This is a genomic window from Ruegeria sp. AG1 (assembly GCF_056541705.1).
The window spans coordinates 107,840-163,669 of sequence record NZ_JBQFYU010000012.1 but is presented as its reverse complement, the minus strand read 5'-3'; the positions used below and the strand labels follow the sequence as shown (position 1 = coordinate 163,669).

General features: G+C 58.7%; 56 protein-coding genes, 1 tRNA gene and 1 pseudogene (2 of these 58 only partly in view). 15 read left to right on the top strand and 43 right to left on the bottom strand.

Going from position 1 to position 55,830, the window contains the following annotated elements:
• From speA to speB, 4 genes are all read left to right on the top strand, one after another.
• Positions 1–1,586, top strand: partial view of a biosynthetic arginine decarboxylase gene (gene speA, locus ACR0B5_RS18380; protein WP_480542392.1) — the 3' portion only. The gene continues 304 nt to the left of window position 1, outside the view; 1,586 of the gene's 1,890 nt are visible here — the last part of the coding sequence; its start codon lies off the left edge, out of view; the stop codon is at positions 1,584–1,586.
• Positions 1,587–1,599: 13 nt separating this feature from the next.
• Positions 1,600–2,811, top strand: a complete 1,212-nt coding sequence (locus ACR0B5_RS18375; protein WP_419740886.1) for a saccharopine dehydrogenase family protein — start codon at positions 1,600–1,602, stop codon at positions 2,809–2,811.
• Positions 2,812–2,894: 83 nt separating this feature from the next.
• Positions 2,895–4,064: a carboxynorspermidine decarboxylase gene (gene nspC / locus ACR0B5_RS18370; protein ID WP_480542390.1), complete on the top strand. Its 1,170-nt coding sequence runs from the start codon at positions 2,895–2,897 to the stop codon at positions 4,062–4,064.
• Positions 4,061–4,903: an agmatinase gene (speB, locus tag ACR0B5_RS18365; protein ID WP_480542388.1), complete on the top strand. Its 843-nt coding sequence runs from the start codon at positions 4,061–4,063 to the stop codon at positions 4,901–4,903. The genes nspC and speB overlap by 4 nt, the downstream gene beginning before the upstream one ends.
• Here the strand turns inward: speB and ACR0B5_RS18360 are convergent.
• The gene (locus ACR0B5_RS18360; protein WP_480542386.1) at positions 4,900–5,490 is read right to left on the bottom strand and encodes an HD domain-containing protein; all 591 of its coding nucleotides are present in this window, start codon (positions 5,488–5,490) and stop codon (positions 4,900–4,902) included. The genes speB and ACR0B5_RS18360 overlap by 4 nt on opposite strands.
• A gap of 97 nt (positions 5,491–5,587) precedes the next feature.
• Here ACR0B5_RS18360 and ACR0B5_RS18355 point away from each other — a divergent pair, with 97 nt between their 5' ends.
• Positions 5,588–6,421 carry a LysR family transcriptional regulator gene (locus ACR0B5_RS18355; RefSeq protein WP_480542384.1) on the top strand — a complete coding sequence of 278 codons (834 nt, stop codon included), beginning with the start codon at positions 5,588–5,590 and terminating at the stop codon, positions 6,419–6,421.
• Here the strand turns inward: ACR0B5_RS18355 and lptF are convergent.
• The 3 genes from lptF to ACR0B5_RS18340 form a co-directional block, all read right to left on the bottom strand.
• Positions 6,418–7,542, bottom strand: a complete 1,125-nt coding sequence (gene lptF, locus ACR0B5_RS18350; RefSeq protein WP_480542382.1) for an LPS export ABC transporter permease LptF — start codon at positions 7,540–7,542, stop codon at positions 6,418–6,420. The two genes, ACR0B5_RS18355 and lptF, sit on opposite strands and share 4 nt — an antisense overlap.
• 99 nt (positions 7,543–7,641) lie before the next feature.
• Positions 7,642–8,412: an FkbM family methyltransferase gene (locus ACR0B5_RS18345; RefSeq protein WP_480542380.1), complete on the bottom strand. Its 771-nt coding sequence runs from the start codon at positions 8,410–8,412 to the stop codon at positions 7,642–7,644.
• An 819-nt stretch (positions 8,413–9,231) separates the two neighbouring features.
• Positions 9,232–9,307, bottom strand: a tRNA-Trp gene (locus ACR0B5_RS18340).
• A gap of 142 nt (positions 9,308–9,449) precedes the next feature.
• Here ACR0B5_RS18340 and ACR0B5_RS18335 point away from each other — a divergent pair.
• Positions 9,450–10,157 (top strand): lysophospholipid acyltransferase family protein, encoded by a 708-nt coding sequence (locus tag ACR0B5_RS18335; protein WP_480542378.1) that lies wholly within the window; start codon positions 9,450–9,452, stop codon positions 10,155–10,157.
• Here ACR0B5_RS18335 and ACR0B5_RS18330 read toward each other — a convergent pair.
• The 5 genes from ACR0B5_RS18330 to ACR0B5_RS18310 all read right to left on the bottom strand — a co-directional run bounded on the left by ACR0B5_RS18330 (position 10,154) and on the right by ACR0B5_RS18310 (position 17,330).
• Complete coding sequence (locus ACR0B5_RS18330; protein ID WP_170468530.1) at positions 10,154–10,399, bottom strand: MoaD/ThiS family protein; 246 nt, start codon at positions 10,397–10,399, stop codon at positions 10,154–10,156. The two genes, ACR0B5_RS18335 and ACR0B5_RS18330, sit on opposite strands and share 4 nt — an antisense overlap.
• A complete protein-coding gene (locus ACR0B5_RS18325) occupies positions 10,392–12,647 on the bottom strand; it encodes a xanthine dehydrogenase family protein molybdopterin-binding subunit (RefSeq protein WP_480542376.1) in 2,256 nt (751 codons plus the stop codon). The genes ACR0B5_RS18330 and ACR0B5_RS18325 overlap by 8 nt, the downstream gene beginning before the upstream one ends.
• Complete coding sequence (locus tag ACR0B5_RS18320; RefSeq protein WP_170484530.1) at positions 12,647–13,126, bottom strand: (2Fe-2S)-binding protein; 480 nt, start codon at positions 13,124–13,126, stop codon at positions 12,647–12,649. The genes ACR0B5_RS18325 and ACR0B5_RS18320 overlap by 1 nt, the downstream gene beginning before the upstream one ends.
• On the bottom strand, positions 13,123–13,989 hold the full coding sequence (locus ACR0B5_RS18315; protein ID WP_480542374.1) for an FAD binding domain-containing protein: 867 nt from the start codon (positions 13,987–13,989) through the stop codon (positions 13,123–13,125). The genes ACR0B5_RS18320 and ACR0B5_RS18315 overlap by 4 nt, the downstream gene beginning before the upstream one ends.
• Positions 13,990–14,117: 128 nt before the next feature.
• Positions 14,118–17,330, bottom strand: coding sequence for a reductive dehalogenase (locus tag ACR0B5_RS18310; RefSeq protein ID WP_480542372.1), 3,213 nt, complete (start codon positions 17,328–17,330; stop codon positions 14,118–14,120).
• 74 nt (positions 17,331–17,404) lie between these two features.
• Here ACR0B5_RS18310 and ACR0B5_RS18305 point away from each other — a divergent pair, with 74 nt between their 5' ends.
• The gene (locus ACR0B5_RS18305; protein ID WP_480542370.1) at positions 17,405–18,313 is read left to right on the top strand and encodes a LysR family transcriptional regulator; all 909 of its coding nucleotides are present in this window, start codon (positions 17,405–17,407) and stop codon (positions 18,311–18,313) included.
• A gap of 8 nt (positions 18,314–18,321) precedes the next feature.
• Here the strand turns inward: ACR0B5_RS18305 and ACR0B5_RS18300 are convergent, their stop codons facing one another.
• The gene (locus ACR0B5_RS18300) at positions 18,322–19,356 is read right to left on the bottom strand and encodes an ACP S-malonyltransferase (protein WP_480528042.1); all 1,035 of its coding nucleotides are present in this window, start codon (positions 19,354–19,356) and stop codon (positions 18,322–18,324) included.
• Complete coding sequence (locus ACR0B5_RS18295) at positions 19,353–21,545, bottom strand: dehydrogenase E1 component subunit alpha/beta (RefSeq protein ID WP_480542368.1); 2,193 nt, start codon at positions 21,543–21,545, stop codon at positions 19,353–19,355. The genes ACR0B5_RS18300 and ACR0B5_RS18295 overlap by 4 nt, the downstream gene beginning before the upstream one ends.
• Positions 21,546–21,689: 144 nt before the next feature.
• Between ACR0B5_RS18295 and ACR0B5_RS18290 the strand changes: the two genes are divergently transcribed.
• Positions 21,690–22,586, top strand: coding sequence for a LysR substrate-binding domain-containing protein (locus tag ACR0B5_RS18290; protein ID WP_480542366.1), 897 nt, complete (start codon positions 21,690–21,692; stop codon positions 22,584–22,586).
• A gap of 144 nt (positions 22,587–22,730) precedes the next feature.
• On the opposite strand, the gene ACR0B5_RS18285 is transcribed toward ACR0B5_RS18290, so the two are convergent.
• From ACR0B5_RS18285 to ACR0B5_RS18275, 3 genes are all read right to left on the bottom strand, one after another.
• Positions 22,731–23,888 carry an acyl-CoA dehydrogenase family protein gene (locus tag ACR0B5_RS18285; RefSeq protein WP_480542364.1) on the bottom strand — a complete coding sequence of 386 codons (1,158 nt, stop codon included), beginning with the start codon at positions 23,886–23,888 and terminating at the stop codon, positions 22,731–22,733.
• A gap of 80 nt (positions 23,889–23,968) precedes the next feature.
• Positions 23,969–24,553, bottom strand: coding sequence for a TetR/AcrR family transcriptional regulator (locus ACR0B5_RS18280; RefSeq protein ID WP_480542362.1), 585 nt, complete (start codon positions 24,551–24,553; stop codon positions 23,969–23,971).
• Between the two features lie 82 nt (positions 24,554–24,635).
• Positions 24,636–24,884 (bottom strand): hypothetical protein, encoded by a 249-nt coding sequence (locus ACR0B5_RS18275; RefSeq protein ID WP_480542360.1) that lies wholly within the window; start codon positions 24,882–24,884, stop codon positions 24,636–24,638.
• 209 nt (positions 24,885–25,093) lie between these two features.
• Between ACR0B5_RS18275 and ACR0B5_RS18270 the strand changes: the two genes are divergently transcribed.
• The 4 genes and pseudogenes from ACR0B5_RS18270 to ACR0B5_RS18255 all read left to right on the top strand — a co-directional run bounded on the left by ACR0B5_RS18270 (position 25,094) and on the right by ACR0B5_RS18255 (position 32,081).
• Positions 25,094–27,565 (top strand): heavy metal translocating P-type ATPase, encoded by a 2,472-nt coding sequence (locus ACR0B5_RS18270; RefSeq protein ID WP_480542358.1) that lies wholly within the window; start codon positions 25,094–25,096, stop codon positions 27,563–27,565.
• Entirely contained in the window at positions 27,562–27,951 is a 390-nt protein-coding gene (cueR, locus tag ACR0B5_RS18265) for a Cu(I)-responsive transcriptional regulator (protein ID WP_170468556.1), read from the top strand. The genes ACR0B5_RS18270 and cueR overlap by 4 nt, the downstream gene beginning before the upstream one ends.
• A 24-nt stretch (positions 27,952–27,975) precedes the next feature.
• A pseudogene (locus ACR0B5_RS18260) lies at positions 27,976–28,914 on the top strand (NAD(P)-dependent oxidoreductase); the annotation flags it as partial.
• 101 nt (positions 28,915–29,015) lie between these two features.
• On the top strand, positions 29,016–32,081 hold the full coding sequence (locus tag ACR0B5_RS18255) for an aminotransferase class III-fold pyridoxal phosphate-dependent enzyme (RefSeq protein WP_480542356.1): 3,066 nt from the start codon (positions 29,016–29,018) through the stop codon (positions 32,079–32,081).
• Positions 32,082–32,121: 40 nt separating this feature from the next.
• Here the strand turns inward: ACR0B5_RS18255 and ACR0B5_RS18250 are convergent, their stop codons facing one another.
• Positions 32,122–32,598 carry a hypothetical protein gene (locus ACR0B5_RS18250; protein WP_170718420.1) on the bottom strand — a complete coding sequence of 159 codons (477 nt, stop codon included), beginning with the start codon at positions 32,596–32,598 and terminating at the stop codon, positions 32,122–32,124.
• Positions 32,595–32,762: a hemin uptake protein HemP gene (hemP, locus tag ACR0B5_RS18245; RefSeq protein WP_170468565.1), complete on the bottom strand. Its 168-nt coding sequence runs from the start codon at positions 32,760–32,762 to the stop codon at positions 32,595–32,597. Before hemP ends, ACR0B5_RS18250 begins: the two co-directional genes overlap by 4 nt.
• A 219-nt stretch (positions 32,763–32,981) precedes the next feature.
• On the opposite strand from hemP, the gene gph reads away from it, so the two are divergent.
• Positions 32,982–33,656: a phosphoglycolate phosphatase gene (gene gph / locus ACR0B5_RS18240; protein ID WP_480542354.1), complete on the top strand. Its 675-nt coding sequence runs from the start codon at positions 32,982–32,984 to the stop codon at positions 33,654–33,656.
• A gap of 341 nt (positions 33,657–33,997) precedes the next feature.
• On the opposite strand, the gene dld is transcribed toward gph, so the two are convergent.
• The 4 genes from dld to ACR0B5_RS18220 all read right to left on the bottom strand — a co-directional run bounded on the left by dld (position 33,998) and on the right by ACR0B5_RS18220 (position 40,094).
• Positions 33,998–35,686, bottom strand: coding sequence for a D-lactate dehydrogenase (gene dld, locus ACR0B5_RS18235; protein ID WP_480542352.1), 1,689 nt, complete (start codon positions 35,684–35,686; stop codon positions 33,998–34,000).
• A 16-nt stretch (positions 35,687–35,702) separates the two neighbouring features.
• A complete protein-coding gene (locus ACR0B5_RS18230; protein WP_480542350.1) occupies positions 35,703–36,854 on the bottom strand; it encodes an alpha-hydroxy acid oxidase in 1,152 nt (383 codons plus the stop codon).
• Positions 36,855–36,866: 12 nt separating this feature from the next.
• Positions 36,867–38,930 (bottom strand): TRAP transporter large permease subunit, encoded by a 2,064-nt coding sequence (locus ACR0B5_RS18225; protein WP_170662751.1) that lies wholly within the window; start codon positions 38,928–38,930, stop codon positions 36,867–36,869.
• Between the two features lie 114 nt (positions 38,931–39,044).
• A complete protein-coding gene (locus ACR0B5_RS18220) occupies positions 39,045–40,094 on the bottom strand; it encodes a TRAP transporter substrate-binding protein (RefSeq protein WP_170380531.1) in 1,050 nt (349 codons plus the stop codon).
• Positions 40,095–40,407: 313 nt separating this feature from the next.
• On the opposite strand from ACR0B5_RS18220, the gene ACR0B5_RS18215 reads away from it, so the two are divergent.
• Complete coding sequence (locus ACR0B5_RS18215; protein WP_170468578.1) at positions 40,408–41,181, top strand: FadR/GntR family transcriptional regulator; 774 nt, start codon at positions 40,408–40,410, stop codon at positions 41,179–41,181.
• Between the two features lie 68 nt (positions 41,182–41,249).
• Here ACR0B5_RS18215 and comE read toward each other — a convergent pair whose 3' ends face one another.
• The 23 genes from comE to rplB all read right to left on the bottom strand — a co-directional run bounded on the left by comE (position 41,250) and on the right by rplB (position 54,724).
• Positions 41,250–41,804: a sulfopyruvate decarboxylase subunit beta gene (gene comE, locus ACR0B5_RS18210; RefSeq protein WP_170494501.1), complete on the bottom strand. Its 555-nt coding sequence runs from the start codon at positions 41,802–41,804 to the stop codon at positions 41,250–41,252.
• A complete protein-coding gene (locus ACR0B5_RS18205) occupies positions 41,801–42,307 on the bottom strand; it encodes a sulfopyruvate decarboxylase subunit alpha (RefSeq protein WP_170468582.1) in 507 nt (168 codons plus the stop codon). Before ACR0B5_RS18205 ends, comE begins: the two co-directional genes overlap by 4 nt.
• 51 nt (positions 42,308–42,358) lie before the next feature.
• Complete coding sequence (locus tag ACR0B5_RS18200) at positions 42,359–42,766, bottom strand: universal stress protein (protein WP_170380527.1); 408 nt, start codon at positions 42,764–42,766, stop codon at positions 42,359–42,361.
• A 100-nt stretch (positions 42,767–42,866) separates the two neighbouring features.
• Positions 42,867–44,174 (bottom strand): histidinol dehydrogenase, encoded by a 1,308-nt coding sequence (gene hisD / locus ACR0B5_RS18195; RefSeq protein ID WP_480542347.1) that lies wholly within the window; start codon positions 44,172–44,174, stop codon positions 42,867–42,869.
• A 325-nt stretch (positions 44,175–44,499) separates the two neighbouring features.
• The gene (gene rpmD, locus ACR0B5_RS18190) at positions 44,500–44,688 is read right to left on the bottom strand and encodes a 50S ribosomal protein L30 (protein WP_074736195.1); all 189 of its coding nucleotides are present in this window, start codon (positions 44,686–44,688) and stop codon (positions 44,500–44,502) included.
• Positions 44,689–44,701: 13 nt separating this feature from the next.
• Positions 44,702–45,265, bottom strand: a complete 564-nt coding sequence (gene rpsE / locus ACR0B5_RS18185) for a 30S ribosomal protein S5 (RefSeq protein WP_170356677.1) — start codon at positions 45,263–45,265, stop codon at positions 44,702–44,704.
• 116 nt (positions 45,266–45,381) lie between these two features.
• Positions 45,382–45,741 (bottom strand): 50S ribosomal protein L18, encoded by a 360-nt coding sequence (gene rplR / locus ACR0B5_RS18180; RefSeq protein ID WP_039523386.1) that lies wholly within the window; start codon positions 45,739–45,741, stop codon positions 45,382–45,384.
• Between the two features lie 11 nt (positions 45,742–45,752).
• On the bottom strand, positions 45,753–46,286 hold the full coding sequence (rplF, locus tag ACR0B5_RS18175) for a 50S ribosomal protein L6 (RefSeq protein ID WP_170373361.1): 534 nt from the start codon (positions 46,284–46,286) through the stop codon (positions 45,753–45,755).
• Positions 46,287–46,297: 11 nt separating this feature from the next.
• The gene (gene rpsH / locus ACR0B5_RS18170; RefSeq protein WP_170373360.1) at positions 46,298–46,690 is read right to left on the bottom strand and encodes a 30S ribosomal protein S8; all 393 of its coding nucleotides are present in this window, start codon (positions 46,688–46,690) and stop codon (positions 46,298–46,300) included.
• A gap of 13 nt (positions 46,691–46,703) precedes the next feature.
• On the bottom strand, positions 46,704–47,009 hold the full coding sequence (rpsN, locus tag ACR0B5_RS18165) for a 30S ribosomal protein S14 (protein WP_068340744.1): 306 nt from the start codon (positions 47,007–47,009) through the stop codon (positions 46,704–46,706).
• 19 nt (positions 47,010–47,028) lie between these two features.
• The gene (gene rplE / locus ACR0B5_RS18160) at positions 47,029–47,589 is read right to left on the bottom strand and encodes a 50S ribosomal protein L5 (RefSeq protein WP_480542345.1); all 561 of its coding nucleotides are present in this window, start codon (positions 47,587–47,589) and stop codon (positions 47,029–47,031) included.
• A complete protein-coding gene (gene rplX / locus ACR0B5_RS18155) occupies positions 47,582–47,893 on the bottom strand; it encodes a 50S ribosomal protein L24 (RefSeq protein ID WP_068340764.1) in 312 nt (103 codons plus the stop codon). Before rplX ends, rplE begins: the two co-directional genes overlap by 8 nt.
• A 2-nt stretch (positions 47,894–47,895) precedes the next feature.
• Positions 47,896–48,264 carry a 50S ribosomal protein L14 gene (gene rplN / locus ACR0B5_RS18150; protein WP_008757934.1) on the bottom strand — a complete coding sequence of 123 codons (369 nt, stop codon included), beginning with the start codon at positions 48,262–48,264 and terminating at the stop codon, positions 47,896–47,898.
• Between the two features lie 76 nt (positions 48,265–48,340).
• Complete coding sequence (gene rpsQ, locus ACR0B5_RS18145; RefSeq protein ID WP_152459158.1) at positions 48,341–48,571, bottom strand: 30S ribosomal protein S17; 231 nt, start codon at positions 48,569–48,571, stop codon at positions 48,341–48,343.
• Between the two features lie 4 nt (positions 48,572–48,575).
• Complete coding sequence (rpmC, locus tag ACR0B5_RS18140; RefSeq protein WP_480542343.1) at positions 48,576–48,782, bottom strand: 50S ribosomal protein L29; 207 nt, start codon at positions 48,780–48,782, stop codon at positions 48,576–48,578.
• Between the two features lie 429 nt (positions 48,783–49,211).
• Positions 49,212–49,832: a 2OG-Fe(II) oxygenase family protein gene (locus ACR0B5_RS18135; protein ID WP_480542341.1), complete on the bottom strand. Its 621-nt coding sequence runs from the start codon at positions 49,830–49,832 to the stop codon at positions 49,212–49,214.
• A gap of 88 nt (positions 49,833–49,920) precedes the next feature.
• Complete coding sequence (locus tag ACR0B5_RS18130) at positions 49,921–51,288, bottom strand: ArsB/NhaD family transporter (RefSeq protein WP_170380523.1); 1,368 nt, start codon at positions 51,286–51,288, stop codon at positions 49,921–49,923.
• Positions 51,289–51,311: 23 nt separating this feature from the next.
• Positions 51,312–51,776 carry a CBS domain-containing protein gene (locus ACR0B5_RS18125; protein WP_170380522.1) on the bottom strand — a complete coding sequence of 155 codons (465 nt, stop codon included), beginning with the start codon at positions 51,774–51,776 and terminating at the stop codon, positions 51,312–51,314.
• A gap of 303 nt (positions 51,777–52,079) precedes the next feature.
• On the bottom strand, positions 52,080–52,493 hold the full coding sequence (gene rplP / locus ACR0B5_RS18120; protein ID WP_058283513.1) for a 50S ribosomal protein L16: 414 nt from the start codon (positions 52,491–52,493) through the stop codon (positions 52,080–52,082).
• A 12-nt stretch (positions 52,494–52,505) separates the two neighbouring features.
• Entirely contained in the window at positions 52,506–53,216 is a 711-nt protein-coding gene (rpsC, locus tag ACR0B5_RS18115; protein WP_008758042.1) for a 30S ribosomal protein S3, read from the bottom strand.
• The gene (gene rplV, locus ACR0B5_RS18110; RefSeq protein ID WP_039538267.1) at positions 53,216–53,596 is read right to left on the bottom strand and encodes a 50S ribosomal protein L22; all 381 of its coding nucleotides are present in this window, start codon (positions 53,594–53,596) and stop codon (positions 53,216–53,218) included. Before rplV ends, rpsC begins: the two co-directional genes overlap by 1 nt.
• A 3-nt stretch (positions 53,597–53,599) precedes the next feature.
• Positions 53,600–53,878, bottom strand: a complete 279-nt coding sequence (rpsS, locus tag ACR0B5_RS18105; protein WP_005980699.1) for a 30S ribosomal protein S19 — start codon at positions 53,876–53,878, stop codon at positions 53,600–53,602.
• 3 nt (positions 53,879–53,881) lie between these two features.
• Positions 53,882–54,724 (bottom strand): 50S ribosomal protein L2, encoded by an 843-nt coding sequence (gene rplB, locus ACR0B5_RS18100; protein ID WP_120633917.1) that lies wholly within the window; start codon positions 54,722–54,724, stop codon positions 53,882–53,884.
• Between the two features lie 814 nt (positions 54,725–55,538).
• Here rplB and ACR0B5_RS18095 point away from each other — a divergent pair.
• Positions 55,539–55,830, top strand: the 5' portion of a protein-coding gene (locus ACR0B5_RS18095; RefSeq protein WP_170768621.1) for a hypothetical protein. The gene runs 80 nt beyond the window's last position; the window shows 292 of its 372 coding nt (coding positions 1–292); its start codon is at positions 55,539–55,541; its stop codon lies off the right edge, out of view.

Sequence of the window (55,830 nt, the reverse complement as noted above, 5' to 3'; positions counted from 1 at the left end):
ACCAGCAGGCGCAGGTGGTGGACCGCATCGTCGAGTTCGGTAAGAAATACAACTATGGCCTCGAGGCCGGATCAAAGCCCGAATTGGTCGTGGCTCTTGCGCATCGTCTGGCGCCTGAGGCGCTGATCGTCTGCAATGGCGTCAAGGATGCCGAGTTCATCCAACTGGCGATTCTGTCCCGCAAGATCGGCTTCAACACGGTCATCGTGCTGGAAAGCCCGAAAGAGGCGGACACGGTGATCGCGGTCTACAAGGAACTCGGGATCGAACCCCTGATCGGCGTGCGGGTCAAACTGACCAACCAGATCAGCGGCAAGTGGGAAGAAAGCTCGGGCGACCGGTCTGCTTTTGGTATGAACACTGACCAGCTGGTTGCCACCGTGGACAAGCTGAAGGCTGCGGGTCTGCTGCATTGCCTGAAACTGCAGCACTCGCATCTGGGCAGCCAAGTGCAGGACGTGAACGACGTGCGCCGCGCCGTGGGTGAGGCGTGCCGCTACTACACCGAACTCACGCGCGAAGGCGTGCCGCTGACCCATTTGGACCTCGGCGGCGGTATGGGCGTGGATTATACCGGCGAAAAGAAGGCGGCCGAAAATTCGATCAACTACACGGTCGAAGAATACTGCGCCAATGTCGTGGAAACCGTCGCCTATGCGATGGATGAGGCCGAAATCGCCCACCCCACACTGGTCACCGAAAGCGGTCGGGCGGTTGTGGCGACCTCATCTATGTTGGTGTTCAACGTGCTGGAAAGCACGCTGTATGATGCACCCACCCGCCCGGATGTCGAACCTGACGACCACCACCTTGTGTCTGACCTGGCCGCCGTGCATGGATACCTGTCCAGCGACCGGCTGCAGGAATGCTGGAACGATGCCACCTTCTACCGCAACGAGCTGCGCGCGCTGTTCCGCCGTGGATACGTGGACCTGCGCCAGATGGCCCGGGCCGAACGTATCTACCTGTCGCTGATGGCCCGCCTCAAGGCGCTGGCTGCCAGTGATGATCTGGAAACGGATGTGGATGACCAGCTTGAGAAAGTGGCCGATATCTACCACTGCAACTTCTCGCTGTTCCAATCCCTGCCCGATGTCTGGGCCATTGACCAGCTGCACCCGATCGTCCCGCTGCAAGGTCTGAACACAACGCCGGACCGCCGCGCCGTGCTGTCTGACATTACCTGCGACAGCGACGGCAAGATCGACCAATTCATTCTGGCCGATGGCGTCTCACCCAGCCTGCCGGTGCATTCGCTGCCGGATGAAGGCGAGTATTTCATGGGCGTCTTCTTTGTCGGTGCCTATCAGGAAACGCTGGGCGATCTACACAACCTGTTCGGCGACACCAACGTTGTCACCATCGACCTGCGGGCAGATGGCGGGTTCGACCTGCTGCATGAACAAGAGGGCGACACGATCAGCCAGGTCCTGTCATACGTTGAATTCGACCCACAAGACTGTGTTGCCGCCTTCCGCAAAATGGTGGACGAGGCGATCTCGACCGGTACCCTGCAAGCCAAGGACCGCAAAACCCTGATGAGCGCCTATCGCGACTCAATCAACGGCTACACCTATTACGAATAAAAGGAGACAGACCATGGGCAAAACACTGGTTGTCGGCGCGGGCGGCGTATCCCACGCAGCCGTGCATAAGATGGCGATGAACTCGGATATCTTCACCGAGATCACTTTGGCCAGCCGCACGAAATCGAAATGCGATGCCATCGCAGCAGCCGTTAAAGACCGCGTAGGTGTGGACATCAAGACCGCCGAACTGGACGCCTATAAGGTTGAAGACACGGTTAAGCTGATCAAGGAAACCGGCGCCGAGATTCTGGTCAACCTCGCCCTACCCTATCAGGATCTGGTGTTGATGGACGCATGCCTTGAGGCCGGTATCCACTACCTCGACACCGCGAACTATGAACCAGAGGACGAAGCCAAGTTCGAATACCACTGGCAATGGGCCTATCAGGAGCGGTTCAAAAAAGCCGGCCTGACCGCCATCCTCGGCTCGGGCTTCGATCCGGGCGTGACATCCGTCTTCGCGAAATGGCTGAAGAAGCACAAGCTGGACACGATCCGCCAGATCGACGTGCTGGACGCCAATGGCGGCAGCAACGATCAGGAATTCGCCACCAACTTCAACCCCGAGATCAACCTGCGCGAGGTTTTGGCCGAGGTACGCCACTGGGAAGGTGGCGAGTGGAAACACTCCCCCGCCATGACACACAAGGTCGAGTTCGACTTCCCCGCCATCGGCCCCAAAAACATGTACCTGATGTATCACGAGGAACTGGAATCGCTCTCGACCCATTTCCCCGAGATCGAGCGCGCCCGCTTCTGGATGACCTTCGGCGACGCCTATATCACCCACGCCAAAGTGTTGGAAAACGTCGGCATGACCCGCATCGACCCGGTGATGCATGATGGCAAGGAAATCATCCCGATCCAGTTCCTGAAAACCCTGCTGCCCGATCCCGGCGATCTGGGTGCGGAAACCAAAGGCAAGGCCTGCATCGGCGACATCGCCACGGGTCAGGCCAAGGACGGCTCGGGCGAGAAAACCTACTACATCTACAATATCTGCGACCACGAAGAATGCTACGCCGAGGTCGGTTCCCAGGCGGTCAGCTATACTACCGGCGTCCCTGCAATGATCGGCGCGGCACAGTTGCTGAAAGGCAACTGGCGCGAGCCGGGCGTCTGGAACATGGAACAGCTAGACCCTGATGACTTCATGGACATGCTGAACACTCACGGCCTGCCTTGGCAAGTCCACGAACTCGACGGCCCAGTCGAGTTCTAGATCCGGAACTTCATCTGGTCAAAAATATCCCGGGGGGTCCGGGGGGCTGGCCCCCGGCCTCTCCAAAATCGGAGACGCCTGACATGTCCGACATGATGACGACCCAAGCCGGAGACGCTGGTGCCTTCCGCAACTTCGACCTCGGCCGCGTCCCAACACCCTGCTTCGTGGTTGACGAAAAAGCTGTCGAACGCAACCTGACCATCCTCTCCGAGATCGGCACTCGCTCCGGCGCACACGTCCTGAGTGCGCTCAAGGCATTTTCGATGTTTTCACTGGCCCCACTGGTACGCGAACACCTCAGCGGAACCTGTGCCTCCGGCATCTATGAGGCACGGTTGGGTCGCGAAGAATATGGCGGCGAGGTCGCAACCTTTTGCGCCGGGTACAAGGATGCGGATATTGACGAAATACTGTCGCTGTCCGACCACATCATCTTCAACTCGCCCGCTCAAAAAGACCGGTTCCTCGCCAAAGCCCAAGCGGCCAATGTGCAGATCGGCCTGCGCATCAATCCGGAACACTCTGAGGGCGAGATTCCCAAATACGATCCCTGCGCACCCTGTTCACGCCTCGGGACACCCGTAAGCCAACTGTCCGAAGACACTCTGATCGGAGTAGACGGCCTGCACATGCACACGCTCTGCGAACAGGGCTTCGAACCGCTGCAACGCACATGGGCTGCTGTTGAGCCGAAACTCAAACCTTTCCTCGGTCAGCTCAAATGGCTGAACTTCGGAGGCGGCCACCATATCACGCGCGATGACTACGACCGGGACGGGCTGGTGGAATTCATCAAATCCATCCGCGCGACATACGATGTCGACATCTACCTCGAACCCGGTGAGGCCGTGGCGCTGGACGCAGGCATTCTGGTCGGAGAAATCCTTGACCTGCCGACCAACGGCATGAACCTTGCGATCACCGATATCTCGGCCACCTGCCATATGCCCGACGTGATCGAAGCCCCCTATCGCCCCGCTCTGATGGATGAGGCCGAAACGGGCCATATCTATCGCCTCGGCGGGCCGTCCTGTTTGGCAGGTGACGTGATCGGCGACTATACGTGGGACCAGCCGCTTGAGATCGGCCAGCGCTTTGCCTTCCTCGATCAGGCGCATTACTCGATGGTCAAGACCAACACGTTCAACGGTGTGCCTCTTCCGGCAATCGCCCTGTGGAACAGCGAAACGGACGAGCTGAAGATCATCAAGCAGTTCGGCTATGACGACTTTAAGGACCGCCTCTCATGAGCATTTTCCTAGACAGTGAACTGACCGCCGCTGAGCGTTCGGAAGACGCGCGCTTTCGCGTGATCCCGGTACCGCTGGAACGCACGGTTTCTTATGGGTCCGGCACCGCCAAGGGCCCAGAGGCCACTATCGAGGCCAGCAATGAGCTGGAGCGCATCACCGGCCATGCAGAACCCTGTGTCGAGGGTATCTTTACCGAAACCCCTCTGGATTGTGACGGCCCCTTGCCCGAGGTGATGGAACGCCTCGCCCAACGGACAGAAGCCGCCATTCGCGCGGGCAAAGTACCCGTAGCTCTGGGCGGAGAACACTCGCTCAGTTACGGTGCAGTGATGGGTGTGGCTCGCGCGCTGAACCAGCCCGTTGGGATCGTGCAGATCGACGCCCATGCCGATTTGCGCAACGCGTATCAGGGCGAGAAACACTCCCACGCCTCGGTCATGCACCTGCTGGTCGAAGAGGGCGTCCGTCTGGCGCAATTCGGCGTGCGTGCATTCTCAACCGAAGAGGCCAAAAGCCGTCTGAAAAACCATGTCTTCCACGTCGACGCCGAGGAACTGGTCACCGACAACATCCACGCCGTCGACCTGCCCGAAGACTTCCCGGAGCTGGTCTATGTCAGCTTTGACGTGGACGGTCTGGACCCGTCCCAAATGCCCGCCACCGGAACACCGGTGCCGGGCGGGTTGGGATACTATCAGGCGCTACGCCTGGTCGAACACGCCCTGAGAGGCCGCAAATGCGTGGGCTTCGATGTGGTCGAACTTGCCCCCGACGGCAATGCGGCGTGGGACTTTACTGCAGCCCAAATCGTCTATCGGCTGATGGCGGCCTGTTAACCCTCAGCTGTTTCGTTCAACTCCATATGCCCCTCGCCCTTGTTCAACACGCGGCGCAACATGGGCTCGAAAAACTCCAGCGGTTTGGTCGGGTAGTTCGGGTCGAACGCCTTCTGATCGTATTCGTGACAGAAATAGCGGCAGTCCTCCCAATAGGGGCTGTCGCGATACTTGTCGCGCGCGTTGCGGTCTCCGCCAAGATGGTGGTTGTAGTAATAGCCCTGAAACACGCAGTGATGCTTGAGGATCCAATGGGTTTTTTCGCTGACATAGGGCTTCATCATCGCCGCTGACAGCTCACCATGGTTGTAAGGCGACAAGATATCGCCTGTGTCATGGATCAGCGCGGCGACCACAAGTTCTTCATCCGCTCCATCCTCATAGGCCCGCGTCGCGGCCTGCAGAGAGTGTTTGTACCGGTTCACCGGATATGGCGTCCATTCCTCATCCAAGGAACGAATCGCATCCAGGATCCGGTCTGGCAAAGCGGCATTATAGGCCTCTTCATAGTCCATAACGGCGTCCCAATCGGCCTTTGTGGCCTCTTCAAAACTGGTCCAGGTCGGCTTGTGGCTTTTGTCCAGCATGGCATGTCCTCTGACTTGATTGAGAATAGGATATCTCGACTTGCGTGCTAAAAAAAATGAATTGATTTTATCATATCGATCAAAAAATACTGTCACCATGCAAATCAAGGCTTTTGAAACTTTTCTGTGCGTTGCTGAGACCGGAGGGTTTCACGCAGCAGCGCGCAAGCTGAATGTGACCCAAACGGCTGTCAGCGCGCGCATACGGCAGATCGAGGACGCCACCGGAAAGCCTCTTTTCACCCGCGGGGCCGGAGGCACAGCACTCACAGATTTTGGACGCCAATTTCGTCCTTACGCCGAGCAGATGCTCTCACTCTGGTCTTATGCTTCGACTGATTTGCCTACGCAAAACCAGAATCGCCCGGCATTGAGGCTGGGGGCGCAGCTCAGCGTTTGGGACCCCTTACTGGTCGATCTTGCCATACGTTTCGAACAGCACCTTGGCCAATTGCTGCTGACGCTGAACTACGATCATGATCTGGATATGGTGGACGCGGTCGCAACACATGTGCTGGACGCCGCGCTGAGCCACGAAAAGCCCTCAGACCGGCGGGTCATTTTTGAAACCCTGCCACCAGAGCGATTGGTTCTGGTCGAAACCGCTGAGGCAGCGGTCGACAATTCGGTGTTCGTCAATCTCGAACTTGGTGCCGCCTATCAAGACCATGTGCGGACCACGGCCCGCCAGGCAGAGGGACAGACAGTCTTTCTAGGCAATTGCATGATGGCCCTGCGCTATGTCCTCAAACGAGGGGGCCGCGGGTTTTTTCCCGCCTATTTGGCTGCAGAGCATATTCGCTCTGGCGCGCTGGTGCGGGTTGACCAGAGTCCGGACCTGATGTTGCCGCTATATCTCGTAACCCGCCCCGACAGCGCTGCGTTCGAGGATATTCTAGACTGCCTGCAGGTTCTGCGAGACCCTGCCTAGACAGCGAGCTCGACGCTGGAACGGCGCCAGATTGGGCGCCCTGCAACTGCCAAGAACAGGCATGAGATCAGGATACCAATGACCGCCGGTGCGTAGAGAACGATCCAAAGACCTGGATCACCTATCACGACCGGAGAGACAAACCCCCGGACTCCTTCCAGCAGAACTAGAATGGTAAACGCCCCCAGAATCTGCGGCCACAACCCGAAACGCGAGAAACTGCCCAGCATCAGGGTGGCATAACCGACCAGCCCAACTGCCACGCAAATCGCGATCCATGAGAATCGCTGGTGCAACTCATCCGTCAGTTCACCCAGGCTGAACCCTTCGGCGCTGGCGACAGCCTCGCGGTCCCGGATCAATTCGATCGTGGGGATCGCTTCAAGGCTGCGGGTATTCATACCGCCGGTACTGGTCAGAACCGATATATCATATGAGGCGTCCTGAAACAGGGTCGATGACAGAGAGCGCCCGTCCTTGTCCAGACGCAGCGCGACCCCATCCAGCATGACAAGGTTGATGCCCGCCGCGTTGTTCACCAGATACGCCGTTGAGCTTGAATAGCTGACAGAATTCGCCGGGTCCCGCCGGTCTGAAACAAAGACCTCGTGCAAAGTCCCGTCCAGATCAATCCGACCGATATAGACCGTGACACCGTCGGCGGGGTGCAGAAACTCACCTTCGTTTAGCAATTGGGCGGTCACGTCACCTGCAACTTCGGCCTGCCGGATCTCGAGCTGCTCGACCGAGGCAGGGCGCAGGAAAACGCTGATCGCCGCCATCATCATCCCTGTGACAAGACCGAATAGCACAACAGCCCGCGCGAGGCGCCATGGGCTGGAGCCAGTCGCCAGCATTACCGTCATCTCACTTTCCCGGCTGAGGCGGTTCGTGGCGTAAACGGCCGCAGCGAACACAGCCATCGGCATCACTGTCCGGATCAGGGTCGGCAGCGTCAGAGCGGTGAATTCGAGGAACACAATCGCCGACTGGCCGCCACTGATCACCCGATCAAACAGGCTGACAGACCGCGTGATCCAGAAAACACCGACCAGAACCAGAGTGAAAAAGCCGAACAGCACCAGCAACTGCCGCAGGAAGTAACCATCGAAACGCGACATGTACCCTCATTCCCGGTGTCTGCGATTTGCGGGGACTTTAGGCTATCCCGCAAGCAGAGGAAAGACGGTCACCGCCCTGCTTTGAGATCGGGTGGGGTTTCAGATGACCAGAAGATCGACCTGATGTTTGATCTGCGCGAACGCTTCACGTGACACGGGATGAAAGCCCCCAGCATGACGATAAACGCTCTGGTAGTTGTCAAATAGCAGGTCACACAGCTCTTGCTGGGTGCTGTGCTGTCCGTCCGGGGTGAATTCCAAAAATATCGGTGGCCTGTACTCTGCGATGAGTTGCTTCATCCCCTTCAGGGCGGATAGCTCATGGCCCTCAACATCCATCCAGACCAGCCCAATTTGAACAGCCTTGAGGGTGCCCGACTGCACCATATCGTCAATCCGAACAATCTCGACTGAAAAACTCTCTCGGGTTTTGCCGCTTGTGCGTTTGGCCCCCAGACGTGAGCCACCTCGGTTGAACAGATCTCGCGTAAATTCCGCCGTTCCACTCGTGTCCGAAGCCGCGACACCCAAAATCTCCACTTTGTTTGTCAGCCCGTTCAAAGCAAGATTGTGACGTAGCAGGTTCATATTGTCCGGGTCTGGCTCGATCGCAACGACGGCGTCGCACTGAAGATCGAGGAAGAAGTAGACTGTCTGGGTGCCGATATTGGCCCCAACCTCCAGAACGGACATGCCGGGCTTATAGGCATTGTTCTGTTCAAGAAACGTCCGCAAATCCGTGACTGAGCCGCGGGCAAATTCACCGTTCTGGAAAAGTGAACGTCCGATTGCATCCGTTGGAAAGAAGGCAAAGGCATGATCGCCCAAGTCCCGAAACAACAGAGTATCCTGAGCAAGCAGCTGATTCATGACCGCGCGCCGGGTTTTGCCGTTGCCAAGAACACGTGAGGCAATCTTATCGGCAATCAGGCTTCTCAATCCCATTCAACACCTTTGAATACAAATCAAATATTGTCTTCAGTGCATATCGCCACGTTCTCCGCTCAGCAACACAGAGATCGATTTGATACGAAACATGGTGCATTTGCGCCCTATCGGGTTAGGCTTGTTCGACGCGGACCTACATTCGGCAAGTGTCAGTGCCCTCATCGCATGTTTGCGGCTGTTTCATTTCCAACAATGTCGTTTCAAACAGGCTACGGAATTCGGCCTCTTTCGCCGTGGGTTCGCTTGCTTCTTCATCCACAGCACAGGTCTCTTCTGGCCGAGGCCGCGTCAGTCGTGCCGCGTGCGCGCGAGGGTCGCGAAAGATCGACCAAAAACTCTGTATCAAATTCCTTCCCTCCCTATGAACTGTGCAAGTCTTGTCACTGCGGGGCCGATCAGAACCTCAGTGGTTGGCCGAAGCTCAAGGATCACAGTCCGTGAGTGGCACCCCGCAGCGACGAGGTGCATTTAGGGTTTTCATTTTGAGACGTAAGGGGGAAGAAAACCCCGGTTTTCGTCACTTTTGTGCATGCAAAATAAAAAATCGAGCAACAGCTTACGTTTACGTCAACCACACCGAAGCGGAAGAAATTTCGGGACGCTACGTCAAATCTCGACCCACTGCACCATTTGGCCGCCGCTTTAACGGCCCCTGAGGAACATCAAATAGAATTTCGCGCGGCAAGTCTGGCATTCGACGCAGCCGCGAAAGCGAAGGTTCAAGTTTTAGGAAGTTTTAAATGGCAGGGGCAGCAGGGTTCGAACCCGCGACCTACGGTTTTGGAGACCGTCGCTCTACCAACTGAGCTATACCCCTAGGCTGAGCCTCAGATATGCCAGCCGCGCGGCGGACTCAAGAGGCTTTTTCAGTTTCTCGACCACTTCTCGACAAGACAAACAAGTTGCACGCGGCGTTGAGTTCTATAAGACACGTTTTGGTCAGTATGAGGGACCCATCCGTGAGTATCCGCAAAAAGATCGCCGACAGCGAAGCCGTGTTAAACTGGGCGGCGCGCCGTATTGCGAGCTATATTCGGATGGTCAACCGCAACACCAAATGGCAGCGCATCGGCTATGAAGAACTGGACCAGCTTGCCGAAAAGGGCGAACCGGTCATCGTTGTTTTGTGGCATCAGCGGCTGGCGCAGTCACCCTATTTCTTCCCGCTAGACAAGGCGCAGATCTGCTCGATCACGTCCTCGGCCCGGGCGGGCAGCATGGTGGGCCGCGTGCAAAAGCTTTTCAGCATGGACACGATCGCCATGGCCAGCAAACACAAAAGCAACGTCGCCGTGTCGCGTGAAGTTCTAGGCAAAATGAAGCAGGGGATTTCTATTGGTATTGCCGCCGACGGACCCCGCGGACCAGAACGGGTGCTGTCGACCGTGCCTCTGGTCTGGGCGCGCACATCCGGCAAACGGGTGTTCGGAATCACCTTCTCGGCCCGTCACGGCAGAGAGGCCGGTACATGGGACCGCTTGCTCATGCCCCGCCCCTGGCGCAACGAAGGTGTATTTTTATGCCGCGAATGGACCGAAACCGTACCCCGAAAAGCCAGTGAAGAGCAGATCGAAACCCTGCGCCAAAGCCTAGAGCAGCACATGAACGACATCACGGCCGAGGCTGACCGGATGGTCGGGCGCGAACCGTGGTCGCCTAAACCTTAACCGCCGCGCAGCCTCTGCATCAGATAGACTTCGCTGCCTTCCGGGATGGGCTCCGTCAGGCCCGTTGCAATCACACGCCCGTCAATCGCGATTGAGACGCCCGCATCAATAGGGGCCTGCAATTGCGGATGCGCGCGCACTAGGGCGCGCAGCAACTCTCCGGTTGTTTTGGCTTCAACCTCGACAACGGCCAAGCCCCCGGTCAAAGACCTGAGACCAGACCAGAGGTGAACCTCAACCATTGCCCTTGAGCGCGGCCAAAATGCGCGGAGGCGACATCGGCAATTGCTTCATCCGCACACCCGCCGCGTTGGAAACCGCATTGGCGATGGCGGCAAGCGGCGGCACGATGCCGGTCTCGCCCACACCGCGCACCCCAAACGGGTGGCCGGGGTTGGGCACTTCGACGATCACCGTGTCGATCATTGGCAGGTCACTGGCAACGGGGATCCGGTAGTCGAGGAAGATCGAGTTCTGCAACCGCCCGTCCTCGCCGTAGATATATTCCTCGTTCAGCGCCCAGCCGATGCCTTGCGCGGCACCGCCCTGGAACTGGCCTTCCACATAAGTTGGGTGGATCGCCTTTCCGGCGTCCTGAATGACCGTGTAGCGTGTCACGCTGGTCTTGCCGGTTTCCGGGTCGACCTCGGCGTCGACGATATGGGTGCCAAAGGACACGCCCGCGCCTTCCGGGGTTGCCTCGAAATGGCCCGAGATCGGGCCGCCGGTGCGCCCCATATCCGCCGTGATGTCGGACAGGGCCAGCGGGTCGAAATCGCCTGCATTGGGGCCTGAGGGCACCGCGCAACCGTCTTCCCATTTCACCGCCTCAACCGGGATACCCCACTTGGACGCCGCGCGTTCGCACAGTTTTTCGACCGCATGTTTGGCCGCTTTGATGGTCGCCAGACCCGACGCGTAGGTCACGCGCGAGCCGTGTGAGACGTCGTTGTAGCCCAGCGTCGCGGTATCCGCGATGGTAACGCGGATGTTCTCGTATGGGATGCCCAGAACCTCGGCCGCCATCAGCGCCATCGACGCGCGAGAGCCGCCGATATCCGGCGTTCCCACCATCAGTTGCGCCGAGCCATCTTCGGACAGGGCCAGGGATACTGAGGTCTCACCGCCGTGGTTAAACCAGAAGCCACAAGAAATCCCGCGCCCCTGCCCCGGCTTCAGCGGGGCCGAATAGTGCGGGTGCGCCTTGGCAGCATCCAGCGTTTCGACCAGACCAATGCGTTCGTAGGTCGGGCCATAGCTGGCCTTCGTCCCTTCATGAGCGGCGTTTTTAAGGCGGACATCAACGGGGTCGAGGCCCAGCTTGTTGCACAGCTCATCAATCACCGACTCGACCGCGAAGGCACCCATAGGAGCGCCCGGCGCGCGGTAAGCGGCCTGTTTCGGGCGGTTCGACATTACGTCATAGCCGATCTGCTTGACGTTGGTCAGGTTGTACGGCGCGAAGGCGCACATGGCAGTCATATCGCCCGGCGCACCGGGGAAGGCCCCGCCCTGCAGACGGAATACGCCCTGAGCGGCCGAGATCGTCCCGTCCTTCTTCATGCCGATCTTGACGTCCATAGACGCCGAAGCGGTCGGGCCTGTCGCCCGGAACACCTCGGACCGGGTCATTACGACCTTGACCGGACGGTTGGCTTTGCGGCTCAGCGCAAGCGCAACGGGTTCGATGAAAACAGTGGTCTTTCCGCCGAAGCCGCCGCCAATCTCGGACGCGGTGACGCGAAGTTGCGAGGTCTCAATGCCAAGCAGCGCGGCGCATGTCTTTTGCGCGATCCAGTGGCCTTGCGTGGTGCACCACAGCTCACCCTTGCCGTCATTGCCCAACATGCCCAGACAGGCGTGCGGTTCGATATAGCCCTGATGGGTCGCCTCAGTAACAAAGCTGTCTTCGATGACCAGATCCGCTTCGGCAAACCCGGCCTCGACATCTCCGTGACCGCTTTCGTGGTAACGAACGACGTTCGGGTGCAGACCTTCGGGCACCGAATAGTCCGCTGCGCCTTCCCGAATGACCGGCGCATCCGAAGCCATCGCTTTGTCCACGTCGGTCACGTGGGGCAGAACTTCGTATTCGACCTCGATCAGTTTGAGCGCATCCCGTGCTGCTAGGGCCGACGTGGCTGCAACTGCAGCGACAGCGTGGCCATCATAGAGTGCCTTTTCGCCCGCCATGACGTTTTCCAGCACGTTCCAGAACTCACCCTCAAGACCGGGTTTGAACGGGACATCGGCAAAATCCGCGCGGGTGACGACAGCTTTGACGTCCTTATGCGCCTCGGCTTTCGAGGTGTCGATCTTCACGATCCGCGCGTGGGCATGGGGAGAGCGCAGAACCGCTCCGTGCAACATGCCGGGCGCATAGGCATCAGCCCCGAATTTGGCGCGGCCCGTGACCTTGTCTAACCCGTCAGGGCGATCCGGGCGCGTGCCAACGAAAGTGAATACAGATTTGCGATCGTCGAGTGCCATTACGAAGCCTCCCGCAGCTCTTCCGCCGTTTCCATCACGGCGCGAATGATCTTGTCATAGCCGGTGCAGCGGCAGAGATTGCCTGCCAGCCAGTACCGGGTTTCCTCTTCGGTCGGGCTTGGGTTCTTCTCGAGCAGCGACTTGGCCGCCACCAGAATGCCCGGGGTGCAGATGCCGCACTGAAGCGCCGCGTGTTCGATGAACTTCTTCTGCAGCGGGTGCAGAACGTCGCCATCCGCGATGCCTTCAACGGTTTCGATAGTCTTGCCCTCGGCCTCAACACCCAGCATCAGACAGGAACAGACTAGGCGGCCATCGACGGTGACGGAACATGCGCCGCAATCGCCGGTGCCGCAGCCCTCTTTCGCGCCGGTCAGATTCAGCTTGTCGCGCAGACAGTCCAACAGCGTTTCACGCGGGTCGCAGAGGTATTCGACCGTGTCCCCGTTCACGGTGGTGGATACGTGGAGCTTGCTCATGCGTCTTCTCCCTTCGCGCGGGCATAGGCGATTTTCGCGGCGCGCTTGGCCAGAACGCCAGCAACCTCGGTGCGGAATTCGATCGTACCGCGTTTGTCGTCAATCGGGTTACAGGCGGCCGAAGCGGCCGCGGCCAACGCGTCTAAAGCGGTGTCATCCAGCGTGCTGCCGATGATTGCTTTGGCGCAGTCTTCAACCAGCAAAACGGTCGGGGCGACAGCGCCCAGAGACACGCGCGCCTCGGTGATCACGTCGCCGTCCAGACGCAGGCTGACACCCACGCCGACCACAGCTATGTCCATTTCGGTGCGCGGAATGAAGCGCAGATAGGCATCGCCCGCGTTGTCGCCCCGTGCGGGGATATTGACGGCCGAGATCACTTCGCCCTTCGCCAGCGAGGTCTTGCCCGGTCCGGTGGGGATGTCCTCAACAGCAACCTCGCGCGCGCCATCCAGGCCGGTCACGGTGACCGTTACAGCCGCCGCAACCATCGCGGGCACCGAGTCCGCCGCCGGAGAGCCGTTGCACAGGTTGCCCGTCAGTGTCGCGCGGCCCTGCACCTGAGTCGATCCGATCAGATCCATCGCCTCGACCACACCCGGCCAGTCGCGGCCCAGCTCAGAATGCTCGCTCATTTCAGCGCCGGTGACAGCGACGCCAAGTGTCCAGCTGCGGTCGGCGTTTTGCGTGATCTGATCCACACCGTTGATTTTCTTGATGTCGATCAGTGTATCGGGCGTCACCAATTCCGAGCGCAGCTGCACCAACACATCGGTGCCGCCTGCCAGAAACCGTGTCGTGCCCGTCGCGTTTGCAGCCAGAGCCGACGCCTCGGCAAAGCTGGCGGGGCTGTGATAATCCATGAAAATACCTCGCACCTGTCAATCAGGATTCACTGGGTTCAGAGGGGACGTTAGTGCAGCAGCCCCCCGGCGTCCATGGCCGGAGCGACCAATTTTTTCACAACTTCATGTCGTTTTTCGACCTCGGGTCAGAGGTCGATCTCAATCACGCCATCCGGTTGCGAGGCGCGGCTTTGGCACAGAATGATAGCGCTCTCGCGTTGTTTGTTGGACAGGACAAAATCGCGATGTTCGATTTCACCCGAAACAACACCGCATTTACAGACGCCGCAGATGCCATCTGCGCATTTCACATCCACGTGAATACCTGCCTCGCTCAGCACCTGCGCGGCGTCCTTGTCTTCTGGCACAGTCAGTTCGAAGCCTGATTTCGCCAGCTTCAAGGTGAAGGGGTAGTTTTCGTACTCCGGTTGCTCGGGGACCGAGAAATACTCCAAATGCCGCGCTTCGTCAGGGAAGCCCTGCCGCTCGGCCGCTTGCATGACGCCCTCCATGAAGCGATCTGGCCCGCAGGTATAGACGTGCCAGCCGTCCTGATAGCCTGAGAGGATCGCATCCAGATCGGCCCGCGTACCTTCATCCGAGAAATGGTAATGCACGTGATCCGCCCATGGCATCGCGGCCAGATCTTCCAGATACCCGGCCCCGGCGCGCGTACTGGCCGAGTAGTGCAGCTCGAACGGTTTGCCCAGCGCGTGCAGGCGATGGGCAAAGGCGATCATTGGGGTGATGCCGATCCCTCCACCCATCAGGAAGGTTTTTGTCGCTGTTTCATCCAGTTCGAAATGGTTGATCGGCTTCGAGATGAAAACCTTGCGGCCTTTGTTGAAGATGCGATGCAGCAGAGCCGAACCTCCCCGCCCCTCATCCTCGCGCAAGACACCGATCTGATAGGTTGCCCGATCCGAGGGGTCACCGGACATAGAATACTGGCGCAGAAACTCGGGCGCGACCAACACATCCAGATGCGCGCCAGCGGTCCATTCGGGTAAAGGAGAACCGTCCAATGTCGAGAATTCGTACTTGGTCACATCGGCCGTCATCTTGTCGACCTTGGTCAATTCGACCCGCATGACCGGCGCATCGCCGGCGATCTCATAGCGATGGACGACCGACATATCGCCCGCCGCCTTGCGCGCCTTGTATTCCTCGGCGCTCACCATCGCCTCATAGGCGGCAATCCCGGCCTCACGATCCATGGCAAATGGATAGGGCCACGGGTGCGGCGTCAGATAGGCGGGGTAAACGGCCAGCGTCTGGTCTTCGTATTTCAGATCCAGATCAGGTTGCAGATCGCGCCGGTTCAGCGGATGCACAGAGGGGCGATAGGCGCCATCCGACTGCAGCTCAATATCCCACCACCATTTTTTAATGTCATTCAGGCCACCATTGCCCACCGCGTCATCCAGTTTCGCCAATGCCGGGGCCGCCTGAGGAATATTCATCGCCGCCCAACGAAATGGGCGTTCTTTGAAAATCCCCTCAAGGTTCCACGGGCAGGTCTTCATGCAGCGCCCGCACATCGACCCTCCGGGCGTTGTCACGCGATAGGTGGCGCATTTCTGGCTGTCGGATTTCCAGATTTCATAGCCGTTGAACATCAGCTTTGGCCCGGCCGTGATCGCCCCCGAGGGGCATTCCCGGGCACATTTGTTGCAGCTTTCGCAGAAACTCTGCAGGCCGAAATCAATAGGCCTATCATGGTTCATCGGCATATCAGTCGTCACCGCCCCGGATTTCAGACGCGGGCCGAGATAGGGGTTCAGGATGACCTCACCGATCCGGCTGACCTCGCCCAATCCCGATAGCAGCAACAACGGTGGCTGCAGCACCTCACCATCCATCACCGTATGGGCCTTGGCTTTGTAGCCGAGGTTGCGGATATGCTGCGCGATCACGCCACCCAGCAGTGAAAACCGCAGATAGGCGCGCATGGATTGTGCAACGCTGATCCAGTCATCACCGCTTGCGCCCTCCATCGTCTCATAGCCCTGGTCGATGATCATACTGATGGCCTGATCATGGGGCGGCGTGATCTCTTCCCCCGTCGCATCGTGAGAATACCACGCCCAGTCCGGGCAACGGCTGAGGCCGACCGCATCGACCCCAAGGAAGTAACTGGCGGCCTTGATATTGGCGGCATTGCGCTCGGCATCGGTCGGGGGCGAGACCTTTGCGCTTTCGCCATCCTGCAACAGAACAAACGCGCCCAGCGCCCGGCGTTGCGCGAAACTGGGGGCTGATTTGCGCACGTAATATCCGCCCTTGGCCGCGTCCTGCAGGTGTTTGCCCATATCGCCGAACTGCGCCCGCGCGAACATGTCAGCGCGCTTGGGAACGCGCGCGACATTGGCCTCATCAATATAAGTGGTGGGCGTCTCGACCCGCTTGAGCCGCTCAAACGGATGCGCCCCATCCACGTAGCGGCGTTTGGCATAGGCGTCGCGGTTCAGAGCGTTCTTGGCGAACCCAGTGCCAAGCCACCACGCAGGGCCTTGGGTCCGGAACCATGGTTGCTGCGCCATCGGTTGCAGAGGCTGATCGTGGGCAATCTCCATCTCGGTCGTAATGGCGGCCAGTCCAAAGCGACGCCCCAGCCATGGAGCAACAAGCGTGCCGTCTTCTACAGAGGCCAAACCCGCCGCGACCGCAAGCTTGCCCAGATCGACCTCGGACGACATCGCCGTGTGTGCCCTCGCATCGAACCCCAACAACCGGATGTAATTGGCGATCACAACGGCATTCTCAGTCGCCAGCAGGCAAGCCCGGTGGTCCTGCGCATCCATGATCCACTCGGACCCCGGCTCGTCCGGGTTAGGGTCGCGGTTATGTTCATACAGGAACACCAGAACATGACGATGCGAGGCCATCGGACGCGGCGCGGCCTCCATGCTTTCCTTGAGATCGGCCATGATAACGTCGATCCCCGAGGCCAGCGTTTTGGTCTGGCGGGTTTTCAAAGCATGCGCCAGACGGTCGATATCGGGGTTGCGGCGCGGCTGATCCAACAGCGCCTCGGGCGCCAGCGGCCCGCAGCCCATCATCGAGGCATCGTTGAAATACCCAAACGCCTTGAGGTGATCTGCACGCGCCTGCGGGTCCTGCGGGATGTCCGAGGCGACAGGGTTCACCAGCCCATCCCGGATCGTGTCCAGCATAGCCTGAAACTCGCCCATTGCGTTCACGATACTCTCGGGCCAGTCAGGCCGGTGAAAACTAAGCTCGGGCATCGGGGCCAGCTGGGACAGGTCGGGCATCGCCTGCTGACGCGCCAGACGCTCCAGCGGGTACGACCCCATGTGAACGGGTCGGTTCTTGTCCGAGAAAAAGCGAAGTCCCATATGCGTGCCCCTTGTTTGCGACTGACCTAGCGCCCTCTCGACAGCAAAACCATTCATGCTTAATCATAGATTGTATGAGCAAAATCGATTTCACTGATCTGGACGGCAAGGTCCTGCGCATCTTTCTGACGATACTCGAGGAAAGCTCGGTCTCGAAAGCGGCGGATCGGCTGGGGGTCACACAATCCGCCATCAGCCACACATTGGCCAAGCTACGGCAGGTGCTGGGCGATCCGCTATTCGTACGATCCGGCCAGGGCCTAACACCGACCGAACGCGCGCTGGCCTTGCAAGAGCCGGTCCGCAACGTGCTGGATGGTATGCGCGCGCTGACGGATGAACGCCCCTTTGATCCCCTGTCAGAGCAGATGGAAATCCGCATCGCCACCAACGACATGCCGCGAGAGCTGCTCTTTCCCGACCTTCTACGCGCGACCCGTGCCGAGGGTATTAAGCTGCAGTTGGAATTCATCTCATCCGGCGTACCGGGGCCGGACCTGCTGCGCAGCGACCGGTGCCAGCTGATGCTGACGCCGCTGCCGCCGGACGGGCCAGACATCTTTCAGAAACGGCTGATCTCAAGCCCTTTGATGGTGTTTTACGACAGCAGCCAACGCACCGCGCCCGAGACGTGGGAGGCCTACTGCCAGAGCGAACATGTCGAGGTTCGCTTTCCTGACGGCCGGAATGCGCGCGCTGTGATGCGCGGCGTGGATCAAAGCCAGATCCGTCCGCCAACCGTCGTGCTGCCGCATTTCAACGCCATCCCGTCTTTCATAGCGGGCAGCCCGCTGATTTCCACCGACACGGCGATGATGAAAAACGGACCACTGGCAGCGCTGGATTGCGCGACCTTGCCGTTCGACTGCGAGCCGGTTTCTATCTACATGGTCTGGCACCAGCGCTCGGCCAATGACCCGGCCCATCGCTGGCTGCGCAATCGGATCGAAACCATCGCCAACGTTATTCAGGCCAAGACCTGAAGCAGGGCCTAGCCTGTCGCCAACGCCCTTTGATCCTCACGCCCCATAGCCACCAGAATAGGTGAGTCCTCTTGCCGCGCCGCGAATGAGGTCTTGCCGGTCATGCCGCTCCACCCCGCCATGGTCAGAGACTGCGCTACCGCTCCACCCAGTGTCGCCCCCGGCCCCGTCACAATGAACAGGTCCGGTGCGAACTCTCGTGCGGCGGTTTGAATGGCGTGGGTGAAATCGTAGGGCTCGGTCACCTGATGGCCCAGCGTGTAGTCCCACAGCGCCTCGGTATCGGTGGCGCCCGGCCACCAGATCTTGCCACGTCCGTCGATCATCGGGTGTCGGGGTTGGCCGAACATATCGGGTTTCAGCCGCGCCCGACCTTCGGCGGCAATCGGAGCCTGCAGAGAGGTATGGAACGCCGCATGGTTCGGCAACCGCATGGGAAAGCGGTCCTGAACGGTGGGATGAGATGCCTCAAATGCGGCCAGACCAGCCTCATTCCCGGCCAGCACCAGCATACCGCCCAGATCAATCGACAGCGCCAGATCCTGCCCCTCGACCGCGTTGATGTCAGAGACGTCCTGCAACAACGCCTGTTTCTGGTGCGCGCTGTCGACCCAGTTGTCGTCGGTGAAGGGATAGACCAACTGCCCCCCGATCAGATGGGCCTGCATCAGAGTGCCCATGGTGTTCACCACGCGGAACCCGTTCTCAGCGCTCAGCGCGCCAGCGGCGGCCAGAGCGATATACCAACCCATCGAGTTGCCCGTCACGGCCACCACCTCGATATCATCCGCTAGCGACTGCGCATCCGCCAGCGCGGCGGCATAGATCAGGGGTGAGGCCACATCGCCGCGCGAATAGGTGCTGACCGCAAAGCGCGCGGCCCCGTCCAGCGCGGTTACCCCCTCTTGCCCGGCCTCGGCGCGCAGGGCGTCAAAGCGCTGGAACATCGGCATCTTGTCCGCATGGCGGCGGTGCAGATAGCCAAGTTCAGGCTTGTTATAGGTGCCCCGACCGGGGCAGATCACGACAGCTGTTCGGGTCATTTCTGCACTCCGGTCAGGTTGAGGGCCGCGGCGACGATACTGTCCTTGGACGGCAGGGGCGCGGCATAGGCCGGGCCGGTCGCAATAAAACAATCCTCAGCCACAACGCGGGCGACCCGCGTCTGGGCGCTTTCTTCGCGGAAGAGGGTCATCAGCCCCTCGGATTGGCTACCTGTGCGACGGCATTCATCCACGATCAGAACATGCTTGCAGTCTTTGGTCGCCTCTAGAAGCGCCTCAACCGGTAGTGGCGCCAGCCAGCGCAGGTCAACGATACGCGCGTTCACCCCGGCCGCCGCCAGCTCAGGCAGCGCCTGACGCGACAGGTAGTGGCCATTGCCGTAGGTCACGATGGCCAGATCGGTGCCATCGCCATGCACCCCAACCTCGCCCAGCGCAATCCGCCGGTCGGGCGAGGGGTAGGTCGTCATCCAGCCCCCGTCCTGCGCCGCATTCAGATCCCGCATGGGATAGAGCGCAATCGGCTCGAGGAACACAACAACCCGCTGCTCTTCCCGCGCCAGCCGCACGCATTCACGCAGCATCTGCGCCGCGTCTTCACCGGTCGAGGGGCAGGCAATGATCACGCCCGGAATGTCGCGCAAAACGGCCAGAGAGTTGTCGTTGTGGAAATGCCCTCCAAAGCCTTTTTGATACCCAAGCCCAGCAATCCGCAGCACCATCGGGTTAGTGAATTGCCCATTCGAGAAGAAGGGTAAAGTGGCAGCCTCACCGCGGATCTGATCCTCGGCATTGTGCAGATAGGCGAGGAACTGGATTTCGGGGATCGGCACAAACCCGTTGTGGCCCATGCCGATGGCGAGGCCGAGGATTGATTGTTCGTCCAGCAGAGTGTCGATCACACGGTCCTGACCGAACCGCTGCTGCAGCTTCTGCGTCACGCCGTAGACCCCGCCCTTGCGGCCGACATCTTCACCCATACAGACGATCTCGCCATGCTCCAGCATCAGATCGGTCAGCGCCCAGTTGATTAGGCGGCTCATGGGCTGCGGGTCAGCCATCGCGCGCATGTCGCCCCCGAACGCGTTTGCCCGCACATCCACGCTGGGGCCGTTCGTCGGCTTGCAGGCACGTTGGGGCGGGATGAGGCTGATCATGACATCCTGCGCGGTCGACAAATGCGGGCGCGTGGCAGCCTCGGCAGCCACACGGTCCGTTCGGGCGCAGCTGTCCTGATAGATTTTCAACGCCTCTTCCGGAGCCAACGCCCCCGCCTGATCCAACAGGCGAACGGAATGGAGAAGCGGGTCGTTTGCCTCATCCGCCTCAACCTCGGCCTTGCTGAGATATGTGGTCGGCACATCCGCCCCCGCATGGCCATAAAGGCGTACGGTCCGCAGGTGCAGGAAGGCGGGCTTGCGGCGCGTGCGGACATAATGCGCGGCTTCCTGAGCCACGGCGTAGGTCTCATAGATGCCCAGCCCATTGGCCTGAAAATACTTGATGCCTGGACGATGCGCCATCGACGCTTCGATCCAGCCTTTGGGTGTTTTCACCGAAATTCCGATGCCATTGTCCTCGCATACGAACAGCAAGGGCAGTGGCGTGGATTGGACACTTGTCCAACCCGCCGTGTTGATCGCCCCTTGCGCGGTCGAATGGTTGGCCGAGGCGTCTCCGAAAGAACACATGGCGATGCCATCTTCGGGCAGCACCCGATGCTCGGGGTCATGCCGCCGGGCGGCCCCCAACGCATAGGCCGCGCCAACCGCTTTGGGCAGGTGGCTGGCGATGGTCGAGGTCTGAGGCGGGATCATCAGGGCCTTGGAGCCAAGCACCTTATGACGCCCGCCCGAAGTCGGATCCTCTTTCGAACACGCAAAGCTCAGCAGCATATCCCAGGCGATCTGTTGGCCCGGAACTTGCTCGGCCCGGGCGATCTGAAACGCCGCATCGCGGTAGTGCAAAAAGGCGATATCCGTCGGGCGCAGGGCGTGGGCCACGGCAGCCATGCCCTCATGACCCGATGAGCCGATGGTATAGAACCCTTGCCCTGCCTTCTGCATCGCCCGGCTGGTGCGATCCAGCGCCCGACTAAGGACCTGCGAGCGATATAGCGATACCGCATCTGTGTGGCTCAGCCCGCCGACCGGGGGCGCACCTTCAGGGAAATCGCGGTTTGCCACGCGGGACAGGAAATTCTCATGGACGATCTGCGCGCGATCCATAGCTCGGCCTTCTCAAATAGTGCGGGGCTGTCCGCGGGTCTTGTTTTCGAACGGCGCGGGCGCGCGCGTCACAGGCCAGTATATCCGGCTGGTGTCGGGAAAAAGCCAGTGATAATCAAACCCAAAGGTATGAGGAAATGTAATATGATCGCGCCCCGACGCTTTCTTCCGTCGATTTCATCCCTGCTCGCGCTTGAGGCTGTGGACAGGTTGGGCAGCGCCTCGGCGGCGGCCGAGGAGCTGTCACTGACGCAAAGCGCCATCAGCCGCCAGCTGAAAACGATGGAGGAGCAGTTGGGCATCGAACTGATCCAACGCACTCAGATGCGGCTGAACCTGACCCCGGCCGCGCGAGAGTATGTCCAAACGGCCCGCACGGCCTTGCACCAATTGGCGCAGGCGTCGTTGAAACTGAAAGCCAACCCAACCGGAGGCTCCCTCAACCTGTCCATCCTGCCGGCTTTCGGGATGCACTGGCTGGCCCCGCGCCTTCAGGACTTCGCCCGCAATCACCCTGAAGTCACAGTCAACCTGAACACAAGATTGCGACCCTTCGACTTCGAGACCGAAGCCTTTGATGCAGGTTTTCACTTTGGTCGCCAGAATTGGAGCGGCGTGAACTACCTAAAGATCATGACAGAGTATGTCGTACCCGTCTGCGCGCCTGACCTTCTGCCCGACCAGAGTGATCAAATCGACTGGCTGGAACAGGCACCCCTCTTGCACATGGAAACGCGCCCCGACGGGTGGGAGCGCTGGTTTGCCGCCCAAGGCCATCCCGTCAGCGGGTCGCGTGGGATGCTGTTCGATCAGTTTTCAACGATGATACAGGCCACGATCCATGGGTTGGGCGTTGGCCTGTTTCCCAGCTATCTCGTCGAAGAGCACCTCAAAACCGGCCGCCTTGCCTTGGCCTGGGACGGGCCAGCAGTCAGCTTGGGCGCGTACTATCTTGTATGGCCTAAGAACAGGATTGAGTCTGAACCGTTGAAGTCATTTCGAGCATGGCTCGAACGGCAGCTGGCCGCGGAAATCACATAGAGATCCGAACAACCCGCCAACCGAAAAACTGCACGGCCTAAGGTCTTGCGTCCTGCGGAGGGCAGGCGCGGGCTGCGGCCGCGCCTGCCATGCCAAACGGGAGGAGATGCTCCGACAGGAACTTCGACGACGGGTGGGAGGGCCTTAGACGTCTATCGAGCGCGCGATGAGTTCCTTCATGACTTCATTAGTGCCGCCATAGATCATCTGCACACGGGCATCGGTGTAAAGGCGGGCGATCGGGTATTCCATCATGAAGCCATAGCCGCCAAAAAGCTGCAGGCATTCATGCATGATCTCGTTCTGGACCTCAGAGCCCCAGTATTTGACCATAGACGCGGTGGCGGCATCCAATTCACCCGCCTCCAGTTTTCCAATGCAGTCATTCACGAAACTGCGCAGCACTTCCGCCTTGGTTTTGCACTCGGCCAGTTTGAACCGCGTGTTCTGGAAGTCCATAACGCGCTGATCAAAGGCCTTGCGCTCCTGCACGTATTTCACCGTTTCGGCGATGGCGAAGTCAATCGCGCCCAGTGCCATGATGCCGATGGTCAAACGCTCCCACGGAAGCTGTTTCATCAACTGGTAGAACCCCTGCCCCTCATCCGGGCCGAGCAGATTGGTCATCGGCACTTTGACATCTTCAAAAAACAACTCGGCGGTGTCATTGCCCTTCATACCCAGCTTCTTGAGGTTGCGCCCGCGCCGGAAACCCTCGGCCCCGTCCGTCTCAACCACAATCAGAGATACCCCCTTGGCACCCAAGGTCTTGTCCGTCTTGGCGGCAACGATGATCAGATCCGCGCTCTGACCGTTGGTAATGAAGATCTTAGACCCGTTCAGGCGGTAGGAATTGCCGTCCTTTTCAGCCGAGGTCCGCACCGCCTGCACATCCGAGCCTGTGCCCGGCTCGGTCATGGCCAAAGCCCCTACCATCTCGCCCGAGGCCAGCTTGGGCAACCAACGCTGTTTTTGGTCTTCGCTGCCATAGGCCGTGATGTAGTGCGTCACGATTGACTGGATCCCATATCCCCATCCGGCGTCCCCACGCGCCGTCTGTTCGTACAGAGTGACCGAGTCAAAACCCATGTCCCCGCCGACGCCGCCATATTCTTCCGGGATCGCACCCGCCATCAGACCGGTTTCCCCGGCTTTGTGCCAGAATGCACGGTCTACGATGCCATTCGCGGCCCAGGTTTCCGCGTTGGGGACCAGTTCATCATCCAGAAACCGCCCTGCCATTTCGGCAAACATCCGGTGTTCGTCAGTGACCCAGGCTGCGGTCGAGGTAAAAAGCGACATGTGGTATTCTCCGATCAGGTGTTACCTGAAAGGCTATCGCGGCACCGTAGATAGGCCAATCCACGTAACGCCGCGTTCCGTCAATGCAACGCAGCGTTCTTTCGGCTCAGCGCAGCATCCAGAAGCATTTGCGCTGCGGCCTTTGCGTCTTCAGCCGGATTGCCGTTTTTCAACAAAACGGCCGAGACGATCGCGCCCTCTTGCAGCAAGACGATCTGACGGGCCAGAAGCTCTGGCGCATGTGCGCCGGATTGGCGCGCCAATGAGGTCAGGTGCTCCAACATAACCCGTTTATGTTCTGCTGCCTGCACATGGATCGGATGGCTGGCATCCTGATACTCGGCAGCGGCTTTCAGGAACATACATCCGCGGAAATCGTCCTCTTCGAACCACTCTTTCAACGCATCAAAAGTAGCAATCAATTGCCCGACTGGCGTGTCTGCCAGCCGCTCAACACGTCGCAGGATCCGATTGCGGAAACTCTCATCCCGCAGGCGCAGAACGGCCAGAATGAGATCCTCCTTGGTGCGGAAGTGTTTGTACATCGAAGTCTTGGACACTCCGGTTTCCACCACCAGCTTGTCCATGCCGGTCGCGTGGAACCCGTCGCGGTAGAAGACCTCCATCGCCTTGCGCACAAGTTCATCACGTTTGTTTGGACGCATCAGAAAGCACCTGAGTGTACCGGCCTGTACATTTTCATCCCACTTCCATTGCGGTTTCTTCACGTCACTGCTCGTCGTGAACTCAAAGCATCACAACGACTTCACTTTTTTGCAACGTGAGCTCTTGCAAATCATAGCCAGTGAGAACATTTTTTAAAGGGTTACCGATCAGTACACCAAAGGATATGACGATGAAACGCCACTCCAGCTTTGTCGCCGCGCGATATGTCCCAATGAATTTGGTGCTCGCTTTGCTGACTGCGGCGGTGGCCTCGTGAAAAGGCGTTAGTATGATACGCTCAGCTTTGCAGATCGCCTCGGCGTTGATCATCGGATCTGCCTTTTTGTTGCTTGTCGTACTGTTGGGCTTTTTTGCCTCACCTAGTGCGGTGCGGTCGGCCCCCGAGAGCCCCAATGCCCAATCCTTGCTTGAAAGCCTATTTCAGCGCGGGGGCCGCTAAAAAATCGGGCACTACCTCTTGACCTTCCCGTCACTGGAACCCCCATGTGGACGGTAAGATATCTGTCGGGATGAGTCGCATGACCCAAAGCACTCAATTGAAAATCACAAGCATGAGCTGTGCCTCATGCGTTGGACGCACCGAGGCTGCCTTGCAGGCTGTGCCCGGCGTGCAGGACGCCTCGGTCAATTTTGCGACCAAGACGGCTCAGGTCACGTTTGACGGCCCGGTCTCAGCCCTCAGCGATGCACTGCAGGCCGCTGGCTATCCGACGACAACGCATCAGACCGCTTTGCAGATCACAGGGATGAATTGCGCGTCCTGCGTGGCCAAGATCGAACGCACCCTGAAAGACAGTCCTGGCGTTCTTGAGGCCAGCGTGAACCTTGCCAACCAAAGCGCGTCAGTCACCTACATCGAGGGCGCGACCACGCCGCAGGCGCTGGCACAGATCACAACTCAGCTTGGATTTCCCGCGCAGCTCAAGACCTCTCCGGGATCGGAAACGCGGTCCGATGACACGCCGGATGAGGCGCGGGACCTGAAACGCGCGACAGTGCTGGCCGCCATTTTGGCCCTACCCGTATTTGTTCTGGAGATGGGCGGGCATATGGTCCCCGCATTCCACCATTGGGTTCACGCAACCCTCGGACAGCAGAACAGCTATCTGATCCAGTTTGCCCTGACCACGGCCCTGTTGATTGGCCCCGGACGCGTGTTCTACGCCAAAGGCATTCCGTCCCTGCTGCGTGGGATGCCGGACATGAACGCTCTGGTCGCTTTGGGGACGGGGGCGGCCTATCTGTTCTCCATCATCTCGACCTTCGCGCCCGGCTTGCTGCCGCAGGGCACAGCGAATGTGTATTTTGAGGCCGCGGCCGTGATAATTGTTCTGATCCTTCTGGGCCGCATGATGGAGGCGCGCGCCAAAGGCAAAACCGGCGCGGCAATCCGAGCGCTGATCGGGCTTCAGCCCAAAACCGCGCGCGTCGAACGAAACGGAGCAGCAGAAGATCGCCCTATTGCCGAAATAGCGGTGGGTGACGTGCTGCAAATCCGTCCCGGAGAACGCGTTCCGGTGGATGGAGATGTCTTCGAAGGAACCTCTTACGTTGATGAAAGCATGATTACGGGAGAGCCGGTACCGGTTGGCAAATCCGCTGGCGACCCCGTGGTGGGGGGCACCGTGAACGGAACCGGCGCGCTGCGTGTGCAGGCGACTCGCGTTGGTGCGGATACGGTTCTGGCCCGCGTCATCGCGATGGTGGAACTGGCCCAGGGGGCAAAGCTGCCCATCCAAAGCCTGGTCGACCAGCTGACCTACCGCTTTGTTCCAGCTGTGATGCTGGTTGCGGCTTTGACCATCACTGCCTGGTTGATCTTGGGGCCTTCTCCGTCCCTGCCGCTGGCTTTAGTGGCCGGGGTATCGGTCCTGATCATCGCCTGCCCCTGCGCCATGGGTCTGGCCACGCCGACCTCGGTCATGGTGGGGACGGGCCGCGCGGCGGAGCTGGGTGTTTTGTTCCGGAAGGGCGATGCGCTGCAACACTTGCAGCTGACCAAGGTGATCGCCTTCGACAAAACCGGCACGCTGACCCTCGGGCGCCCCGAACTTGACCACGTGACAACCACCAACGGCTTTGAGCGGGGTCAAGTCTTACGACTGGCCGCCGCGATCGAGGCGCGCTCGGAACACCCTATCGCCACTGCGATCACCCGCGCCGGGCCCTCTGTTCTGCCCGAGGTTTCTCAGGTTCTGTCCCTAACCGGCCTTGGCCTTCAGGGCCGCGCAGAGGGGCATGACCTGCTGATTGGCTCATACAAATTGATGCATCAGAAAGGCGTGGATATCTCGGATCTGAAGCCAGACGCCGATGCACGGGCCGCGCAGGGGGCGACCCCTTTGTTCTTTTCCATTGATGGGGTGGCGGCGGCCAGTCTGGCTGTCTCGGACCCTGTGAAGCCGGGCACGGCCGAGGCGCTGGCCAAGCTAAACGATATGGGCCTGACGCTTGCCATGGTAACCGGAGATAACGCGCAAACGGCGCAAGCGATGGCCGATAGGCTGGGCCTTGCTCACGTGGCCGCCGACTTGCTGCCGGGTGACAAACAGAAAAGGCTAGAGGGCTTGCGCAGTGAATTCGGCGCGCTCGCCTTTGTGGGCGATGGGATAAACGACGCCCCTGCTCTGGCGGCAGCTGATGTCGGCGTCGCTATCGGCACCGGAACGGATGTCGCGATCGAGGCCGCAGATGTGGTTCTGATGTCCGGCGATTTGCGCGGCGTCGTGAACGCAATCGACATCAGCCATCGGACGATGCGCAATATCCGTCAGAACCTCGGATGGGCGTTTGGCTATAACACATTGCTGATCCCGGTGGCCGCCGGAGTGTTGTACCCCTTTGGCGGGCCATTGCTGTCTCCGGTGCTTGCGGCGGGCGCGATGGCCCTGTCCAGCGTCTTTGTCGTCACCAATGCGCTGCGTCTGAGATGGGTCCGCCCCAACGTCGCCGACGGCGCGCAAAAAACCACGAAGGAGGCGCACGCATGAATATCGGCGATGTCTCAACCCGGACCGGTCTACCTGCGAAAACGATCCGCTACTATGAGGATATCGCACTGATAAAACCTCTGAGAGATGACAACGGTTATCGCCGGTTTCGCGAACAGGACATCCACAAGCTGACCTTTCTGGGCCGAGCCCGCGCCTTGGGGTTTACCATCGAAGACTGCCGCACACTGCTGGCGCTCTATGAAGATGAAAGCCGGGCGAGCGCGGATGTTAAGCAAGTTGCGCGGGATCATTTGGCGCAGATCGACGCAAAAATCGCCGATCTAAAAGCGATGCGCGACACGCTGAGCCATTTGATCGAGGCCTGCGCCGGAGACGACCGACCGGACTGCCCGATCCTGAAGGATCTGGGCGGGAACGGCTAACACGGGGTTGCCCTTTCGCGCAGGCTTTGCTTTGTCAGTGCCAAACACTCCGGCAATCAAGCAATGCCGGTCAGCGGAGAGGATCATCCCATGGCAAAAGTCGCTTTTCTTGGTTTGGGTGTCATGGGTTATCCCATGGCTGGGCACCTTCAGGCTGCAGGTCATCAGGTTACCGTTTACAATCGGACCGCCTCCAAGGCCGAAGCCTGGGTGGCCCAACATGGCGGCGCAATGGCGACAACTCCCAAAGAAGCTGCGGAGGGGGCAGAATTCGTCATGTCCTGTGTTGGCAATGATGACGACCTGCGAATGGTGTGCACCGGCACGGATGGCGCCTTTGCCGGAATGTCTGAAGGCGCGACCTTTGTGGATCACACGACCGTCTCGGCCAAGGTGACGCGCGAGCTTTACGAGGCGGCCAAAGGGCAAGGGATCTCTTTTGTTGACGCGCCGATCTCCGGCGGTCAAGCCGGGGCCGAGAATGGCGTGCTTTCGATCATGTGCGGCGGCGATCAGGCGGTTTTCGACGCGGCAGAGCCGATCATGCAGGTCTATTCGAAAATCTGTCGCCGGATTGGTGACAGCGGGGCAGGTCAGATGACCAAAATGTGCAACCAGATAGCGATTGCCGGTCTGGTTCAAGGCCTCAGCGAAGCGCTGCATTTCGCAGAAAAGGCCGGACTGGACGGGCGCGCGGTGGTTGAAGTGATCAGCCAGGGTGCGGCGGGCAGCTGGCAGATGGCGAACCGGTACGAGACTATGCTCGACGACCATTTCGACCACGGCTTTGCAGTGGACTGGATGCGCAAGGATCTGGGTATCTGTCTCGACACAGCCAATGAGACGGGCGCGTCCTTGCCCGTCACCGCGCTGGTGGATCAATTTTACAAGGATGTGCAAAAACTTGGTGGTGGGCGGTGGGATACCTCGTCGCTGATCAAGCGGTTGCGGGCGTTGGATTAAAGGGGCTGTCTGCCCCCCCTTGGCCCTGTGGGCCAATTCACCCCCGAGGATATTTTTAGCCAGATGGAGAGATCCGCGTTGCGCGGCGGATAGGGATGGGAATGAAAGACATGAATGATTTCTGGGCAGATGCTCTGCGCAAGTATTGGGGCCTGGAGGCCCTTCTGACACGGCTGGACGGAGAGTATGACCTGAACTTTCTGGTCGAAGCGAAGAACGGACAGAACTATGTCCTGAAAGTCATGCGCGCGGGGTGCGAGCCAGAGTTTGTCGACCTTCAAGTCCAAGCGCTCGAACATATCGCGGCTGGGGCGCCGGGGCTGCCCTTCCCCAAGGTATTCCCCTCGCTGGATGGTGCTGTCCTGCCCGAGATCGAAGATCAGGACGGCCAACCGCGCCTGGCTTGGTTGTTGGAGCGCCTTCCGGGCCAGTGCTACGCCAAGGTCGAGCCGAAATCCGAAGACTTGATCCTGAAACTCGGACGCGTTCTTGGCGCGACCGATCGGGCTCTGACTGGGTTTGCGCATGACAGCCTGCAGCGGGACGATTTCAAATGGGACCTGGTGCAAGGCGGTTGGATTGCGGATCAACTGGACGCGGTCAGCAACCCGTCCCGCCGCGCGCTGTTGGACGAAATTGTGCAGTGTTTCACTGCGATCTCAGATGCACTGAACAGCCTGCCCACGCAAGCCATCCACAACGACGCCAATGACTACAACATCCTCGTCGAGGGCGAACTAGGCGAACGGCGTACCGTATCCGGCCTGATCGACCTGGGCGACATGTGCGCCGCGCCGCGCGTATGCGAGGTGGCCATTGCCGGGGCCTATATCGTTCTGGATCATCCGAAACCCGAACGCGCTCTGACCGCTCTGGTCCGAGGCTATCACGCCGCCAATCGATTGAGCGCAGAGGAGGTCGATCTGATCTGGCCCCTGCTGCGCATGCGGTTGGCGGTGTCCGTAGTGAACTCAACCCTGATGGCGGCAGAAAACCCCGATGATCCCTATGTGACCATCAGCCAGGCCCCGGCCTGGCGGTTCCTTGAGAACGAGGCCGTCAATGGCGGCTTGATGTCCGCCCGCTTGCGCAGCGCTTGCGGCTTGCCGGTGGTCGATGGGGCTGAGCGCATCCACGCCTACCTCTCCGAGCATCGCGGCCACTTTGCCGAGATGTTTGGCCAGGACCTGAGAAATATGCCCGTGGGCTCGCTTTCTGTTGAGAATTCCACCTGGCCGCAGAACCCGTTCCACATGCCGCTCGAAGAAGCCGCGCGGGTGGGTGAGGAATTTGGTGAGGGCCTGTGGCTGGGTTACTACAACGAACCCCGCCTGATCTATGCCGAGCCCGGGTTTCGCAAGGGGCCGTGGAAGGCCTCGGACCGGCGCACGGTGCACCTGGCGGTAGACGTCTTCGCGCCTGCTGGCACGGTCCTGCACGCCCCGATGAGCGGCCGGGTCGAAGTGGTCGAGAACCGCGACAGCCATCTCGACTATGGCGGGGTGGTGATCCTGCATCATGAAACGCCCGAGGGGGATCCGTTCTATACGCTCTACGGCCACCTGGACCCAGAGGTTTGCGATCGTTTGAAACCCGGCGATCCGGTGGCGCAGGGCGCTGCGTTCGTGCGGCTTGGGGATGCCTCGCAAAACGGCGGATGGGCCCCGCATGTGCATTTCCAGCTTGCCCTGACAACCGATGGCATGGAGGCCGACTGGCCCGGTGTCGCCGACCCGGATGAGCTGGAACTATGGAACGCGGTCTGTCCAAACCCGGCGGCCTTGCTGAATCTGGCCGATGACAAGGTTTGCTATCAGCCGACAGACAAACAGGCCGTTCTGCAAGGGCGTCACGATCATTTCGGCGGCAATCTGAGCCTGACTTACAATGACCCGGTCATGTTGGTGCGCGGCTGGAAACACCACCTGTTCGACGAATGGGGGCGCCCCTATCTGGACGCATATAACAACGTCCCACATGTGGGCCACGCACACCCACGCATTCAGGCCGTCGCGGCGGATCAGCTGAAGCGGATGAACTCGAACACCCGCTATCTACACCCGGCGCAGACCGCATTTGCCGACAAGGTGTTGTCGAAGCTGCCGGATCACTTTGAGGTCTGCTTTTTCGTCAATTCAGGCACGGAAGCCAACGAATTGGCCTTGCGTCTGGCCCGCGCCCATACCGGCGCCAAAGGGATAGTGACGCCCGATCACGGCTATCACGGAAATACCAACGCGGCCGTGGCGATCTCGGCCTATAAGTTCAACAAACCCGGCGGGATCGGTCAGGCTAATTGGGTCGAGCTGGTCGAGGTCGCGGATGACTACCGTGGCTCGTTCAAACGTGACGACGCTGACCGCGCGCAAAAATACGCAGATCTCGTGGACCCGGCGATTGCTGCTTTGCAAGAGAAAGGTCAGGGCGTGGCCGGTTTCATCGCTGAGACCTTCCCCTCGGTCGGTGGGCAGATCATTCCACCGAAAGGCTATCTACCTGCAGTGTATGAGAAAATCCGCGCAGCTGGCGGTGTCTGTATCGCGGATGAGGTCCAGACCGGGCTTGGACGGCTGGGCGAATACTATTTCGGTTTCGAACACCAAGGCGCGCTGCCCGATATCGTTGTCATGGGCAAACCGATCGGCAACGGTCATCCGCTGGGCGTGTTGGTCACAACCAAGGAAATCGCCCAAAGCTTTGACAACGGGATCGAGTTCTTCTCGACCTTCGGCGGCTCCACCCTGTCCTGCCGCATCGGGAAAGAGGTTCTGGACATTGTTGATGACGAGGGACTGCGGGACAATGCCCACGCCATGGGCGACCGTTTGATGGCGGGTCTGCGCAAGATCGAGTCCGAGTTCGGCTGCGTTGGCGACGTACGTGGGATGGGTCTGTTTCTGGGGGTTGAGCTGATCAACCCGGATGGCTCGGAAGGGACCGAGATCTGCAGCTTTGTGAAGAATCGGATGCGCGATCATCGCATCCTGATTGGCAGCGAAGGTCCGAAAGACAACATCCTGAAAATCCGCCCGCCTCTAACAATTGAGGCCGAGGATGTTGATATGATCCTTTGGGCGCTGCGGGATGTCCTGAAAGGTGTCGGCGATTACGCCCCTGCCCCGGTTTGCGACCACGACCACCATCACGCAGGTTGTGGCTGCTGCTAGTGAAAAACCCCGGCGCAACCGCCGGGGCTTCATTTGCCGATCAATGCAACACGGCCGAGGGGGTTTGATGACCCGTTGTCGGCATTGGAACGGCGGCTGTCATGCGGCGCAGGGCCATCCCCAGCTCTTCTGACAGTGAGGCAAGGGCCGGCGCAAAATCCGGGCGCACGATCAATGAGGCCATCATCATCGCGTCTTCCCGCGCGCCCTCAGATGCGGCCGCAATCATCTGGGCAAAACAATTCTCATCCGCGCCCAGACAGGCACATCCCAATCCATGACGGATCAATGGGCGGCGGCCATAGCTGGCACACAGCGAGCATAGACGATCCAAGGTCAGCATCGCGGCGCGCCCTTGATTTGCGCCAAGCGCGATGTCGAAATCACTGGCAGCGTCTGCGCGGCCTTTGGCGCCTTCGCTCCATAGGCGCAGATACATCACCGCACCTGCTTCGATTGGGGCAAGATCTGTCAGGCGGCCAACCGCTGCGCCACCCCGGGACGACGGGCTGCTCATTTCGTCAGGATCAGTTTGCCTGCACGGGTAATGCGCAGCGTATAAAGCTGATCACCCAGTTCGATATGGGCGAGATTGCCGCCTTTGGTCAGCTCTTCGGCCTTGTGCGAAGGCAGCACGGATACGGCAAAGGACTGGGTGGCGATAGGGGTCTGCGCGTTCATTTGACAACTCCGGAGTATCTCAGGCAAGGGCCTGATCTGTTCGCTTTCTCAATGACCTGGCTGACCCGAGTTCGGGGTGGCTGTCGGCTTCTGTTCTTATTCTGATAATTTTAGTAAGGATTGTCAAGCCGCGCATTTGCGCTTGCAGAAAGATGCCGTGTTGCGCCTTGTTTGCAGGCAGGTTAGGCCTGAACGCATGGGCAAAACACCGAGGTTACAATGGGCGCGGCAATTGTATTTGATCTGGACGGAACTCTAGTCGACAGCCTGGGAGACATCGTAGCAGCCGCAAACCAGACACTGAGCGATCTCGACCTGCCCCCTCTGCCGCGCGAGGTGATCGGGCGATTCGTCGGCAATGGTCTCCCCAAGCTGGTCGAGCGTATGATCCGGCACTGCGAATTGCCCTTGGACCGTCACGAAGAGCTAACGAAAGTGACGCTCGCGCATTACACGGCAGGGGCCAGCAGAACGACAGTGCCCTATCCCGGCATTCCTCAGGCGTTGGCCAGCTTGCAATCGCAGGGGCACACACTGGGCGTCTGCACCAACAAGCCCGAGGCCCCTGCCCGGCATATTCTCGACGTACTGGACCTGTCGCAATATTTCGATGCGGTTCTGGGTGGCGATAGCCTGACCAGCAGGAAACCAGACCCTCAGCACCTATTTGCAAGCTTCGACGCATTGCCAGCTCATGGGTCGCGTGTTTTCGTGGGCGACAGCGAGGTGGACGCAGAAACAGCCGAGCGCGCCAAGATCCCCTTTCTCCTGTTCACGCAAGGCTATCGAAAGTCGCCCGTGACAGAAATTCCGCACCACATTGCCTATAACAAGGCGGAGGAGATTCCGCCCCTGGTCGCGCAAATGGTGCAGATGTCTGCTCAGCTGAAATAGGCGCCAGAGCATACCCTGAAAGTTATTGAGGGGCCGGCCGAGGGGGTATGGACCAGCCCCTCATCGGGGAAACTCTGTATGGCCCTTTGGGGCTAGCTGTTGTCTCATGTTTAGCGGGACGCGACAGATGACGAAATTGGGGGATTCCCGTAGGGGAGGGTTTTTTTGCATCAACCCAGCTGTGAAACCAGCGCTTGACCTCAGGCTTGAGAGGCAATCATTCCCTAACCGAACGGTCCAGACGCACCGAATTCGGGCTTCTCCCGGGCGAACCGCATGAGACGACAACTTGGTCGGGAATAGGCCTTTGATAAGATCAAGGGTGAAAACGCCGTAGCCTACTATTCGGGCTCCGCGTAGTTCCGAGCTTTGGACATTTTGCCGATCCCCGGATTGAAGGAATTGGTCGGGTCGCAGCATTTGTAGTGGGCGGCCAGATCGGGCTTGGCCTTGTACAGATGCCCCACGTTATGTTCGGCGGGGTATTCCGCGCCTCGCGTGTCGAACAACTCCAACATTGCGGCTTTCAAAACCTTTGGGTCAGCGCCTTTTTTGACCACGTAGTCCTGATGCATCACGTGGCACATGAAATGACCGTAGTAGAGCTTGTGGACCAGTTGGCCCTCAATCTCTGGCGGAAGCGTCTCAAGCCAGTCCTGATCGTTGCGCCGCAAAGCCACATCGAGCGCAATGATGTCTTCCACCTCGTTGCCATGCAGCGCCATGTACCTGACGGCAGCCCCAGCGGCAGCAAAGCGGTGCAAACCTGCGATCTTGGCCTCGCGCGGGGTGCATTCGAAGGCATCGCCGTCACGATCTTTCAGGAATATGGGCAGCCATTCAGCAGCCTCGGCAATCCCCTCGTTCTTCATCTTCAGGATCAGATGGTGTTCGTAGCGGTCGCGAAACTCGACCATCCGTTTCGGCAAGACACGCGGCCAGACCGAGACCGCCACCTGCATGAATCTATCAGTGAAATTGCGCAGGAAGGGAATTCGGCGCAAGCGGGCATCGACTGCGCCTTTGAGCGCAAAGAACATCGGCAGCCGGTCGGTGCCCAGCTTGTCGATCATCACGACCGTATCCTTGCCGTATCTGGCAGTGATATCGAACACCTCGCGCTGCATATATTCGGCGGACACCGGCAGTGACTTGAACTCCGACAGGATATGACGGCGTAGGGCGGCCAGATCATCGGGGCTGTTTGTTCCGATATAAAAGACCTTCTCGGCCTCGTTCTTGGGGAACGTATCAAGCCGTACGGCAAAGACGGCCAGCTTGCCTGCCGAGCCAGCGGATTCGAACAATTTGGCCTTATCTGCGTTGAACCGCGCAGGTGTTTCGGCGTCGACATCGCGCACGATCTGCGCGTAGTCACTCGCCGAGGCGCGTTTGTTCGTGGCCCCGGGGTTGCGGTCGAACGTGCCTGCATCGAGATTTGCCAGGATCTCTTCCGGCGTGTCGCCCAGATCAATTCCCAGATGGTTGACCAACTCCAGCTCGCCCTTTTCGGAAATCCGCGCGTGGACGGAGAGTTCGGTGTAAACAGGGCCGCGTTCCACCAGTGACCCGCCCGAGTTGTTGCAGACCCCACCCACAATCGACGCGCCAATGCATGAGGAGCCGATTACCGAGTGCGGCTCTCGCCCCAGTGGGGCCAACAGTTTTTCCAGCGCAAACAGGGTGGCGCCGGGAAAGCTGACGATCTGCTCGCCGTCGTTCAGCGGCACCAGAGTGTCCATGCGGCGTGTGTTGATCAGCACCACGTCGCGGTCATAGCTGCCCGAGGGGGTCGACCCCTCGGTCAGGCCGGTATTGGCCGCCTGCATGATGACAATCTTATCGGCTGCAACGCAGGCCTTCAGGACCTTCCACTGCTCCAGAAGGCTGCCGGGTTGAATGACGCACAGTGCCTCGCCTTCGCCCGAGCGGAAACCGCGCCGGAACCGTTCCGTCGCGCGTTCGCCAGTCAGGACATGCCGCGCGCCAACGACAGAGCGGAAATGTTCAATCAACGCGTCATTGGTCATGGCATCCCTCGTGTCTTTATGCGGCGCGGAAACGGATATTCTCGCGGCTCAGTTGGTCGATTCTGGTCACACCCATCAGCTTCATGTCGCGCTCGATCTCGGCACGCATGAGGCCCAGCGCGCGTTCGACACCCGGCTGACCAGCGGCAGCCAGAGGATACAGGTACTGACGTCCAACACCGACCGCTTTCGCGCCGACCGAAAGCGCCTTCAGCACATGAGTACCGCGCTGAATGCCACTGTCCATGATCACGTCCAGCTTGTCGCCGACGGCATCTACGATCTCGGCCAGTTGATCGAACGGCGTGCGTGAGCCATCCAGCTGCCGCCCGCCGTGGTTGGACAGAATAATCCCGGTGCACCCGATTTCAGCCGCACGTTTGGCATCTTCGACGGTCATGATCCCCTTGAGGCAGAACTGACCATCCCAATCGCGCACCATCTGCGCGACGTCATCCCAATTCATCGACGGGTCCAGCATCTCGGTGAAATAGCCGCCGATCGAGCTGGCACCGCCACCCATATCCACGTGCTCTTCCAATTGCGGCAGGCGGAATTTTTCGTGGGTAACGTAGTTGATCCCCCACATCGGTTTGATCGCAAACTGGATCATGCCGCCCAATGTCAGGCGGAACGGGATCGAGAAACCGGTGCGCAGGTCACGCTCGCGGTTACCGCCAGTGATACTGTCGACGGTCAACATCATGACCTCGACCCCGGCCTCTTTTGCGCGCTGCATCATGGCCGCGTTCAGGCCGCGATCCTTGTGGAAATAGAACTGATAGACCTGCGGGTTCTTGTGTTTCTCGCGCAGTTCTTCAAGCGAGACAGTCCCCAGAGATGAGACACCGAACATGGTGCCATATTTCTCGGCCGCAGCGGCCACAGCGCGTTCGCCCTGATGGTGAAACAGCCGCTGCAGAGCGGTGGGCGAGCAGTAGAACGGCATGTCCAGCTTTTGCCCCATCACGGTGACGGACATGTCCACGTCCTTCACCCCGCGCAGAACCGAGGGCAGCAGATCACAGCGGTCGAAAGCGGCGGTGTTCTGGCGATAGGTCACCTCATCATCCGCGCCGCCATCGATATAGTTGAAGATCGGCCCCGGCAGGCGGCGCTTGGCAAGCTGCCGGAAGTCGTGAAAGTTGTGGCAATGCTTGAGACGCATAGCGTGATCTCCTTAGTACGCCACAGAGGGCAGCCAGGTGGCGAGTGTCGGCCAAAGGAAGACAAGCGCCAATCCGGTCAGTTGTAGCAGCACAAAGGGGATGATGCCTTTGTAGATATGCATCAGCTTGATCTCGGGCGGGCAGACACCTTTCAGGTAGAAAAGAGCGAAGCCAACCGGCGGGGTCAGGAAGCTGGTTTGAAGCGTCACCGCCACCAAGATCACAAACCAGACCAGTGCGGGTTCATCCAGCACTCCGAAGCCCGGAATGTCGATGCCCAGGCCGTTCACGATCGGTCGCATCAGGGGCAATACGATCAGGGTGATCTCGATCCAGTCCAGAACAAAGCCCAGCAGGAATACGATGAACAGGATGAACAGGACCGTGCCATTGGCACCGAAGCCGGTGGATTGGACCACGTGCTCGATCAGTTCATCGCCGCCAAGTTCCCGCAGAACATAGGAGAATACCGTCGCGCCAAGGAAGATCGCGAAGATATAGGCGGTGGTGTTGAAGGTCGAAACCAGCACGTTCCACAGTTTCGCAAAGGTCAGCTTGCGATATCCCAGCGCCAACAGCGTCGCGCCCAATGCGCCTATGCCAGAGGCCTCGGTCGGGGTGGTCAGACCTCCGAAGATCGAGCCCAGAACCGCGAGGATCAGAAGCAGCGTTGGAATGACCGCGATCAGAACGTCTTTGACAGCATCCCAGTCAGGCGCTTTTGCCCCTTCGGGCACGGGGGCCGCGTCGCGCTTCACTTGTGCGAGAATGAAGATGTAGGTCAGATATAGCCCCCCGATGATCACACCGGGAAAGACGGCGGCCATGAACAGGTCTCCGACGGACAGAGCCATCTGGTCGGCCATGATCACCAGCATGATCGAGGGCGGGATCAGGATACCCAGCGTGCCCGAGGCAGAGACCACGCCCGCCGCCAGTGTCGGCTGGTATTTCTGCTGCATCATCGACGGCAAAGACAGCACGCCCAGCAGCACAACCGAAGCACCGATAATGCCGGTCGAGGCCGCCAGTATGATCCCGATCAGGGTCACGGTGATGGCAAGACCACCCCGCACGGTGCCGAACAGGCGCTGCATCGAGGTCATTAGACGCTCGGCCACACCGGATTCGTCCAGCATCAGGCCCATGAAGATGAACATCGGCAGGGCAACCAAAACCGCGTTGGACATGGTTGCGTAGACCCGGTTCACCACGGCACCAAGAGTCAGGTAGTCGAGCCCGGTAAAGGTGCTCTCCAACCCGGTCCACAGCATGAGGTCATTGTCGAATAGATAGGCCAGACCGCAATAGGCGACACCGACACCAGCCAGCACCCAAGCCACCGGATAACCGGTGAAGAGCAGCGCGATGAAGGTCAGGAACATCGCGATGACCAGTTTTTCCTCGGTCGTTTCAACCAGGAAGGTCAGGCCCACACAGACGGCGGCAAACACAGTCAGCACCAGCAGGATACGACGCAGCGGAGCGCCCTCTCGTTCCGAAGCCGGTCCGTACATCAGTGCGTGCCCGTCATGGATCAGCCGCGCCAGAGCGGCCAGGGCCAACAGAACAAAACTGATCGGAATGACCGCCTTGAAGGCCCAACGCGCAGGCAGACCGGTGGGGCTGTCCGAGCGTTCGTTGACGCGGAAGCTTTCGTAGAAATAGTCATAGCCCTGATCAATCATTAGATAGATGAACGGGGTCAGCAGGGTCAGAATGCCGATCACCTCGATGATCCGCTGCGCCCGGCGGGACAGTTGCATATGCAGAACGTCGACGCGCACGTGGCTGTCTGTGATCAATGCATATGAGATGCCGATCATCGTAACGATGCCGTAGAAGTGCCACTGAATCTCATCCAGTTTGGGGTAGTTCTGGCTGAGCAGATAGCGCAGCGCGACCTGCGAAAAAATCGCCGCCATCAGCAGCACATTCGCCCACATGACGACATGACCGACAGCTTTGACGCTGGTATCAATGGCAACGGCGATTTTTTGACGGTCGGTATCGGGATGCTCCAGGATGCCTTCATAGGCCTCAACCGGATCTTTGGTGGTATTTGAATTGCTCATGGTCATTCCTCGCCCGGCAGCCCTGTGCAAGGGCGGTAAAAGTTTGGAAAATCCGAAGATCAGAAATCGACTGGGGCAGCAGTGTCCGCTGCCCCAGAAACGTCAGTGAGGAAGTTACTGACGTGGGAGGAAGGCGTTGGTCTTCCAGAGGTTGTAGCCGTCACGGAACTCGGTCATGTCGGCCAGTACCTTGGCAAAGAAAGCGTCATTTGCGGCCTCTTCGGCGGCGACCTCTTCCCAAGTGCTGCGGAAGGTATCCAGCATCTCGGGTGACCACTGCTTGAGGGTGACACCGTTGTTTTCAACGTTGTCGATCAGAGCCGCGTGCTGGATCGCTTCACCTTCGGCAAAGCTGTCGGCCATCGAAGCCTTACAGGCGTTTTCGATGATCGCCTTGTGCTGCTCGCTGGTTTCTGCCCAGACGTCTTTGTTGATCATCAGCTCGAAAACTGTCGCTTGCTGGTGCCAGCCCGGGAAGTAGTTGAACTTGACCAGCTTGTGGAAGCCCAGACGTGCGTCGATGGCGGGCATCGAAAACTCGGTCGCGTCGATCGCACCCTTTTCCAGCGCCGGGAAGATCTCACCACCGGGCAGCAAAGAGGTAGCAACACCCAGTTTCTGCATAACCTTGCCGCCCAGACCGAAGAAACGCATCTTCAGGCCGCTCAGGTCTTCGGGTGAGTTGATCTCGGTGGCGAACCAGCCCGAGGTCTCGGGGGCAATGACAGCGCAAGGGATCACGTGGACGTTGTAACCGGCCTGATCATACATCTCTTGGTACAGCGTCATGCCGTTGCCGTAGTAGAGCCACGCCATGTACTCGCCCGCTTCAGGGCCGAAAGGAACGGCCGAGAACAGCGGAGCGGCCGGGATTTTACCCGCCCAGTAACCAGCGGTGGTGTAGCCCGAGTTGATCTTGCCAGTCGAAACCGCGTCTAGAATTTCGAACGGTGGAACCAGTTTGCCTGGCTCATATACCTTCATCTTCAGCGTACCACCCGACATCAGGTCCAACTGCTCGGCAACGCGCGGGATTGGCGAACCAAGACCAGGCAGTTCGGTCGAGAACGCAATCGGGGTTTTCAACAGCAGCTTATCTTTAGCAACCGCAGGTGCGGCCATCAGGCTGGCGGCTACGGCAAGGCTCGTCAGGGTCTTTTTCATAATGTCTCCTCCTGGGTGGGTCGGGCATCTGCCTCAAACACAAACGCAGACCCTTGCGGGTTTGCACTAGTGGTTCACTAACTTTACCAGTGCTACTCAGTCAATAATTTTATTTACCACTGGATCTGCAGAAATGCCCCCGACTGGGCGCACTCAGTTTCGATGAATTACTGCATATTCTCGGAAATTTTTATTTGATTGAACGCGTTAAGTTGCATTTCCATGCTGGAACTGAACGCTTGAAAAACGCACCAATATGGTTACATTTATTTACCAATATATCTCACGTCGACATCTTACTTAGGTATATCCCATGAACACCAAGGCGATTTTTGAACCGGTCGGACACGAATCGCTGGCCGATGCCGTGGTGGCGCAGATCGAAGACCTCATCGCGTCGGGCATTCTGAAACAGGGGCGCAAGCTGCCGTCCGAGAGGGATCTGGCCGAGATGCTTCGGGTCTCACGGCCAAAGCTGCGCGAAGCACTGGCCGTACTGGAGGAGCGCGGGCTGGTCACCACTCAGCATGGTGAGGGGACCTTTGTCGCCGCCCTGACCGGGCAAGCGATGTTGCCGGCCCTTCTGGCGCTCTACGAACGGCACGAGCCTGCCTTTTTTGACCACCTGGAATACCGCCGAGAACAAGAAGGCTTTGCCGCCCGCCTTGCCGCCCGCAGGTCCACCAAGGCCGACAAGGAGAGGATCGCCGAAATCCTCGACGAGAATGTGCGGGCGTGGGAGGCGAACGATGCGCAAGCCTCACGCGAGGCGGATTTCGCCCTGCATGCGGCCATCGTCGACGCCAGCCAGAACGCCACTTTGATCCATATGATGGCTTCGATCTACGAACTGACCAAGCGAGGCGTTTTCTATAACCGCAGTTTCCTGAAATCGATTGACGGTTCGGGTAAACAACTGCTGGATCAGCACCTTGCCCTGGGTCAAGCGGTGATTGACGGAGACGAAAAGCGCGCCGAACAGGCCGCATTGGACCATATCGACTTTGTTGAGCGCTCCTTCCGGACGGGGATAGAACAGCAGCGCCGCGAGGTCATGGCCGAGAAACGGCGTCTTCTGTCGCGCTAGACATTTAGTACCAAAGCCGCCCGCAACGGACGGCTTTGAGCAGTGCGTTCCGCAAAACGAAGAGGTGTTCAGGCCTGTACGGCCTTCATAAACCGATCTCGGATCACTACAGGGTCCATCGTGATCGGCGGCATCTTGGCGTTGCCGCTTTCGCATTTGCTGACGATGATGGTCATCTGCCGGGCGTCCAGCGCCTCCTGCAACACGCGACCTGTATCTTCGGCGGCGCATTCAATCACGCGCTCACATCCTGCCGCAGCCGCCATTTTCGCCAATGACGTCTTCAACCCGGCATAGGTAGGCTGATCCCCGGTGGACCCGTATGAGCCATTGTCGACGATCAGCAGGATGTAATTGTCAGCCACGTTGTTCGCGATGGTTGGTAGCGTTCCCAGATTGGTCAGAACGGAGCCGTCCCCATCGATCACGATCACCGGCTTGGGCTGGGACAGGGCCAACCCCAGACCTATGGATGAAGCCAACCCCATCGTGCCCAGCATGTAGAAATTCGTTGGCTGGTCATCAATCGCGTGCAGCTCTTGGCTGGGAATGCCGATGTTGCAAACCACCAGTTGATCCCGCAGGATCGGAGCGATTTCTTTCAGGATTTCAGAACGGATCATTGGTCGCCATAGCCTCCCCAGAAGTTGGCGTCGGTCAGAATGGCAACCGGCTTGTTGCACATGAACGTGTATTTCAGGATCGCATCCAACTCGGCCACATCCGCCTGATGGTGAAAATGGTACGTCGGGATATTGAGCTGCGCCAACAACGCCTTGGTGTGAACAGCCATCTCGACCTGGCAGGCAATCGGCTCGCGCAGCTCACCCCGGTACGAGATCAGCATCGGCAGTGGCATCCGATAATACTGGATCAGGGTCGCCAATGTGTTGATCGTCACCCCGATCGCTGTGTTCTGCATGATAATGGCCGGGCGCTTACCACCCATCCATGCCCCCGCGCACAGGCCCATCCCCTCGTCCTCTTTGTTCGAAGGGATGTGATAGATGCCTTCGCGCTGGTCGATCTCATCAATGACACCGGCCAATTGCTTGCAGGGGACGGTGGTCACGAACGAAATGTCGTTCGCCACCAGGTCGTCAGTGATCTTCTTGTCTATATTCATCTTCAGGCTGTCAGTCCTATTGTTGTCGCCCAAGGGCGTGATTGACGGTTATCACCTGCGGTACACATGCACCGCGCATGGGGCATGACGCACAACGCGCGACGCGGTGGAGCCCAAGAAATAGTCACTGAGATCGGGCTTGTGGGACCCGATGACGATGCAATCGACACCGTTCTCCGCCGCATAATCTATGATCGTGCGCGCCGTGTGACCCTTCACGAGTTCGGAACTTACCCCTTCCAGCCCTTCGACTTTGCGCGACAGTTCCAGTCGGGCGCGGCGATATCCTTCTGCCACCAGATCCTTGTCCAGAAACGCACTGACCGAGCCCTGAGGCATTTCATAAACGTGCAGCGCGATTATCTCTCCGCCGCCCTGAGACAAGGCACGCGCTACTTCCAGAGTGTGTTGCGAGATATCGTGATCCAGCGCCATTGGAACGAGAACTTTCTTGTACATGTCAAACTCCTTTCGACCCGGTCGGCCCTATCAGGCCAAGGATAGTACCCAGTGCGGCATCAAGGCCAGCGAACAGTTTGGCAGGTGGTGTTTGGACCGATCATCCCTCGGCACGCAGATCGAATTCTTCATCCGGGAAATACTTGGCGAGGCGCACATCGGCCGCCCGCGCATGCCCCTCCATCCCTTCTACACGCGAAATCCGGGCGGTCGCCAGGGCAATGGGTTTCGAGCCCTCTCGAGTCGCCCGCTGCCATGTCACGATCTTCATGTATTTGTGGACGCTTAGCCCGCCCGTGTAGCTGGCCGCCCCCGATGTCGGGAGTACGTGGTTGGTTCCCGTCGCCTTGTCCCCGTAAGATACCGTGGTCTCTTCCCCCAAAAACAAAGAGCCATAGCAGGTCAGGCGATTCAGCCACCATTCCAGATCCTCGGCCTGGACTGTCAGGTGTTCCGGCGCGTAGTCATCGGAACAAGCGGCCATCTCTTCGCGATCCGAACATACGATGACTTCGGCATAGTCACGCCACGCAGCAGCCGCGTTCTCTCGGTTCAGGTCAGGAAGATCTGCAATCAACTCGGGCACCAGTGCCATAACCCTCTGCGCAAGCGCCCGGTCATCTGTCACCAGCCAGACAGGAGAGTTATACCCGTGCTCCGCCTGGCTGACGAGATCGGTGGCCACAACAAGCGGGTCCGCACTGCTATCGGCGAGGACCAGACTGTCGGTTGGTCCGGCGATCATGTCGATGCCAACCTCACCGTAGAGGATGCGCTTGGCCTCGGCCACGAACTGGTTCCCCGGCCCCACAAGGATGTTCGCGCGCGGCAGGCCGAACAAGCCGTATCGCATCGCGGCGACACCCTGCACCCCTCCCATCGCCAGAATTCTGTCGGCCCCACAGATATGAGCCGCATAGACTACTGCAGGCGCAACGCCCTCATCCGGTTTCGGAGGAGAACACGCGATGATGTGGCGGCATCCGGCGACCTTGGCGGTTGTCACGGTCATGATTGCACTGGCGATATGGCTATACCGGCCGCCGGGCACATAGCAGCCCGCCGCATCCACAGGGATCGCCTTTTGACCAGCGATCACGCCGGGCACGATCTCGGTCTGTACGTCGGTCATCGTGGCCTTCTGCGCCTCGGCAAAATGGCGGACGTTGTTATGGGCGAAACGGATATCCGCCTTAAGCTTTTCAGGCACAAGCGAAATTGCGGCGTCGATCTCGTCCTGCGTCATCAGAACGTTGCCGTCGAACCTGTCGAACTTGGCCGCATATTCCAGCGCCTTCGCGTCGCCGCCGGCTTCAATCTCGGCCAGGATGGTCTTGACCGTATCGTGAACCTCGGGCGCATCAGATTGCGCCGTCAGCATCGCCTTTTTGAGATAGTCGCGCGCCATAGTCCGCCCCTGCTCCCGGTTCCTGCGCAGCCATTCTGTCAGAGGCGAAATCGCCTTTGCAAGCGTTTGTGGAGCCGCAAACGAAACTCTTTGCGATCTTCTAACCTCATTTAAGAAAAGATAAATTTTGGGATTGGGAAAGCTGAAACTCGGTCTTGTAAGAGGACCTCTGCGCCGTTGTTGCCAATGGATTCGGCGGCCCGCTCGTCCCTATTCAAGGCGTGAGGCAAGCGGTTGAACGAGGCGATTCGCAGATGCAATCGGGCAAAAGAAAACGCCCCTGACACAGGTCAGAGGCGTTTCCAAAAACACTTTCAGAGGGCGGTTAGCCGCGCTCTTCGATGATCTCAACCAGATGCGGGATCTTGTTGACCATGCCGCGGACCGAAGGCGTATCCTCCAGCTCACGGGTGCGGTGCATCTTGTTCAGGCCCAGACCGATCAGGGTTGCGCGCTGTTCGGCGGGGCGACGGATCGGAGAACCGATCTGCTTGACGACGATGGTTTTTGCCATTGCTCGCTACTCCTTACGCTTCGGCTTCAGCCGGTGCTTCGTCCCGCTTGGGCAGGATGTCGGCAACTTTTTTACCACGACGTGCGGCGACCGAACGCGGGCTCTGCTCTTTCTGCAGGCCGTTGATGGTGGCGCGGATCATGTTGTACGGGTTCTGCGAGCCCAGCGACTTGGACACAACGTCCTTGACGCCCAGCATTTCGAACACAGCACGCATCGGACCACCGGCGATGATACCAGTACCTTCAGGTGCGGTGCGCATAACCACTTTACCAGCGCCGTGACGGCCCTCGATGTCGTGGTGCAGAGTACGACCTTCGCGCAGTTGCACGCGGATCATCTGACGCTTGGCTTGCTCAGTCGCCTTACGGATGGCTTCAGGTACTTCTTTCGCTTTACCTTTACCAAAGCCGACGCGGCCTTTCTGATCGCCGACAACCACCAGAGCGGCGAAGCCAAAGCGCTTACCACCTTTTACGGTTTTCGACACGCGGTTGATTGCGACCAGGCGATCTGCAAATTCCGGTGCTTCTTCACGGTCGCGGCCACGGCCCCGACGGTTTTCACGTTCTGCCATTTGGCATCCCTCTTCTCATGTGGCGCATACGGCGCCGTTTGCTTCAATCCAAGTGAGCCGCGACTGTTGCCGAGGCCCCCGGATCATCGGGGCAGCCGCAAAGCTGCCCGCAAGTCTTAGATCTTCAGACCACCTTCACGCGCGGCGTCGGCAACTGCCTTCACCTTGCCGTGGAACAGGAAGCCACCACGATCGAAATAGGCCTCTTCGACGCCTGCCTTCTTGGCACGCTCGGCGATGGCCGCGCCCACTTTGGTGGCCGCTTCGACGTTGTTCTTGCCAACAACACCCAGATCTTTTTCCAGGGTCGAGGCCGATGCCAGGGTCACGCCGCGAACGTCGTCGATCAGCTGAACGCTGATGTTCTTGTTCGAACGGTGAACCGACAGGCGTACACGGCCGGCGTTGACTTTGCGAAGTTTGTTCCGAACGCGCAGGCGGCGCTTCAGAAACAGGGTTCTTTTGCTGTTTGCCATTGTTTGCGTCCTTACTTCTTCTTGCCTTCCTTGCGGAAGATGAACTCGCCCTTGTAGCGGATGCCCTTGCCTTTGTACGGCTCGGGACGGCGCCATTCGCGGATTTTGGCCGCGACTTCGCCCACCTGCTGCTGGTCGATACCTTCCACAACGATTTCGGTCTGCTTCGGCGCGGTGATGGTGACACCTTCCGGAGCAGTGAAATCAACATCGTGGCTGTAACCCAGGTTCAGCTTCAGGGTGTTGCCCTGCATCTGAGCCCGGTAACCAACACCCTGGATCTCCAGCTCTTTTTTGAAGCCTTCGGTCACACCGGTTACCAGGTTGGCAACCATGGTGCGGCTCATGCCCCACTGCTGGCGGGCACGCTTGGACATGCCACGGGGGTCGATCTTGACCACGTTGTCTTCAACCGACAGCGTCACGTCGTCGGTGGCGGTGAAGCTGCGGGTGCCTTTCGGACCTTTAACTTCGATGGTCTGGCCAGACACAGAGGCGGTAACGCCGCTGGGCAGCTCGACCGGTTTTTTACCAATACGAGACATTGCAGACCTCCTTAGAAGACGGTGCAGAGCACTTCGCCGCCAACATTGTTGGAGCGAGCGTTTGCGTCCGACATCACACCTTTCGGAGTGCTGACAATCGACACGCCCAGACCCTGACGGACCTGCGGGATGTCATTGACGCCCATGTAGACGCGACGACCGGGTTTCGAAACCCGCTTCAGCTCGCGAATAACAGGGGTGCCTTCGTAGTACTTCAGGCTGATTTCGATGGCCGGATGACCGTTTGCACCGGTCGTCTTTTCATAGCCACGGATGTAGCCTTCGTCCGCCAGCACGTCCAGAACCCAACCGCGCAGCTTGGAAGCCGGGGTGGAAACGGTGGACTTGCCGCGCATTTGCGCGTTGCGGATACGGGTGAGCATATCGCCGATAGGATCATTCATATCTATGTCTCCCTTACCAGCTCGATTTCACCATGCCGGGGATCTGACCAGCAGAACCCAGCTCGCGCAGCGCGATACGGCTGACCTTCAGCTTACGGTAGTAAGCGTGGGGACGACCGGTCAGCTGACAACGGTTGTGCAGACGGGTAGCCGAGCTGTTGCGCGGCAGTTTCGCCAGTTTCAGACGCGCTTTGAAACGCTCTTCCATCGGGCGGCTCTCGTCATTCGCGATTTCTTTCAGCTCGGCACGCTTTGCGGCATATTTGGCCACCAGGCGTTCGCGCTTCTTTTCGCGTTCGATCATTGCTTTTTTAGCCATGTCTCAATCCTCCCGGCGCTTACGCGTTGAACGGCATGTTGAATGCTTTCAACAGGCTCTTCGCTTCAGCGTCGGTTTTCGCTGTGGTGGCAATTACAATATCCAGGCCCCAGACCTCGTCGACCTTGTCGAAGTCGATTTCCGGGAACACGATGTGCTCTTTCATGCCCATGGCAAAGTTGCCCTGACCATCGAAAGAAGGCTTAACACCGCGGAAGTCACGAACGCGCGGCAGCGCGATGGTGATCAGGCGATCCAGGAATTCGTACATCCGGTCACCGCGCAGGGTCACTTTCGCGCCCAGCGGCATGTCTTCACGGACGCGGAAACCCGCGATCGACTTCTTCGCCTTGGTTGCAACGGCCTTTTGACCAGCAATCGCAGTCAGATCTTCGACAGCAGCTTTCGCTTTCTTCGAGTCTTTGACCGCCTCAGCACCACAACCGATGTTCAGAACGATTTTGTCCAGCTTGGGCAGCTGCATGTCGTTCTTGTAGCCGAACTCTTCTTTCAGAACGGCACGGATTGTTTCAACGTACTGAGCTTTCAGACGCGGGGTGTAGGTTGCGGTATCAAGCATCGATCACGTCCCCTGTGGTCTTGGCGAAGCGCACCTTCTTGTCGCCTTCCATGCGGAAGCCAACGCGGGTTGCTTTGCCGTTCTTGTCCAGCAGCGCCAGGTTCGACAGCTCGATCGGGTTTGCCTGAGGCAGGCGACCACCTTGCGAGGTTTGCGACTGACGTGTGTGACGGATGGCAATGTTGATGCCTTCGACAACAGCTTTACCGGCTTTCGGGTCAACCGAGGAAATGGTTCCCTCTTTGCCCTTGTCCTTGCCGGCCAGCACGACGACCTTGTCGCCTTTGCGGAGTTTAGCAGCCATGATTACAGCACCTCCGGAGCCAGCGAGATGATTTTCATGAAGTTCTTGCCGCGCAGTTCACGAACAACGGGGCCAAAGATACGTGTACCGACTGGCTCGTTGTTGTTGTTCAGGATGACGGCGGCGTTGCGATCGAAACGGATCGCGGTGCCGTCTTCGCGACGGACTTCCTTAGCGGTGCGTACGACGACGGCCTTACGGACGTCACCTTTCTTTACGCGGCCGCGCGGGATGGCTTCCTTCACCGAGACGACAATGATGTCGCCAACGGAGGCGTATTTACGCTTGGAACCACCCAGGACCTTGATGCACTGAACTCGGCGTGCGCCGGAGTTGTCAGCGACATCCAGATTGGTCTGCATCTGGATCATGTGGTTTCTCCCGACCTGTGGGGGCTGGTCTCGTTAGATCCCCCAGGGTTTCGACAAATGGGAAAATCCCGGAGGCTTACGCTTCCAGAACTTCCCAACGTTTCGTCTTCGATTTCGGCGCGCATTCGATGATGCGGACTGTGTCGCCGACCTTGAAGGCGTTCTTTTCGTCATGAGCCCGGTATTTCTTGGACTTACGAACGGTTTTGTGCAGCAGCGGGTGTTTGAAACGACGCTCAACCGAAACGGTTACGGTTTGCTCGTTGGCGTCGCTGGTTACCACGCCGGACAGGATACGCTTGGGCATAGGATTACTCCTCCGATGCCGCAACAGCGGCCTTTTCGTTCAGAATGGTTTTGACGCGGGCAGCGTTGCGGCGAGCCGCTTTGATGCCAGCAGTATTTTCCAGCTGACCGGTTGCCTGTTGAAAGCGCAGGTTAAAGCTTTCTTTCTTCAGGTTGGCCAGTTCCTCGCGGAGCTGGTCCGGGGTCTTGTCACGCAGTTCTTGGGCGTTCATCGCCTTTTTCCTTTGCTCAAAACACCAGAAGGCCCCTGAAAGGGTCACCTTGGACCTGGTGGATGAATGATAGACATGCGAATCCCCCGACTCGGCCGGGGGACTTGCAGGATGCCGCCGTATAAGGGTTTAAGCGGTGGGTGGCAAGAGGAAGTTGAAACGCACCCGCAAGACATAGAAACAAGACTAGTTCAAAGTCTGCTTACAAGCTTCCATCGCCTAGAAGACAACATAAAGTGTCGCGCCCAAAGTCGCGGCCAAAACCATTAGTTCAAGCACCGTTTTATTGGCCAACCCGCGAAATCCAAAAATCTCCAAAATAGTTTCGCGTATATCCCAATCTGTTCGATAGAATGTCAGAAAAGTAAGCAATGCAACTCCCCCCAAAGAACAGGGATCGAAGCTTCCACAGCGCATTTTACGCAAGGATTAATCCCACTTGTAGTTAAAGCTAACACTAATCCGCTCTTCTTCCGACATGTTCATCGGCACCTCGTGGCGCAGCCAACTCTCCCAGAGTAGCACATCCCCCACTTGAGGCTGAACATAAATGAAAGGTTGCAAGTCCCTTCGCCCAAATTTTAGGCGCGTCGGCGCGGCCATCATGCGGCCTGAACGCGGATCCTCCAGCTTCAACGCGCTCGCCCCTTCGGGCATGGCAACGTACGTCGTGCCCGAAATCACGCTGTGCGGGTGCAAATGGCTGGAGTGCATGCCGCCCTCCGGCAGGATATTGATCCATAGGTCTTCAAGCTTAAGCTCCCCCTCGCCCAGATCGAACTCCAGATCCTTGGCAAAGGCCGCGACGTGCTGATCCAGCGCCTTTACCAGATCGTTAAAGATCGGGAAGCGCCAGGGCAAATCGGTCAGCGAGGCGTAGCTGGTGTAGCCGGGATAGCCATTCTCTTCACACCATTCCTGCCCGGCCTCATCATCCTCGGCAATAACAAGGCAGGAGTTTTCCAGCTCGCCAGCGTCGATCTTGGGATCGAACTCGGACAAAGCTGCGCGATAGAGACGGGTAACGAAGAGTGATTCAATCTGTGCCATGCCCCGGCTATATCCCAGCGGAAGCACAAGGGCGAGAGCAGCCGCCTCAGAAAAGCGGCTGCTCGGGTGCGGCCTATCGTTTGGCGCTTTAGTAGAAGTAGCGCAGCCAGAGATAGACGTTGGCGATCATCAGGGTCAGGATCATGATTGGGAACGCCATGAGCGCGAATTTGACAAAGCCAATCGGCTGCTTGGCCTTTTCGGCAAAGGCAGCAACCGTCAGGTTGGCGCTTGCGCCCAGCAAGGTCCCGTTGCCGCCCAGACAGGCGCCCAGAGCCAGCGACCACCACAGAGGCTCGATCGCATCGGGCCCGCCGAACGTGTCAGCGGTGGACTCGATCAGAGGGATCATCGTGGCCACAAAGGGGATATTGTCCAGAATGGCCGACAAGATGCCCGAAGCCCAGAAGATGAAGAACGCAGTCCACATCATGTCGCCCTCGGTCAACTCCAGCACTTTCTCACCGAAGAATTCGAGCAGGCCGACATGCTCGACACCTGCAACGATGACGAACAAACCGCCGAAGAAGAAGATGGTGATCCACTCAACCTCGCCAAAGATGTGGTGAACGGATTCGGACTGTTCTTCTCCGTGCTGGTGCCCATAGGCCAACAGCATCAACAGCGCGGCGCCAGCCAGCGCCGAGGTGCCCGGCTGGATGCCGTAGCCATGGCCAAGCGTGAAGCCAAGAAGGGTCAGCGCCAGAACCGACAGGGATTTGATCATCAGGCCGACATCGGTGATCGCTTCATTTTCGTTGAAACGCATGATCTTTTCGCAGGCCGATTTCGGAATGGCGGCCAGCGTGCGGCGGTTCATCAAATAAATGATACCGGTCAGCACCACCAGACAGATGGCCGAGATCGGCGCAAGATTGACCACGAAGTCGTTGAAGCTGAGGCCCGCAGCCGAGCCGATGATGATGTTCGGCGGGTCACCAATCAGAGTGGCCGTACCGCCCACATTCGAAGCCAGAATCTCGGCAAAGAAGAACGGGTAAACACGCGTCTCGAGCGCGTCCGTGATCAGCAAGGTGATTGGTGCGATCAACAGAACGGTAGTCACGTTGTCGAGCAGAGCCGAGAACACCGCCGTGATCAGCGTCAGCATGATCAAAATGCCGGTCGGATTGGCCTTGACCACCTTTGCGGCCTTGATGGCGACGAATTGGAACAACCCGCACTTACTGGTGATCCCGACGATCACCATCATGCCGATCAGCAGCGCCAATGTGTTGGCATCAACGCCCGCGACAGCCTGTTCCTGGTTGATGATGCCGAACAGCACCATCAGCGATGCCCCCAGCATGGCCAGAATGGCGCGGTTTACTTTTTCGGTCACCAGGACGGCATAAACTGCAATCAGGATACCGGTGGCGACCCACAGAGGGTCAATCCCCAACAGCTGAGGAACGGAGAACGCGTGTTCTCCATGCGAAACGGAATGGTCGGTCAATGGTCTGATCCGGTCTTTAGGGGTTAGCTCAGCGCGTGATCAATCAACGAGTTCGGGCTGACAGAGCCGACAAAGCGATTGGTCTCGGGTTCCACGAGGAAAACGTGGCGTTTGAATTTGTGGATCAGGAAAATGCCTTCCATCACCGGCGTGTCGGGTGCGAGAACCGGGATGTTGGCCGGGTTCGACATGTGATCTCCGACTCGCTCTTCGTGCAGGCGCTTGATCTGTTCGCTAATGTCTTCCTTGGTCAAATCCATAAAGCTGAGATGGCTGATCGCAACGCGCGAAGTCTCATCGCTGACACCAATACGGGCCGCACGCGGCAGGATCATCTTGATCAACGTGGGCGCGGTGAAAACGCCTTGGAAGCTCCCGTCATCCCCCACCACCGGCAAGAACCGGGCGCGGCTGTCGCGGATGATCTCAAACGCCTTGGCGACTGTATCATCGGGGTGGATTGTCTTCTGTTTTTCAGGGGGGACCATGACGTCCCGGCAAGTAAGGCCCATACGTGTCCTCGGTCTTTCAGCGGGGTTTCAGAGCCAAGGCACAGTTCGTGCTCAAGCCGTATCGGAGTAAGATCGACCCAAGCTCTGATTGAGAAGGTTTTGCGAGCGCTTCTTTTCACCAGATGAGAGAATATGCCACCCCTGAGCCCCATCTTTTTTGCAATGCCGGTATTGAATCTCGGAATTTGGCGCCTAGCGGGTTTGCGAGAGGCCACAAGCGAAAAAGCCCCCACCGATTTCTCGGCGGGGGGCAATTCTGTTCGGGTTTCCCCGGACTGTTTACCAGTCTTCGCGAACCACGACGCGAGTCTTGATCGGCAGCTTCATCGCGGCCAGGCGCAGGGCCTCACGGGCGATGTCGTCATTGACGCCGTCGATCTCGAACATCACGCGGCCAGGCTTGACTTTGCATGCCCAGCGGTCGACCGAACCTTTACCTTTACCCATACGAACTTCGATCGGCTTTGCCGTGACCGGAGTGTCGGGGAAGATGCGGATCCATACACGACCCTGACGCTTCATGTGACGCGTCATGGCACGACGTGCAGCTTCGATCTGGCGTGCAGTCACACGCTCAGGCTCAAGAGCTTTCAGGCCGTAGGTGCCAAAGTTCAGATCAGAGCCGCCTTTGGCGAGACCCTTGATCCGGCCTTTGTGCATCTTGCGGAATTTAGTACGCTTTGGTTGAAGCATATCTTTCCCTCCTTAGCGACGACCGCCACCAGCACCACGAGGTGCAGGGCCGTCCTGGAGTTCCTGTGCTTTACGGTCACGTGCCTGCGGATCGTGCTCCATGATCTCACCTTTGAAGATCCAGACCTTGATCCCGATGATCCCGTAGGGGGTCATCGCTTCGGCATGTGCGTAATCGATGTCGGCACGCAGGGTGTGCAGAGGCACGCGGCCTTCGCGGTACCACTCGGTCCGTGCGATTTCGGCGCCGCCCAGACGACCCGCGACGTTCACCCGGATACCCAGGGCGCCCATGCGCATGGCGTTCTGAACCGAGCGCTTCATTGCGCGACGGAACGAAACACGACGTTCCAGCTGCTGAGCGATGGACTCGGCAACCAGCTGTGCGTCAAGCTCGGGCTTGCGCACTTCGACGATGTTCAGGTGCAGTTCGCTGTCGGTCATACGAGCAAGCTTTTTGCGCAGAACTTCGATGTCTGCACCTTTCTTGCCGATGATGACACCGGGACGTGCTGTGTGGATCGTTACGCGGCACTTCTTGTGCGGACGTTCGATGATCACACGGGCAACACCGGCCTGCTTGCACTCTTTGTTGATGAACTCACGGATCTTGAGGTCTTCCAGCAGAAGATCACCGTAGTCCTTGGTGTCGGCGTACCAGCGGCTGTCCCAGGTGCGGTTGACCTGCAGGCGCATGCCGATCGGATTTACTTTATGACCCATTAGGCTTGCTCCTCAACTTGACGCACCTTGATGGTGATCTCCGAGAACGGCTTCATGATCTTGCCGAAACGGCCACGGGCACGCGGGCGACCGCGCTTCATGACCAGGTTCTTGCCAACCCATGCTTCGGCTACGATCAGCTCGTCAACGTCCAGGTTGTGGTTGTTTTCGGCATTCGCGATTGCGGACTGCAGGCACTTCTTGACGTCCTGCGCGACACGCTTGTTCGAGAAAGTCAGGTCGGTCAGGGCCTTCTCAACTTTCTTGCCGCGGATCATTTGCGCAACCAGGTTCAGTTTCTGCGGGCTGGTGCGAAGCATGCGGGTTTTCGCCATTGCTTCGTTTTCAGCCACGCGGCGGGGGTTCTTTTCCTTGCCCATGACTTACTTCCGCTTCGCTTTTTTGTCTGCGGCGTGGCCATAATAGGTACGGGTCGGCGAGTATTCACCGAACTTCTGACCAATCATGTCTTCCGAGACGTTGACGGGAATGTGCTTCTGGCCGTTGTATACACCAAAGGTCAGACCCACGAACTGGGGCAGAATGGTGGAACGACGCGACCAGATTTTGATGACTTCGTTGCGGCCCGACTCGCGCGCTGCTTCGGCTTTTTTCAGCACGTAAGCATCGACGAAAGGACCCTTCCAAACAGAGCGAGACATGGATTAACGTCCCTTCTTCTTGGCGTGCCGCGAGCGGATGATCAGCTTCTGGGACGCTTTGTTCTTGTTGCGGGTACGCTTACCCTTGGTGTCCTTACCCCACGGCGTAACCGGCGTACGGCCACCCGAGGTACGACCTTCACCACCACCGTGCGGGTGATCGATCGGGTTCATTGCAACACCACGAACCGACGGACGAACACCCTTGTGGCGCATACGACCGGCTTTACCGAGGTTTTGGTTCGAGTTGTCGGGGTTGGACACGGCACCGATGGTGGCCATGCATTCCTGACGGACCATGCGAAGCTCGCCCGAGCTCAGACGGATCTGAGCGTAGCCGCCATCGCGACCAACGAACTGAGCGTAAGTACCGGCCGCACGTGCGATCTGACCGCCTTTGCCAGGCTTCATCTCGATGTTGTGGACGATGGTACCAATGGGCATGCCCGAGAACGGCATTGCGTTGCCCGGCTTGATGTCAGCCTTGGCAGATGCCACGACTTTGTCACCAACAGCCAGACGCTGCGGAGCGAGGATATATGCCTGCTCGCCGTCTTCGTATTTTACCAGTGCGATGAATGCGGTCCGGTTCGGGTCATATTCGATCCGCTCGACGGTTGCCGCGACATCAAATTTGTTCCGTTTGAAGTCAACGATCCGGTAGAGACGCTTTGCGCCACCGCCGCGGCGGCGTGAAGTGATCCGTCCGGTGTTGTTCCGGCCGCCCGATTTGGTCAAACCCTCTGTGAGAGACTTGACCGGACGTCCTTTCCAAAGCTCCGAACGGTCGATCAGCACCAGCCCGCGCTGGCCCGGCGTCGTCGGCTTGTACGACTTGAGTGCCATGCTTTCTGTCTTCCGTTTAGCAAGTGCAGGGGATTTCCCCGCTATGTGATAGGCCCCCGTAGGTGCCAAGGGTATAGGGCCCCGAAGGTCCCCGGTTACAAATATCAGAGGCCCCGGAACGAATCCGAGGCCGCAAGATTGGGAGCATGTAACAGGGTTGGGGGTGGGTGTCTATAGGAGAAAGCTGTTTTGAATTTCAGCTTGCTTGGCTTGTGCAATACTCTGAGTAATTTCGGCGAAACCGCCGGAGGCAAATGACAAACTTGATGCTTCAATACTCAATCTCACCTTGATAGGTCGATGAAAGAATTTGTCTCATTACTACAACTTGGCAATTGGAAGGCAAAGAATGTCAGACCCAGAACTTGGTAGGCGATTTTCGCTTAACTACATCTCTCATCCAGAGTTATTGCCAGACAGCAAAAGGATGCGGCGCAGGCTCGGACTCTTATTTTTTCAATACTGCAATGGCAGCCAGCTGAGAGGCGCAATAAATAATGAGCTCGGTGTCGGCTTGTCCTCTCAAGGATGTGCAGCAGAGTACTATTGGCCTGCAGCGATGGCATCCGTTGAACTCTGAGATGTTCTGGACACGGTTACTATAGTTTGCAGTATTTTAGATGAAAGCTACTAAGAGGAAGAACGCAAGGATTTCGTCAGAGAAGTTCAGAGAATCTTCAAGGAAAAGCGTGTTCGCTATTCTGTCGATGAAAAGGGTGGAGTGCACCTGTCAGTAGATGTTGCCTTCGAACAAGCGCGCATTTCTCCCGTTCAAGCTTTAAATTCAAGAAGATATGAGGCCGTAAGAGGTTCAATGATGGATGCCTATACCATGCTAGACCAAGTGCCTCCGGATGGGAAAATGGCATTGAGGCAGATATTCTCCGCCAACGAAGGATTGTTTCGACTTATCTTCCCGAATGCGCATCAACTTGGAAAAAGAGAACTGGAAAAGCACCTTAAGCCAGCAATTGATCAAAGGTACAAAGGTCAGGTACCAGCGATTCATGTCGCTCAAAAACAACTCTCGCAGTACATCGAATGGGCGACGGGTGCTCATTTTTATAGACATGAACCGGGCAGCGAAGAGCCCGTTCCGCCGCCTT

Bases quoted from the DNA above. Each gene is read 5' to 3' on its own strand.
- ACR0B5_RS18375 (WP_419740886.1), top strand. From the start codon at position 1,600: ATGGGCAAAACACTGGTTGTCGGCGCGGGCGGCGTATCCCACGCAGCC.
- nspC (WP_480542390.1), top strand. From the start codon at position 2,895: ATGTCCGACATGATGACGACCCAAGCCGGAGACGCTGGTGCCTTCCGC.
- speB (WP_480542388.1), top strand. From the start codon at position 4,061: ATGAGCATTTTCCTAGACAGTGAACTGACCGCCGCTGAGCGTTCGGAA.
- ACR0B5_RS18360 (WP_480542386.1), bottom strand. From the start codon at position 5,490: ATGCTGGACAAAAGCCACAAGCCGACCTGGACCAGTTTTGAAGAGGCC.
- ACR0B5_RS18355 (WP_480542384.1), top strand. From the start codon at position 5,588: ATGCAAATCAAGGCTTTTGAAACTTTTCTGTGCGTTGCTGAGACCGGA.
- lptF (WP_480542382.1), bottom strand. From the start codon at position 7,542: ATGTCGCGTTTCGATGGTTACTTCCTGCGGCAGTTGCTGGTGCTGTTC.
- ACR0B5_RS18345 (WP_480542380.1), bottom strand. From the start codon at position 8,412: ATGAATCAGCTGCTTGCTCAGGATACTCTGTTGTTTCGGGACTTGGGC.
- ACR0B5_RS18330 (WP_170468530.1), bottom strand. From the start codon at position 10,399: ATGGTTGAGGTTCACCTCTGGTCTGGTCTCAGGTCTTTGACCGGGGGC.
- ACR0B5_RS18325 (WP_480542376.1), bottom strand. From the start codon at position 12,647: ATGGCACTCGACGATCGCAAATCTGTATTCACTTTCGTTGGCACGCGC.
- ACR0B5_RS18320 (WP_170484530.1), bottom strand. From the start codon at position 13,126: ATGAGCAAGCTCCACGTATCCACCACCGTGAACGGGGACACGGTCGAA.
- ACR0B5_RS18315 (WP_480542374.1), bottom strand. From the start codon at position 13,989: ATGGATTATCACAGCCCCGCCAGCTTTGCCGAGGCGTCGGCTCTGGCT.
- ACR0B5_RS18310 (WP_480542372.1), bottom strand. From the start codon at position 17,330: ATGGGACTTCGCTTTTTCTCGGACAAGAACCGACCCGTTCACATGGGG.
- ACR0B5_RS18305 (WP_480542370.1), top strand. From the start codon at position 17,405: ATGAGCAAAATCGATTTCACTGATCTGGACGGCAAGGTCCTGCGCATC.
- ACR0B5_RS18300 (WP_480528042.1), bottom strand. From the start codon at position 19,356: ATGACCCGAACAGCTGTCGTGATCTGCCCCGGTCGGGGCACCTATAAC.
- ACR0B5_RS18295 (WP_480542368.1), bottom strand. From the start codon at position 21,545: ATGGATCGCGCGCAGATCGTCCATGAGAATTTCCTGTCCCGCGTGGCA.
- ACR0B5_RS18290 (WP_480542366.1), top strand. From the start codon at position 21,690: ATGATCGCGCCCCGACGCTTTCTTCCGTCGATTTCATCCCTGCTCGCG.
- ACR0B5_RS18285 (WP_480542364.1), bottom strand. From the start codon at position 23,888: ATGTCGCTTTTTACCTCGACCGCAGCCTGGGTCACTGACGAACACCGG.
- ACR0B5_RS18280 (WP_480542362.1), bottom strand. From the start codon at position 24,553: ATGCGTCCAAACAAACGTGATGAACTTGTGCGCAAGGCGATGGAGGTC.
- ACR0B5_RS18275 (WP_480542360.1), bottom strand. From the start codon at position 24,884: ATGATCAACGCCGAGGCGATCTGCAAAGCTGAGCGTATCATACTAACG.
- ACR0B5_RS18270 (WP_480542358.1), top strand. From the start codon at position 25,094: ATGACCCAAAGCACTCAATTGAAAATCACAAGCATGAGCTGTGCCTCA.
- cueR (WP_170468556.1), top strand. From the start codon at position 27,562: ATGAATATCGGCGATGTCTCAACCCGGACCGGTCTACCTGCGAAAACG.
- ACR0B5_RS18255 (WP_480542356.1), top strand. From the start codon at position 29,016: ATGAAAGACATGAATGATTTCTGGGCAGATGCTCTGCGCAAGTATTGG.
- ACR0B5_RS18250 (WP_170718420.1), bottom strand. From the start codon at position 32,598: ATGAGCAGCCCGTCGTCCCGGGGTGGCGCAGCGGTTGGCCGCCTGACA.
- hemP (WP_170468565.1), bottom strand. From the start codon at position 32,762: ATGAACGCGCAGACCCCTATCGCCACCCAGTCCTTTGCCGTATCCGTG.
- gph (WP_480542354.1), top strand. From the start codon at position 32,982: ATGGGCGCGGCAATTGTATTTGATCTGGACGGAACTCTAGTCGACAGC.
- dld (WP_480542352.1), bottom strand. From the start codon at position 35,686: ATGACCAATGACGCGTTGATTGAACATTTCCGCTCTGTCGTTGGCGCG.
- ACR0B5_RS18230 (WP_480542350.1), bottom strand. From the start codon at position 36,854: ATGCGTCTCAAGCATTGCCACAACTTTCACGACTTCCGGCAGCTTGCC.
- ACR0B5_RS18225 (WP_170662751.1), bottom strand. From the start codon at position 38,930: ATGAGCAATTCAAATACCACCAAAGATCCGGTTGAGGCCTATGAAGGC.
- ACR0B5_RS18220 (WP_170380531.1), bottom strand. From the start codon at position 40,094: ATGAAAAAGACCCTGACGAGCCTTGCCGTAGCCGCCAGCCTGATGGCC.
- ACR0B5_RS18215 (WP_170468578.1), top strand. From the start codon at position 40,408: ATGAACACCAAGGCGATTTTTGAACCGGTCGGACACGAATCGCTGGCC.
- comE (WP_170494501.1), bottom strand. From the start codon at position 41,804: ATGATCCGTTCTGAAATCCTGAAAGAAATCGCTCCGATCCTGCGGGAT.
- ACR0B5_RS18205 (WP_170468582.1), bottom strand. From the start codon at position 42,307: ATGAATATAGACAAGAAGATCACTGACGACCTGGTGGCGAACGACATT.
- ACR0B5_RS18200 (WP_170380527.1), bottom strand. From the start codon at position 42,766: ATGTACAAGAAAGTTCTCGTTCCAATGGCGCTGGATCACGATATCTCG.
- hisD (WP_480542347.1), bottom strand. From the start codon at position 44,174: ATGGCGCGCGACTATCTCAAAAAGGCGATGCTGACGGCGCAATCTGAT.
- rpmD (WP_074736195.1), bottom strand. From the start codon at position 44,688: ATGGCAAAAACCATCGTCGTCAAGCAGATCGGTTCTCCGATCCGTCGC.
- rpsE (WP_170356677.1), bottom strand. From the start codon at position 45,265: ATGGCAGAACGTGAAAACCGTCGGGGCCGTGGCCGCGACCGTGAAGAA.
- rplR (WP_039523386.1), bottom strand. From the start codon at position 45,741: ATGGCAAACAGCAAAAGAACCCTGTTTCTGAAGCGCCGCCTGCGCGTT.
- rplF (WP_170373361.1), bottom strand. From the start codon at position 46,286: ATGTCTCGTATTGGTAAAAAACCGGTCGAGCTGCCCAGCGGCGTTACC.
- rpsH (WP_170373360.1), bottom strand. From the start codon at position 46,690: ATGAATGATCCTATCGGCGATATGCTCACCCGTATCCGCAACGCGCAA.
- rpsN (WP_068340744.1), bottom strand. From the start codon at position 47,009: ATGGCTAAAAAAGCAATGATCGAACGCGAAAAGAAGCGCGAACGCCTG.
- rplE (WP_480542345.1), bottom strand. From the start codon at position 47,589: ATGCTTGATACCGCAACCTACACCCCGCGTCTGAAAGCTCAGTACGTT.
- rplX (WP_068340764.1), bottom strand. From the start codon at position 47,893: ATGGCTGCTAAACTCCGCAAAGGCGACAAGGTCGTCGTGCTGGCCGGC.
- rplN (WP_008757934.1), bottom strand. From the start codon at position 48,264: ATGATCCAGATGCAGACCAATCTGGATGTCGCTGACAACTCCGGCGCA.
- rpsQ (WP_152459158.1), bottom strand. From the start codon at position 48,571: ATGCCCAAGCGTATCCTGTCCGGCGTGGTAACCAGCGACGCCAACGAG.
- rpmC (WP_480542343.1), bottom strand. From the start codon at position 48,782: ATGAACGCCCAAGAACTGCGTGACAAGACCCCGGACCAGCTCCGCGAG.
- ACR0B5_RS18135 (WP_480542341.1), bottom strand. From the start codon at position 49,832: ATGGCACAGATTGAATCACTCTTCGTTACCCGTCTCTATCGCGCAGCT.
- ACR0B5_RS18125 (WP_170380522.1), bottom strand. From the start codon at position 51,776: ATGGTCCCCCCTGAAAAACAGAAGACAATCCACCCCGATGATACAGTC.
- rplP (WP_058283513.1), bottom strand. From the start codon at position 52,493: ATGCTTCAACCAAAGCGTACTAAATTCCGCAAGATGCACAAAGGCCGG.
- rpsC (WP_008758042.1), bottom strand. From the start codon at position 53,216: ATGGGTCATAAAGTAAATCCGATCGGCATGCGCCTGCAGGTCAACCGC.
- rplV (WP_039538267.1), bottom strand. From the start codon at position 53,596: ATGGGCAAGGAAAAGAACCCCCGCCGCGTGGCTGAAAACGAAGCAATG.
- rpsS (WP_005980699.1), bottom strand. From the start codon at position 53,878: ATGTCTCGCTCTGTTTGGAAGGGTCCTTTCGTCGATGCTTACGTGCTG.
- rplB (WP_120633917.1), bottom strand. From the start codon at position 54,724: ATGGCACTCAAGTCGTACAAGCCGACGACGCCGGGCCAGCGCGGGCTG.